41 protein-coding genes, 1 tRNA gene and 1 pseudogene are annotated in these 42,158 nt (G+C 61.3%); 22 read left to right on the top strand and 21 right to left on the bottom strand.

The genetic code is table 11. From position 1 onward, the window contains the following. Positions 1 to 88, top strand: a pseudogene (locus tag EGN72_RS03015) (IS5/IS1182 family transposase); the annotation flags it as partial. A gap of 19 nt (positions 89 to 107) precedes the next feature. On the opposite strand, the gene EGN72_RS03010 reads toward EGN72_RS03015, so the two are convergent. From EGN72_RS03010 to gap (EGN72_RS03000), 4 genes are all read right to left on the bottom strand, one after another. Further along, positions 108 to 731, bottom strand: a complete 624-nt coding sequence (locus EGN72_RS03010; protein WP_127045170.1) for a MarC family protein — start codon at positions 729 to 731, stop codon at positions 108 to 110. 119 nt (positions 732 to 850) lie between these two features. Further along, positions 851 to 1,852 (bottom strand): type I glyceraldehyde-3-phosphate dehydrogenase, encoded by a 1,002-nt coding sequence (gene gap / locus EGN72_RS03005; RefSeq protein WP_127045169.1) that lies wholly within the window; start codon positions 1,850 to 1,852, stop codon positions 851 to 853. A gap of 98 nt (positions 1,853 to 1,950) precedes the next feature. Further along, positions 1,951 to 2,094, bottom strand: a complete 144-nt coding sequence (locus tag EGN72_RS19265; RefSeq protein ID WP_199743687.1) for a hypothetical protein — start codon at positions 2,092 to 2,094, stop codon at positions 1,951 to 1,953. Positions 2,095 to 2,127: 33 nt separating this feature from the next. Continuing rightward, a complete protein-coding gene (gene gap / locus EGN72_RS03000) occupies positions 2,128 to 3,129 on the bottom strand; it encodes a type I glyceraldehyde-3-phosphate dehydrogenase (protein WP_127045168.1) in 1,002 nt (333 codons plus the stop codon). A gap of 199 nt (positions 3,130 to 3,328) precedes the next feature. Between gap (EGN72_RS03000) and EGN72_RS02995 the strand changes: the two genes are divergently transcribed. Beyond that, entirely contained in the window at positions 3,329 to 4,297 is a 969-nt protein-coding gene (locus EGN72_RS02995; RefSeq protein WP_127045167.1) for a DUF808 domain-containing protein, read from the top strand. Here EGN72_RS02995 and EGN72_RS02990 read toward each other — a convergent pair. Further along, a complete protein-coding gene (locus EGN72_RS02990; RefSeq protein WP_127045173.1) occupies positions 4,283 to 5,242 on the bottom strand; it encodes a Stealth CR1 domain-containing protein in 960 nt (319 codons plus the stop codon). The genes EGN72_RS02995 and EGN72_RS02990 overlap by 15 nt on opposite strands. Before the next feature lie 176 nt (positions 5,243 to 5,418). Further along, positions 5,419 to 7,440 carry a transketolase gene (gene tkt / locus EGN72_RS02985; protein WP_127045166.1) on the bottom strand — a complete coding sequence of 674 codons (2,022 nt, stop codon included), beginning with the start codon at positions 7,438 to 7,440 and terminating at the stop codon, positions 5,419 to 5,421. Positions 7,441 to 7,801: 361 nt separating this feature from the next. Here tkt and EGN72_RS02980 point away from each other — a divergent pair, with 361 nt between their 5' ends. Together EGN72_RS02980 and EGN72_RS02975 are read left to right on the top strand one after the other, a co-directional pair. After that, positions 7,802 to 8,353 (top strand): hypothetical protein, encoded by a 552-nt coding sequence (locus tag EGN72_RS02980; RefSeq protein ID WP_127045165.1) that lies wholly within the window; start codon positions 7,802 to 7,804, stop codon positions 8,351 to 8,353. Then, positions 8,346 to 8,720: a cell division protein ZapA gene (locus EGN72_RS02975; RefSeq protein WP_127045164.1), complete on the top strand. Its 375-nt coding sequence runs from the start codon at positions 8,346 to 8,348 to the stop codon at positions 8,718 to 8,720. Before EGN72_RS02980 ends, EGN72_RS02975 begins: the two co-directional genes overlap by 8 nt. Positions 8,721 to 8,862: 142 nt before the next feature. On the opposite strand, the gene grxD is transcribed toward EGN72_RS02975, so the two are convergent. The 3 genes from grxD to purL all read right to left on the bottom strand — a co-directional run bounded on the left by grxD (position 8,863) and on the right by purL (position 11,735). After that, complete coding sequence (grxD, locus tag EGN72_RS02970; RefSeq protein WP_127045163.1) at positions 8,863 to 9,225, bottom strand: Grx4 family monothiol glutaredoxin; 363 nt, start codon at positions 9,223 to 9,225, stop codon at positions 8,863 to 8,865. Between the two features lie 52 nt (positions 9,226 to 9,277). After that, a complete protein-coding gene (locus EGN72_RS02965; RefSeq protein ID WP_127045162.1) occupies positions 9,278 to 9,514 on the bottom strand; it encodes a BolA/IbaG family iron-sulfur metabolism protein in 237 nt (78 codons plus the stop codon). 61 nt (positions 9,515 to 9,575) lie between these two features. Further along, on the bottom strand, positions 9,576 to 11,735 hold the full coding sequence (gene purL, locus EGN72_RS02960; protein ID WP_127045161.1) for a phosphoribosylformylglycinamidine synthase subunit PurL: 2,160 nt from the start codon (positions 11,733 to 11,735) through the stop codon (positions 9,576 to 9,578). Between the two features lie 335 nt (positions 11,736 to 12,070). Here purL and EGN72_RS02955 point away from each other — a divergent pair, with 335 nt between their 5' ends. Beyond that, the gene (locus EGN72_RS02955) at positions 12,071 to 12,436 is read left to right on the top strand and encodes a YciI family protein (RefSeq protein ID WP_127045160.1); all 366 of its coding nucleotides are present in this window, start codon (positions 12,071 to 12,073) and stop codon (positions 12,434 to 12,436) included. Then, complete coding sequence (locus EGN72_RS02950) at positions 12,437 to 13,708, top strand: RNA polymerase sigma factor (protein ID WP_127045159.1); 1,272 nt, start codon at positions 12,437 to 12,439, stop codon at positions 13,706 to 13,708. Between the two features lie 263 nt (positions 13,709 to 13,971). Here the strand turns inward: EGN72_RS02950 and EGN72_RS02945 are convergent, their stop codons facing one another. Next, entirely contained in the window at positions 13,972 to 14,886 is a 915-nt protein-coding gene (locus EGN72_RS02945; RefSeq protein ID WP_127045158.1) for a LysR family transcriptional regulator, read from the bottom strand. A 159-nt stretch (positions 14,887 to 15,045) separates the two neighbouring features. Between EGN72_RS02945 and EGN72_RS02940 the strand changes: the two genes are divergently transcribed. From EGN72_RS02940 to EGN72_RS02890, 11 genes are all read left to right on the top strand, one after another. Beyond that, entirely contained in the window at positions 15,046 to 18,441 is a 3,396-nt protein-coding gene (locus tag EGN72_RS02940) for an indolepyruvate ferredoxin oxidoreductase family protein (protein ID WP_127045157.1), read from the top strand. 97 nt (positions 18,442 to 18,538) lie between these two features. Beyond that, positions 18,539 to 19,351: a glutamate racemase gene (murI, locus tag EGN72_RS02935; RefSeq protein ID WP_127045156.1), complete on the top strand. Its 813-nt coding sequence runs from the start codon at positions 18,539 to 18,541 to the stop codon at positions 19,349 to 19,351. 91 nt (positions 19,352 to 19,442) lie between these two features. Continuing rightward, the gene (gene ccmE, locus EGN72_RS02930) at positions 19,443 to 19,898 is read left to right on the top strand and encodes a cytochrome c maturation protein CcmE (RefSeq protein ID WP_127045155.1); all 456 of its coding nucleotides are present in this window, start codon (positions 19,443 to 19,445) and stop codon (positions 19,896 to 19,898) included. Between the two features lie 76 nt (positions 19,899 to 19,974). Continuing rightward, positions 19,975 to 20,586, top strand: a complete 612-nt coding sequence (locus EGN72_RS02925) for a holin-associated N-acetylmuramidase (RefSeq protein WP_127045154.1) — start codon at positions 19,975 to 19,977, stop codon at positions 20,584 to 20,586. After that, positions 20,577 to 21,065 (top strand): holin family protein, encoded by a 489-nt coding sequence (locus tag EGN72_RS02920; protein ID WP_127045153.1) that lies wholly within the window; start codon positions 20,577 to 20,579, stop codon positions 21,063 to 21,065. Before EGN72_RS02925 ends, EGN72_RS02920 begins: the two co-directional genes overlap by 10 nt. Before the next feature lie 80 nt (positions 21,066 to 21,145). After that, complete coding sequence (argS, locus tag EGN72_RS02915; RefSeq protein ID WP_127045152.1) at positions 21,146 to 22,888, top strand: arginine--tRNA ligase; 1,743 nt, start codon at positions 21,146 to 21,148, stop codon at positions 22,886 to 22,888. Positions 22,889 to 22,963: 75 nt separating this feature from the next. Further along, a complete protein-coding gene (locus tag EGN72_RS02910; protein ID WP_127045151.1) occupies positions 22,964 to 23,908 on the top strand; it encodes an SPOR domain-containing protein in 945 nt (314 codons plus the stop codon). After that, the gene (gene nagZ, locus EGN72_RS02905) at positions 23,905 to 24,945 is read left to right on the top strand and encodes a beta-N-acetylhexosaminidase (protein ID WP_127045150.1); all 1,041 of its coding nucleotides are present in this window, start codon (positions 23,905 to 23,907) and stop codon (positions 24,943 to 24,945) included. Before EGN72_RS02910 ends, nagZ begins: the two co-directional genes overlap by 4 nt. After that, positions 24,938 to 25,735, top strand: coding sequence for a ScpA family protein (locus EGN72_RS02900; RefSeq protein ID WP_127045149.1), 798 nt, complete (start codon positions 24,938 to 24,940; stop codon positions 25,733 to 25,735). The genes nagZ and EGN72_RS02900 overlap by 8 nt, the downstream gene beginning before the upstream one ends. Beyond that, positions 25,732 to 26,364: an SMC-Scp complex subunit ScpB gene (gene scpB, locus EGN72_RS02895; RefSeq protein WP_127045148.1), complete on the top strand. Its 633-nt coding sequence runs from the start codon at positions 25,732 to 25,734 to the stop codon at positions 26,362 to 26,364. The genes EGN72_RS02900 and scpB overlap by 4 nt, the downstream gene beginning before the upstream one ends. 2 nt (positions 26,365 to 26,366) lie before the next feature. Next, on the top strand, positions 26,367 to 26,579 hold the full coding sequence (locus EGN72_RS02890) for a hypothetical protein (RefSeq protein ID WP_127045147.1): 213 nt from the start codon (positions 26,367 to 26,369) through the stop codon (positions 26,577 to 26,579). Here the strand turns inward: EGN72_RS02890 and EGN72_RS02885 are convergent. The 9 genes from EGN72_RS02885 to EGN72_RS02845 form a co-directional block, all read right to left on the bottom strand. After that, positions 26,576 to 27,007 (bottom strand): hypothetical protein, encoded by a 432-nt coding sequence (locus EGN72_RS02885; protein ID WP_127045146.1) that lies wholly within the window; start codon positions 27,005 to 27,007, stop codon positions 26,576 to 26,578. The genes EGN72_RS02890 and EGN72_RS02885 overlap by 4 nt on opposite strands. Beyond that, entirely contained in the window at positions 27,004 to 28,107 is a 1,104-nt protein-coding gene (locus EGN72_RS02880) for a 2'-deoxycytidine 5'-triphosphate deaminase (protein WP_127045145.1), read from the bottom strand. The genes EGN72_RS02885 and EGN72_RS02880 overlap by 4 nt, the downstream gene beginning before the upstream one ends. Positions 28,108 to 28,183: 76 nt before the next feature. Continuing rightward, a tRNA-Pro gene (locus tag EGN72_RS02875) sits at positions 28,184 to 28,261 on the bottom strand. Positions 28,262 to 28,325: 64 nt separating this feature from the next. Beyond that, complete coding sequence (locus EGN72_RS19435; protein WP_233587007.1) at positions 28,326 to 29,489, bottom strand: MerR family transcriptional regulator; 1,164 nt, start codon at positions 29,487 to 29,489, stop codon at positions 28,326 to 28,328. 14 nt (positions 29,490 to 29,503) lie between these two features. Continuing rightward, positions 29,504 to 29,806 (bottom strand): integration host factor subunit alpha, encoded by a 303-nt coding sequence (gene ihfA, locus EGN72_RS02865; protein ID WP_127045144.1) that lies wholly within the window; start codon positions 29,804 to 29,806, stop codon positions 29,504 to 29,506. Between the two features lie 104 nt (positions 29,807 to 29,910). Beyond that, positions 29,911 to 30,885: a beta-ketoacyl-ACP synthase III gene (locus EGN72_RS02860; RefSeq protein WP_127045143.1), complete on the bottom strand. Its 975-nt coding sequence runs from the start codon at positions 30,883 to 30,885 to the stop codon at positions 29,911 to 29,913. Then, positions 30,882 to 32,015 (bottom strand): phosphate acyltransferase PlsX, encoded by a 1,134-nt coding sequence (gene plsX / locus EGN72_RS02855; RefSeq protein ID WP_127045142.1) that lies wholly within the window; start codon positions 32,013 to 32,015, stop codon positions 30,882 to 30,884. Before plsX ends, EGN72_RS02860 begins: the two co-directional genes overlap by 4 nt. A 23-nt stretch (positions 32,016 to 32,038) precedes the next feature. Further along, a complete protein-coding gene (gene rpmF, locus EGN72_RS02850) occupies positions 32,039 to 32,245 on the bottom strand; it encodes a 50S ribosomal protein L32 (RefSeq protein WP_082224021.1) in 207 nt (68 codons plus the stop codon). 163 nt (positions 32,246 to 32,408) lie between these two features. Beyond that, positions 32,409 to 33,002, bottom strand: a complete 594-nt coding sequence (locus EGN72_RS02845) for a YceD family protein (protein WP_127045141.1) — start codon at positions 33,000 to 33,002, stop codon at positions 32,409 to 32,411. Positions 33,003 to 33,161: 159 nt separating this feature from the next. Here EGN72_RS02845 and EGN72_RS02840 point away from each other — a divergent pair, with 159 nt between their 5' ends. Both EGN72_RS02840 and EGN72_RS02835 read left to right on the top strand, forming a co-directional pair. After that, positions 33,162 to 33,632: an outer membrane protein assembly factor BamE gene (locus tag EGN72_RS02840; RefSeq protein ID WP_127045140.1), complete on the top strand. Its 471-nt coding sequence runs from the start codon at positions 33,162 to 33,164 to the stop codon at positions 33,630 to 33,632. A 230-nt stretch (positions 33,633 to 33,862) separates the two neighbouring features. Next, complete coding sequence (locus EGN72_RS02835) at positions 33,863 to 34,600, top strand: GNAT family N-acetyltransferase (protein ID WP_127045172.1); 738 nt, start codon at positions 33,863 to 33,865, stop codon at positions 34,598 to 34,600. On the opposite strand, the gene EGN72_RS02830 is transcribed toward EGN72_RS02835, so the two are convergent. Next, the gene (locus EGN72_RS02830) at positions 34,597 to 34,944 is read right to left on the bottom strand and encodes a TfoX/Sxy family protein (protein ID WP_127045139.1); all 348 of its coding nucleotides are present in this window, start codon (positions 34,942 to 34,944) and stop codon (positions 34,597 to 34,599) included. The genes EGN72_RS02835 and EGN72_RS02830 overlap by 4 nt on opposite strands. 433 nt (positions 34,945 to 35,377) lie before the next feature. Then, a complete protein-coding gene (locus EGN72_RS02825; RefSeq protein WP_127045138.1) occupies positions 35,378 to 35,812 on the bottom strand; it encodes an Rrf2 family transcriptional regulator in 435 nt (144 codons plus the stop codon). Between the two features lie 346 nt (positions 35,813 to 36,158). On the opposite strand from EGN72_RS02825, the gene EGN72_RS02820 reads away from it, so the two are divergent. From EGN72_RS02820 to glgC, 3 genes are read left to right on the top strand one after another with little or no spacing between them, the layout of a single operon-like run. After that, complete coding sequence (locus EGN72_RS02820; RefSeq protein ID WP_127045171.1) at positions 36,159 to 38,528, top strand: glycogen/starch/alpha-glucan phosphorylase; 2,370 nt, start codon at positions 36,159 to 36,161, stop codon at positions 38,526 to 38,528. 24 nt (positions 38,529 to 38,552) lie between these two features. Next, the gene (gene glgB, locus EGN72_RS02815; RefSeq protein ID WP_127045137.1) at positions 38,553 to 40,766 is read left to right on the top strand and encodes a 1,4-alpha-glucan branching protein GlgB; all 2,214 of its coding nucleotides are present in this window, start codon (positions 38,553 to 38,555) and stop codon (positions 40,764 to 40,766) included. A 37-nt stretch (positions 40,767 to 40,803) separates the two neighbouring features. Then, on the top strand, positions 40,804 to 42,075 hold the full coding sequence (gene glgC / locus EGN72_RS02810; protein ID WP_127045136.1) for a glucose-1-phosphate adenylyltransferase: 1,272 nt from the start codon (positions 40,804 to 40,806) through the stop codon (positions 42,073 to 42,075). Positions 42,076 to 42,158: the final 83 nt, after the last annotated feature.

Genomic DNA, 42,158 nt, shown 5'->3' with positions numbered 1-42,158 from the left:
GCGCCGCATCGCAACACGTTACGACCGATGCGCAAAGACCTTCCTCTCAGCCGTCGCCCTCGCCGCAACTGTCTTGTTCTGGCTTTGACGGTCAATGAGTCTGGACCCTAGAACGGCGCGATGACGCCGATCACCACAAAAGCCTTCAGGATCGCATCCACCGCAACAGCCGCTAGAATGATCCCCATCACCCGGCTGATCACCGAAGCCCCCGTGGCCCCGATGACCCGGTGAATGGGGGCGGCGGCCAGCAAGATCACCAGCGTGATCGCCAGAACCAAGGCCATCAGCCCCGCCGTCATCGCCTGATGCGCGATTGAGAACCGGTCGTTATCGGTCAGGATCACCACGGCCAGCATCGCCCCGGGCGAGGCGATGGACGGCATCGCCAGCGGAAACACGGCCGAGGCATGGTGATCCCAGTCTGCCACCTCGGATTCGGGTTTGGAGGCCCCGAAGATCATCGACAGCGCAAACAGGAACAGCACCAACCCGCCCGCAATCTGGAACGATGGCAGCGCCAGCCCCAGCGCATCCAGCACCAACTGCCCAAAGACGATAAAGGACAACAGCACCGCAAAGGCAATCAGCACCGCGCGCAACGCCACCCGCCGCGATGTCGCCGCCGAGGCGCCATAGGTCACGGCCAGAAACACCGGCAAGGTGCCAATCGGGTCAATAACCACCCAAAGCGTGATGAATTCCTGCAAAAGGGTGGTCGAAATTGCCATGCGGTCTGTCCTTGGTTGGGTCAGCCATTGTTACCAATTCTGGCGCGTCCCCGCCAGATTCCCAAATGAAAAAGGCGCCGCAGCGGGCGCCTTTTTGCCAGTCCAACGCTTGCGCGTGATCAGATCAGCTTGCCCATCGCCACAGCCGTATCGGCCATGCGGTTGGAAAAGCCCCATTCATTGTCATACCAGGTCAGGATGCGCACCATATTGCCATCCAGCACCTTGGTCTGGTCCAGATGGAAGATGGACGAGCGCGGGTCATGGTTGAAATCCGAAGAGACATTCGGCTGGTCGGTATAGCCCAGCACGCCTTTCAGCGGGCCATTGGCCGCCGCGATGATGGCGGCGTTCACTTCCTCAACCGTGGTGGCGCGGCTGGCTTCAAAGGTCAGATCAACAACCGAGACATTCGGCGTCGGCACGCGGATGGCCACACCGTCCAGCTTGCCGTTCAGTTCCGGCAGCACCAGACCCACGGCTTTCGCCGCCCCGGTCGAGGTCGGGATCATGCTCAGCGCTGCGGCGCGGGCGCGATACAGGTCCTTGTGCATCGTGTCCAGCGTCGGCTGATCGCCGGTATAGCTGTGGATCGTGGTCATGAAGCCCTTGGTGATGCCAATCGCATCGTTCAGCACCTTGGCCACCGGTGACAGGCAGTTGGTGGTGCAAGAGGCGTTGGAAACGATCACATCGGCAGCTGTCAGCGTGTCATGGTTCACACCGTAAACGATGGTCTTGTCCGCGCCCTTGGACGGGGCCGAGACCAGAACCCGGCTCGCGCCGTTTTCCAGATGCACCTTGGCTTTTTCCTTGTCGGTGAAAATTCCGGTGCATTCCATCACGATGTCAATATGCTGCCAGGGCAGTTCTGCCGGGTTGCGGATCGCGGTCACGGCAATCGGGCCACGGCCCACGTCGATGGTGGTTTCGGTGGTTTTCACCTCGGCCGGAAAGCGGCCATGCACCGAATCAAAGCGCAGCAAATGCGCGTTGGTTTCCACCGGCCCCAGATCGTTGATCGCCACAACCTCGATATCGGTGCGGCCCGATTCAATGATCGCCCGCAAGACGTTGCGGCCGATACGCCCAAATCCATTGATGGCTACTTTAACGGTCATGGCTTTCTGTCCTCATCTGAGAGAAAGGGGCGGGTGGCCCCGTTTGCTAGCGCTAACATCGCGATAAACGCGAAAAGATCAAGCGTAGCCTGCCTGATTTACCGCCAAAAAGACAGATATTCGATGAAAACGGCGAATTTCCGCAACAAGAACAGCAGCGCCGCGCCGTGATTGAGGAAAATATCGCCCACAATCGCGGCAAGCACTGCCAAGCCAAGCCAAATCGCCAGTTTGTCTGTCATACGGCCCCTAGTCCCTGGCCGTAGCGCGGCCCTTTAATGCAAGAGCCGCCCCATCGCCCCGGCCACATCGGCCATCCGGCAAGAGAAACCCCATTCATTGTCATACCACGCCAGCACCCGCACGCAATTGCCAACGACTTTGGTCTGATCCGGCGCAAAGATACAGGATTGCGGGGTGTGGTTGAAGTCGATCGAGACTTTGGGTTCGGGGTCATAGGCCATGACCATGCCCATATAGCCGGCGGCGGCCTCGCGCACGATGTCATTCACCTGCGCCGCCGTCACCGTCTTGCGCGACACGAAGGTCAGATCCACCGCCGAGACATTGGGTGTGGGCACGCGCATCGCGGTGCCATCCAGACGGCCCGCAAGTTCCGGCAGCACCTCGCCCAGCGCCTTGGCCGCCCCGGTAGAGGTGGGGATCATCGCCATCGCCGCCGAGCGTGCGCGGTAAAGGTCGGCGTGGCGGCGGTCCAGCGTGGGCTGATCGCCGGTATAGCTGTGGATCGTCGTCATGATGCCGCTTTCAATCCCCACCGCATCGTTCAGCACCTTGGCCAAAGGCGCAAGGCAATTGGTGGTGCAAGAGCCGTTGGACACGACGTGATGATCGGCGGTCAACTGGCGGTGATTCACCCCGTAAACCACGGTTTTATCAGCGCGTTTTGCCGGGGCAGACACCAGAACCCGCTTGGCACCGCGCGTCAGATGCACAGCAGCCTTGTCGCGGTCGTTGAACTGGCCTGTGCATTCCAGCACCACGTCAACACCCTCCCAGTCCAGCTCTTGCGGGTTATAGGTGCTCATCACGCGCATCGGGCCACGGCCCAGATCCAGCGTATTGCCTGCCACCCGCACGGTGCCCGGAAAACGGCCATGCACGGAATCGTATTTCAACAGATGCGCGTTGGTTTCAATCGGCCCGGTGGCGTTGATCGCCACCACCTGCACGTCATTGCGCGCGCTTTCCGCGATATGCGCCAAGGTGCAGCGCCCGATCCGTCCAAACCCGTTGATCCCGATGGTGATTGTCATATCCAACCCTCTTGTTCCACGCCCTTGCCGGGGCTGATACAGAAGCCCGCGCCCGTTTCAAAGCATAAAAGCAACGATTTATCAGCATGTTAGCGCAAAACCTTGATGTTAGCGCCAACGCCTGCGCGCTGTTTCCGCTAACGGCTTGCCCTTCTGGGTCAGTCCGCTAATTTGGGCGCAGGAATTGAGAGGACGCGGAATGAGTGGATTACTTGCCCTGTTGGATGATGTGGCCGCGATTGCCAAAGTGGCGGCCAGCTCGGTGGATGATATTGCCGCCGCTGCGGCCAAGGCGGGCAGCAAAACCGCAGGCGTCCTGATTGATGACGCTGCGGTCACGCCCACCTATGTGACGGGCCTTGATGCCAGCCGCGAATTGCCGATGATCTGGCGCATCACCAAAGGCTCTTTCAAGAACAAGCTGCTGTTTTTGCTGCCTGCTGCACTTCTCCTGTCCAATTTCGCGCCTTGGGCCATCACGCCTTTGCTGATGCTGGGCGGGGCCTATCTGTGCTTTGAAGGCGCGGAAAAGATTTTCCACGCGCTCTTTCCCCATGCCAGCCATGAGGTGGACGCGGATATGACCCCGAAGGACCCCGCGCATCTGGAGGAGGAGCGCGTGGCCGGGGCCATCAAGACCGATTTCATCCTGTCGGCGGAAATCATGACCATCTCGCTCTCGGTGATCGAGGCGCCGAACATCTATATGGAGGCCGCAACCCTTGCGGCGGTGGCGGTGCTGGTGACGGTGGCCGTGTATGGCGTGGTCGCGCTGATCGTGAAGATGGATGATGTGGGGCTGCATATGGCAGCCAATATGCGGCTTGCGGCCAGCCGGGCGGTGGGGCGCGGGCTGGTGCGCTTCATGCCCTATTTGCTGACCACGCTGTCGGTGATCGGAACCGGGGCGATGCTGTGGGTCGGCGGCAATATCATCACCCATGGGCTAGAGGTGTTGGGCTGGCCTTGGCTCTATGATGAGATTCACCATCTGGCCGAGGCGGCGGGCCAAGCTGTCAGCACCGCCAGCGGTTTGGTGAAATGGGCCGTGACGGCGGCGCTGGATGGCGTCTTGGGCTTTGCGCTGGGGCTTGTGCTTATTCCGGTGGTGACCAAGGTGATCGGGCCTGCCATGGCGGCGGTGACGGGCAAGTCAGCGCAACACTGACGCGGGTGCCGCACGGCCCACCACGCCATCCAGCCAGTCGCGCACATCCGGGATCAGCCGTTCCAGTTGCGGCAGGTCATTGACGCACAGGAACTTGATCGACGGGTCGGCCACGCTTTGCAGCAAGGCCCGCGTTTCGGACGGGTTGCGGCCCATCCCTTGCCCGCTTTTGACATGCAGATGGTCTTTGCCCGCGCGCAAGACAGCCGCATTTGCCGCGATACAGGCGTGATTGTGCAACCCCTGCGGCAGGAATTGCGACAGGTCGCGAAAGCGATGGGCGATATTGTCCAGAAAGGCCGCGCGATGCTGCGCGAACAGCCCCGCCATCACAGACCGCCGCATCGGATGCACCACATGCGCCGAGGCAAACAGCCGCTGCGCCCTATATCCGGCCAGACCCGCCGCATTGATCTGCACGAAATGGTGGAACCGCGCCGGGTCTTGCGCCGCCCCCGCATCCCCCGGCAGCGCGCTGTAATCCACCCAAGCGCCGCGCAGCACCGGCATGTCATCGCAAAACACATCTTCGGGGCGCAGGGGGGCGGCCAGAAACACATCATCATTGAAATACAAGAACCGCTCCGCCAAGCCGTCGATCCGCCACAGCATGGACTCGATGGACAGCGAATTGAACGTGGGCAGCACCGCGCTGTAGTCACCGAAAATCTCGGTATGGCGCACAATCCGCACCTTGCGGCGCAAGCCCGGTGACAGCGAGCGCAGGTCGGGGGCCTCATCATCCACCACGATCCAGATGCAGCGCAGCCAAGGCGCAAAACTTTCGATGGAGCGCAGGCAATAGAGAATCTCGCCCGCGCTTTCCCAGCGATGCGAGTTGGTGGCATTTTCAGACAAAGGGCGGGCGGTGGCATCCAGATAGGTCTGGCGCAACTGCCGATGCGCGTCGCTGCTGCCATTGACCCAAGTGATTACAGCGTCCATCGGCTGGCTTGCGTCATTTTCCACCACGTCTGTATCTTTCTGCGCTGCCAAACCCACCCGCGACAGATAGGCCGACTGGCAGGGATGGCGAGGGAAAAGACGGCAGGCCGGAAAAAACTAGGCCCCCGCAATGCAGGGGCCTTGCTGTGCAATGTCAGGGCCGGATCACAGACCGATCACAGACCCAAAAGCGCCTTTGCCTTGGCGACCGCGTTTTCAGCGGTGATGCCGAATTCCTGATACAGACGTTCCGCCGGGGCCGAGGCACCAAAGCCTTCCATCCCCACAAAGGCGGCCTTCTGCTCGCGCCCACGCTCGCCCAGCAGCCAACGATCCCAGCCGCTGCGCACGCCCGCCTCAATCGCCACGCGAACCGGGCCGGGCGGCAGGATTTTGCGGCGATAGGCTTCGTCCTGCTCGGCGAACAGCTCCATGCAGGGCATGGATACCACGCGGCAGCCGATGCCTTCGGCCTCCAACAAAGCGCGGGCCTTGACGGCGATGGAAACCTCGGTCCCGGTTGCCATCAGGATCACCTGACGCTTGGCCTCGGCCTCCTCCAGCACATAGGCACCCTTGGCGACCATGTTCTGATTGACGTGCTTTTTGCGCACCGCAGGCACCCCCTGACGCGACAGCGCCATGACCGAAGGTGTCTTGACCTGTGACAGCGCGACTTCCCACGCCTCGGCGGTTTCCACCTGATCGGCAGGGCGCAGCACCAGCGTGTTCGGCGTCGCGCGGCTGATGGCCAGATGTTCCACCGGCTGGTGGGTCGGGCCATCCTCGCCCAGACCGATGCTGTCATGCGTCATCACATAGACCACCGGCACAGCCATCAGCGCCGACAAACGCATGGAGGGGCGGGCATAATCGGTAAAGCACATGAAGGTGCCGGAATAGGGGCGCACACCGCCATGCAGCGCCATGCCGTTCATCGCGGCCGCCATGCCATGCTCGCGGATGCCGTAATAGATGTAGCGTCCGGCGCGATCCTCGGCCGAAAACACGCCCAGATCGCCGGTCTTGGTGTTGTTGGACCCGGTCAGATCGGCAGAGCCGCCAATGGTTTCCTTCATCACCGGGTTGATCACCTCCAACGCCTTTTCCGAGGCAGAGCGGGTGGCCAGTTTCGGCAGGGTTTCCACGGCTTGCTTTTTCAAGGCCCGCACCACCGAAGCCAGTTTGGCCGGGGCTTCGGTTTTGAAAATGCGGGTGAATTCGGCTTGGCGTGCATCGGACAGGGTGGCCAGACGCGCCTCCCATGCTTTGCGGGTTTCCAGCCCGCGCGCGCCGATGGCTTCCCAGGCTTGCTTGATATCGGCGGGGATCACGAAGGCAGCATGCGGCCAGCCGTAAACCTTGCGCGTCTCGGCGATCAACTCGGGCGAGGTCAGCGCGCCATGGCCCTTGGAGGTATCCTGCGCCGAGGAGCCAAGCGCGATATGGGTCTTGCAATCAATCATCGCGGGGCGGGGCGAGGCCTTGGCCGCCGTGATCGCACGGTCGATATCCACCGGGTCATGGCCATCACATTCGAACACATCCCAGCCAGAGGCGGCGAAACGGGCCTTCTGATCGGTGATATCGGACAGCGAGACTTTGCCGTCGATGGTGATGCCGTTATTGTCCCACATCACGATCAGACGCGACAATTGCTGCTTGCCTGCCAGACCAATCGCTTCCTGGCTGACGCCTTCCATCAGGCAACCATCGCCTGCGATCACATAGGTGAAGTGGTCGATGATCTTGGCACCCCAGCGCGCGCGCAGGTTTTCTTCGGCAATCGCAAAACCAACGGCATTGGCAATGCCCTGACCCAAGGGGCCGGTGGTGGTTTCAACCCCGGTGGCATGGCCATATTCCGGGTGGCCTGCGGTGATGGCCCCCCATTGGCGGAAATTCTTGATCTGCTCCAGCGTCATGTCGGCATAACCGGTCAGATGCAGCAGCGAATAGATCAGCATGGAACCATGGCCCGCCGACAGGATAAAGCGGTCACGATCCGGCCAGTTCGGTGCGGTGGGATCAAACTTCAGGTGGTTTTCAAACAGCACGGTTGCAACATCGGCCATGCCCATCGGCATACCCGAATGGCCGGAATTGGCGGCGGCAACGGCATCCAGCGTCAGGGTGCGAATGGCGCAGGCCTTGTTCCAATGTTCGGGGTGCTGGGCGCGCAGAGTGGCAATATCCAAAGCGATGATCCTTCGTCTTGTTGCGGTCGGGCGGCGCAGGATGCGGATGCCCAAGCGTGGCGGCAGGTGATACGGAGTGCAGGGGGCAGATGGCCCCTTGCCCGAAAACTCCAAAGCTGCATATCAGCCTTGTCGGCAAGATCAAGCATGTCTGGCAAGGGCTTGATCCTAAAGGGGGGGCAATTTGCCGCCCGATTGCGATAAGATCGGCAAATCGCAGGCTTTGCGCGATTCGCGGATGTGATTTAGATGTGACAAGCGCAGATCAAGCAGGGTAACATGGCGGCGATGGCCAAGGCGCGGCAGGGATGAACCGTGTCAGGCCAGAGACGGCAAAGGCAAGAGGCAAGGGGGCATAGGAATGGCCGACCAAACAAATATCGCAGAGCTCGAGCGGCGGATTACGGCCGCGCTGGGGCGGATTGGCGCCGGATTGGACAAGCTGGGTGCGGCCTCTGCCGTGGCGCCGGTTGCAGCGCCTGCGGCAGAACCGAAACCTGCCCCCGCCGTGGATACCGCCCCGCTGGAGGCCGAGATTGCCCGGCTGAAATCGGAACTCGCCGCCGAAAAGGCCACGACGGCGCAACTGACCGAGCGGCTGAAATCGGTGAAAGACCGCGATCACCTGTCGCAGAACCAGTTGGAAGCCAAGGTCGAAAAGATGACCCAGCAGTTGGATGTGCAAGGGCTGGAATTGCAGCGGATGCGCAAATCCACCGTGCAATTGCGCGAACATCTGCGCGTGTTGCATGAGGCGGCGGCCGATAACATGGTAGAGCCGCATCTGATCAACAAGGCGATGCTGGCGGAACTGGAAAGCCTGCGGGCCACCCGCCACACCGAAACCGCCGAAATGGATGAAATTCTGGCAGAGTTGAAGCCGCTGATCGAGGAGGCCCGTGCCAATGGCTGAACTGGAAATCACCATCGGGGGCCGCAGTTTCATGGTGGCTTGTCAGGAAGGCGAGGAACATTTCCTGCGCACCGCCGCCGCAATGCTGGACACCGAGGCCCAGCCGCTTGTCACCCAGATGGGCCGCTTGCCCGAGGCGCGGATGCTGCTGATGGCGGGCTTGATGCTGGCAGACCGCACCGCCTCGGTCGAGGATCAGTTGCGCGTGCTCAAGGCGCGGGTGGAGGAATTGGAGAACCAGCCTGCGCCAGAACCGCAGCGCGTGGAAATTCCGGTGATCCCGCCGCAAATCCCCGAGACGCTGGCCGAGATCGCCGCCCGGGCCGAGGCTTTGGCTGCGAAGGTCGAGGATAAAGCGCGCGCCTGAGTGCGGGGCCTGACGGGGCCGGAAAAGAAGCGGGGGGCTGTCTGCCCCCCCTTGGCCTTGCGGCCAATTCACCCCCGAAGGTATTTAAGCCAAGATGAAATGAAACAAACCTGTTTCATTTCAAGTCGTTGTGCGGCGATCTTCAGGCGTTGGCTTCGCGGATCTTTTCGGCGGCTTCCTTGTTGAAGGCCACGCCTTTGGTTTCCAGCAACTGATCCAACTCACCGTTCAGCGTCATCTCGGTGATGATGTCACAGCCGCCGACGAATTCGCCTTTGACGTAAAGCTGCGGGATCGTGGGCCAATCCGAGAAATCCTTGATACCTTGGCGGATATCGGCATCTTCCAGCACGTTCACATCGGCAAATTCCACGCCCATGAAGTTCAGCACGCCGGCCACCCGGCTGGAGAACCCGCATTGCGGCATCATTTTGGTGCCTTTCATGAACAAGACGACATCATTCTTTTCGATCGTGTCTTTGATCTGTGCGGTTGCGTCGGTCATTCTGAGGTCCTTCGGTTTTGCAGCGGCCGCAGCGGGCGGAAGCTGTGTTTCACTATTCCGGCGCTTTGGTGGTCAGACCAAGCGCGTGCAATTCCCCCTGCGGGCCATCCATCTTGCCTTTCAGCGCCTTCATCACCGCGCGCTGTTGCTGCACCCGGTTGAGGCCGCGAAAGCTTTCGTCGATGACCTCGGCCGAGAAATGCGCCCCGTCATCGCCTTCGACATGGATCACGGCATTGGGGAAGCTTTCGCGGATCAGGGTTTCGATATCTTGCGCGGTGATGGGCATGGCTGTGGTCCTGTGTCAGGTCTTTCAAGCAATGTAGGGCGGGCCGCGGGCGGCTGCAAGATCAGCCGACCGCCTTGGCAAAGGCCGAGCGATAGAGCCCGGACAATTCCTCCAGCGGGGCAGAGGCCGTGCCAAAGCACACCGATGATCCGCCGAATTGCCCGACTTGCGCCACTTTGACCCCGGCTTTTTCGCCCGCCTCGATCAGATCGGGGACGTCCGCGATATCGCAGGCGACCAGATAGCGCGCCTGATCTTCGCCAAAGAGGGTGGAGATATGGCCGCTTTCCAGCCAGACGCCCGTTTTCGCGGCTTCGGCCATTTCGAACGCGGCCAGTGCAAGGCCGCCATCGGACAGGTCGGTTGCCGCGCGCAGCAGCTTGCGGTTGGCGCGCAGGAATTCGCCATGCTTGCGTTCAGCCTTCAGGTCCACCTCGGGGGCGTCGCCGGTTTCCAACCCAAAGGCTTCGGCCAGCAAGGCCGATTGGCCCAGATGGCCATGGGTGGTGCCGATGACCAAGGCCATATCACCTTCGCGCGGCAGACCGCTGATCAGGTCATCAGCAGAGGCCAGAAGCCCCACTGCGCCGATGGTGGGTGTGGGCAGGATGCCCACGCCATCGGTTTCGTTGTAAAGCGAGACGTTGCCCGACACGATGGGCATATCGAGTGCGGCCACCGCCGCGCCGATCCCTTTGATCGCGCCGACGAATTGGCCCATGATTTCCGGCTTTTCCGGGTTGCCGAAATTCAGGTTATCCGTGGTGGCCAAGGGCCGCGCGCCCACGGCACAAAGGTTGCGATAGGCTTCGGCCACGGCTTGCTTGCCGCCTTCCACCGGGTTGGCCTTGACATAGCGCGGCGTCACATCCGAGGTGAAGGCCAACAGCTTTGGCGTACCATGCACCCGCACCACACCCGCCCCAAGGCCGGGGCTGCGCACGGTATCGGCCATCACCATGCTGTCATATTGTTCATAGACCCAAGCCTTATGCGCATAGTTCGGGCTGCCGATCAGGGCGCGCAGGGCCTCAATCGGGCCGATGGCGGGGATATCACCCGTGGGGCCTGCCGCCGGGGTTTCCACCCAAGGGCGATCATATTCCGGCGCGGAGGAGGCGAGTTTCGACAGCGGCAGATCGGCTTTCACCTCATTGCCGTGCAGAATCAGGAAACGGTCTTCGGGGATGGTTTCCCCCACGATCGCAAAATCCAGATCCCATTTCACAAAGATCGCGCGGGCCACGGCTTCCAGTTCCGGGTTCAGCACCATCAGCATGCGTTCCTGAGATTCCGACAGCATCATCTCATAGGCGGTCATCGCGGCTTCGCGTTGGGGCACGTCATCGAGTTGCAGCTTGATCCCCAGCTTGCCCTTGTCGCCCATTTCCACGGCAGAGCAGGTGAGGCCCGCGGCCCCCATATCCTGAATGGAAATCACGGCCCCGGTCTGCATCAGTTCAAGACAAGCCTCCAGCAGGCGCTTTTCGGTAAAGGGGTCGCCGACCTGCACGGTGGGGCGCTTTTCCTCGATCGTGTCGTCAAATTCGGCGGAAGCCATGGTGGCCCCGCCGACACCATCGCGGCCCGTCTTGGCACCAAGGTAGACCACCGGCATGCCGACGCCGCTGGCAACGGAATAGAAAATCTTGTCGGCATCGGCCAGACCCGCCGCAAAGGCGTTCACAAGGCAGTTGCCGTTATAGCTGCGGTGAAAGCGGACCTCGCCGCCCACGGTGGGCACGCCAAAGGCATTGCCATAGCTGCCGACACCTTCGACCACGCCTTTGACCAGATGCGCGGTTTTGGGATGCGAGGGCAGGCCAAAGGACAGCGCATTCATCGCCGCAATCGGGCGCGCGCCCATGGTGAACACATCGCGCAGGATGCCACCCACACCGGTGGCCGCACCTTGATGCGGCTCGATATACGATGGGTGGTTGTGGCTTTCCATCTTGAAGATCACGGCCTGACCGTCACCAATATCCACCACGCCGGCATTTTCACCCGGCCCGCAAATCACCTGTGGCCCGGTGGTGGGCAAGGTGCGCAGCCATTTCTTGGAGGATTTGTAAGAGCAATGCTCATTCCACATCGCAGAAAAGATGCCGAGTTCGGTGAAGGTCGGCTCTCGTCCGATGATGCCTAGCAAACGCTCATATTCATCCGGCTTCAGCCCATGTGCGGCAACAAGCTCTGGCGTGATCGCGGGTTCGGTCATGGCATTTTCCCATCGGTCAATTGATGCCGCGCTGATAGGCGAAACCGGGGGCGAGGGGAAGGGCAAAGGCGGGCCCGAGCCGGGATTTTGCCCGGATTTCGCAAGTCCGCGCGGATTTTTTGGCGGAAATTTTGCGGGGCCTGTCGAAATCCTGCCGGGGCAAACGTCCTTTGGGGGTCTGGTCGGTCAGGAATGGATGTTTCCTGCCGCTGTCCATCGCTTTGCGGGGGGCTGGGTGTGGCGGGGCATCTTCACGCCTTGGGCCGTCAGACAAGTGGCAAAACATGCGGCCCGCCTGCTAAGCTGGGTTTGCATTTCATCTGAAAGGATAGACTATGAAATACATTGCGCTGATTTATTCGGACCCGGCACGGGAACCGAAACCCGGAACACCAGAGGGGGACGCGGATATGCAGGCCTATTTCACCCTGAATGACAGCTTGATCGAGGCCGGTGTGCTTGTCGGGGGCGAGGCGCTGGAAGGGGTGGAAACGGCAACCTCTTTGCGCATCAAGGCGGGCAAGGTGGAAACCATGGATGGCCCCTTTGCCGAAACCAAAGAGCTTTTGGGTGGGTTTTATATCATCGACGTGCCCGATCTGGACAGCGCGCTGAAATATGCCGCGATGATCCCGGCAGCGGCCCATGGCACCATCGAGCTGCGCCCGGTGATGGACCTGAGCGCCATGATGGAGGGCTGAATGCAGGGGCAGGGGCCTGACAGCACCGCAGGGCCCGCCCCGCCGCAAGACAAGGCCGCCCCCTTTGCCACGCAGACCCGCAGCGCGCTGGAGGCTGTGATGCGCGGCGACAGGGGGCGGTTGATTGCCGCGTTGACCCGGCAAATCTCTGATCTGCATCTGGCCGAAGATGTGCTGCAAGAGGCGCTGGCCTCGGCGCTGGCGCATTGGGGCCGGGCCGGGGTGCCGGACCATCCACAGGGCTGGCTGCTGCGGGTGGCCTATCGCAAGGCGATTGACCGGTTCCGGCAATCTGCACGGCACGGCAAGCAGGCAGCAGATATCGCACTGTTGGCGCAGGCCGAGGCCGAGGCGCCGCAGCCCATCCCCGACGAACGCTTGCGGCTGATGTTCACTTGCTGCCACCCGGCGCTGGACCAGAAGTCGCAAGTGGCGCTGACGCTGCGCTTGCTGGGCGGGTTGACCACGGCCCAGATTGCCCGCGCCTTTCTGGACCGTGAAACCACCATGGGCCAACGCCTGTCACGGGCCAAAACCAAGATCGCGGTGGCGGGCATCCGTTTTAACATCCCCGAAGCGCAGGATTGGGACGCGCGCCTGAATGCGGTGCTGACGGTGATCTACCTGATCTTCACCGCCGGGCATGGTGCAGGCGAAAGCCACGGCAAGGACCTGAGCGATGAGGCGATCTGGCTGGCCGGGTTGGTCAACCATCTGCGCCCCGATCAGCCAGAGGTCATGGGTTGCCTTGCGCTTTTGTTGCTGACCCATGCCCGCGCCGCTGCCCGCAAGGATGCGCAAGGGGTCACGATTGCCCTTGGCGCGCAGGACAGGTCGCTGTGGGATGCGACGATGCTGGCCGAAGGTCTGGCGCTGTTGGATGCGGCGATCAAACGCCACCGTCCCGGCCCGTTCCAGATCAAGGCGGCGATTGCGGCCTGTCATATCGGGCCAGAGGGGCCGGATTGGCCGCAAATTCTGGCGCTGTATGACAGTCTGCTGCGGATGGAGCCGACCAGCGTGATCCGCTTGAACCGCGCTGTGGCCTTGGCCGAACTGGGGCAGGCAGAGGCGGCCTTGATCGAGGTGCAAGGATTGGCGGCGGAACTGGCAGAGTATCAACCTTTTCACGCCACCAAGGCCGATCTTTTGCGCCGCCTTGGTCGCTGGGACGCCGCGCGCGCCGCCTATGACCGGGCCATCGCGCTTAGCCCGTCTTTCGCAGATGCAGCATTCTTGACCAAAAGGCGCGCTGCACTGCCGCAAAACTGACCACCTCTGGTCTGCGCCGCAGCCGTTGCCCAAGGTTTGGGCGGGCCTTGCCTGCCATTTGCGCAAAAAAAAGGCCGAGCAACCGCTCGGCCAAGTCCAACAGGGAGGTATGAAGAGGACAAGAGCTAATCATTGCCACCTTCGAGAGTTCAATTAGGCGTGCAATTCCTATTGTGCAAGTTTTTTGACCGTGCAGTCTAGGAATGTCCGATATGCGTTCTGTGCATGGCTGCAATAACCTATGGATAAGATACGGAAATTATCTATTCGTCGCCAGAACTGGCGGTTTCCCTTTGCCGCTTGCGATAGGCAAAAATTTCCTCGGTCACGAAATCGCGGAAAGCCGCCACGCGTTTTGATTGCCGCAATTCCTCGGGATAGGCCAGAAACACCGGCACTTCACCCGATTCCACCTCTGGCAGCACGCGCACCAGATCGGGGAAATCTTCGGTCAGGTAATCCGGCAGCACGCCGATTCCCAAATGGCTCAGCACACCTTGCAGAACCCCGAAATAGTTGTTCACCGTCAGCATTGACGGGATGTCGTGCATCATAAGCTGCTGCACCAGCGACGCCCCCGCCGCAACCTGCGCGGCATTTGTGTTCTGGCAGATCAGACGATGGGTGTTGAAATCCTCCATCCGCTGCGGTGTGCCCGCCTGTGCCAGATATTTCGGCGTCGCATACAGCCGCATGTTGATATTCATCAACCGCCGCCGGATCAAATCAGCTTGGCTGGGTTCCTTCATGCGGATCGCAACATCGGCCTCTCGCATCGGCAGGTCCAGCACCCGCTCCTCCAGCATCAGGTCGATCTTGAGGTTGGGGTATTTGGCGTAAAGCGCCGGCAGGCGCGGGGCAAGCCAGAGCGTGCCGAACCCCGTTGTCGTGGTCACGCGCAACTCGCCGAACACCTCATCTTCGCTGTCGCGGATGCGGGCGGCGGCTGATTCCAGCCGTTTGACCATGGATTTCGTCGCATCGAACAGCAATTCGCCCTGTTCGGTCAGAATCAGCCCGCGCGCATGGCGGTGGAACAAGGTCACGCTCAGGCTTTCTTCCAGCGACCGGATTTGCCGCGACACAGCCGATTGCGACAAATGCAGGGTATCCCCCGCATGTGTCAGGCTGCCTGCATCCGCAACCGCGTGAAAGATTCTGAGTTTATCCCAATCCATACTGATACTCTCGTAAAGTTGTCGGACGCTAACACGAAACGCTCTATGTATGAACTACCTGGCCCAAGTAAATGTTTTGTTCTGCACTAATTCCCCCTTTAAAGGTCAGTATTTTTGACCTATATTCAGAAGACGCATCGGCACTGGGGAGGGTTCGACGTGACAAAGCAAGAGATTTCTCTGAACGATCGGTATGATTTGGAAAAATCACCGGTGCTTTTGAACGGAACGCAGGCATTGGTGCGCCTGATGCTGATGCAAAAGGCACGCGACAAACAGGCAGGGCTGAACACGGCGGGGCTGTGCACCGGCTATCGCGGATCGCCGCTTGGCGCGGTGGACCAGCAGATGATGCGCGCGCACAAGCTGCTGTCAGCGGCAGACATCACCTTTCAACCGGGCCTGAACGAAGACCTTGCCGCCACCGCGATCTGGGGCAGCCAGCAGGCAGAGCTGCGCGGGCAAGGCAAGTTCGATGGTGTCTTTGGCCTGTGGTATGGCAAAGGGCCGGGGGTGGACCGGACAGGCGATGTGATGCGCCACGCCAATCTTGCGGGCACCTCGCCGCATGGAGGCGTGATCATGGCGTTGGGCGATGACCATACCGGCGAAAGCTCTACCACATGCCACCAGTCGGAATGGGCGGCGGTAGATGCCTCGATCCCCGTGATTTCGCCCGCAGGCGTGCAGGAAATCTTGGATTATGGCCTCTATGCCTTTGCTTTGTCGCGCTATGCCGGGCTTTGGACGGCGCTGAAGCTGATGAAGGACACGGTGGAGGCGACCAGCGTGGTGGATGCGCGGCTGGACCGGATGCAGTTTGTCACCCCCGATTTCCCGCTGCCCAAAGGCGGGCTGAACATCCGGCTGGCCGATCATTGGGTGCCGCAGGAAGAACGGCTGGTGAACCACAAACGCTTTGCCGCCGAGGCGTTTTCCCGTGCCAATGGCATGGACCGCCGGGTCTGGGGCAAGCCGGGGGCCAAGATTGGCTTGGTCGCGGCGGGCAAGAACTGGCTGGACTTGACGCATGCCTTGTCCTTGCTGGGAATTGATGCGGCAGAGGCCGAACGGCTGGGGCTGACGACCTATAAGGTGGGCCAGCCATGGCCGTTGGACATGATCAGCTTTCATGATTGGGCCGATGGGCTGGACCTGATCATCGTGGTCGAGGAAAAGCGCAAACTGATCGAAGTGCAGATCAAGGAAGCGATTTTTGATGACCGCCGGGGCCGCCGGGTTTGGGGCGGGCGCAAAGGCTCCCCCACCGCCGAGGTGCTGTTTCCGGTGCCGATGTCGCTGGACCCGGTGATGATCGCGGCCAAGCTGGGGGCGGTTTTCATCGACGAAGGGCGCGGCACGGATCGCTTGAAAGACGCGTTGCAACGCATTGATCAAGCAACGAAATCTGATAACGCGCAGGATATCGCGGCGCGCTTGCCTTACTTTTGCTCTGGCTGTCCGCACAACACCTCGACCCGGCTGCCCGAAGGCGCACGGGCGGGGGCTGGCATTGGTTGTCACGTCATGGCGCTGTGGATGGATCGCGGCACCTCTGGCATCACCCATATGGGCGGCGAAGGGATGAACTGGGTCGGTGAGGCCCCGTTTTCCAAAACCGACCATGTGTTCCAGAACCTAGGCGAGGGCACCTATAACCACTCGGGCATTCTGGCCATTCGCGGGGCTTTGGCGGCCAAGACCAATATCACCTATAAATTGCTGTATAATGATGCGGTTGCGATGACGGGCGGCCAGCATAACGAAGGCGATTTGTCACCTTACCGCATCGTCGACGAGGTTCTGGCGATGGGGGTTGAGCATGTCGCCGTGGTCTATGACCCGAAAGAGGCGGTGGAGCTGTCGCGCTTTCCCGCCCGGGTCGAAAGATATACCCGCGATGCGCTGCTGGAAGTGCAAGAGAAATTCAGCAAGATCAAAGGCGTATCGGTCATTGTTTACATACAGACCTGCGCCGCCGAAAAGCGCCGCCGCCGCAAGCGCGGGCAATTCCCGGACCCGGACAAGCGGGTGTTCATCAACACCGATGTCTGCGAAGGTTGCGGCGATTGCGGGGTGCAATCCAACTGCGTGTCCATCGTGCCGGTGGAAACCGAACTGGGCCGCAAACGCGCGATTGACCAATCCTCTTGCAACAAGGATTATTCTTGCGTTTCAGGGTTTTGCCCGTCTTTCGTTACATTGGAAGGCGCCAGGCTGAAAAAATCCGCCACGGCCGAGATTGCCATGCCCGACCTGCCGCAACCTGCTTTGCCCGGCATCAAGGGCACGCATAACATCGTGATCACCGGGGTCGGTGGCACGGGTGTGGTGACGGTGGGGGCGATCCTTGCGATGGCGGCGCATATTGATGGCAAGGGCGCGGGCATGATGGAGATGGCGGGCCTCGCGCAGAAGGGCGGTGCGGTGCATATTCACTGCCGTCTGGGCAACACACCTAATGATATTTCCGCGATCCGCGTGGCCGTGGGCGAGGCGGACGCGGTAATCGGCGGCGATCTGGTGGTGACGGCGGGGGCAAAAACCCTTGGGCTGATGACGACAGGCCGCACCGGTGCTGTGGTCAACAGCCATGAAATCATCACCGGGGATTTCACCCGCAATACGGAATTCCGTATTCCTTCCGATAGGTTACAGCTTTCTCTTGAGGCGCGCTTGAAAGACCGCGTTGCGTTTTTCGATGCCACAGAACTGGCGCGCGCAGCTTTGGGGGACAGCATTTATTCCAATATGGTCGTCTTTGGCGCGACATGGCAAAAGGGGCTTATTCCTTTGTCGCTGGAGGCGATCACCAAGGCGATCACGCTGAACGGGTCGGGGCCGGAAAAGAACCTGCGCGCCTTTGATCTGGGGCGGTGGGCGATGCTTTACCCCGATCAGGCGCAGGCGATCCTGACGCCCGAGCCTGCAAAAGCGGTGGACCCGGTCGCTTTCCGCGCCCGGCAGCTAGAGGCTTATGGCGATGGTGCCTTGGTGGCCCGCTACCTGAAACTGGTCGAGGCCGCCCCCGCGCCGCTGCGTATCCCCGTGGCAAAAGCCTATCATAAGCTGTTGGCAATAAAGGATGAATACGAAGTAGCGCGCCTGCATCTGGCGACGATTGAAAAGGCGCAGGCAGAGTTTGAGGGCGATTTGCGCCCGACCTTCCACCTCGCCCCGCCTTTGCTGCCCGGCAAGGATGGCCAAGGCCGCCCGAAAAAGCGTGCCTTTGGCCCGTGGATCATGCCTGTGTTCAAGGCACTGGCCGCCATGAAGCGCCTGCGCGGCACGCGGTTCGATCTGTTCGGCTATAGCGAGGAGCGGCGGATGGAACGCGCACTGATCGTGGAATATGAGGCGGATATGGCCGAAATCTTTGCAAGCTTTCGCCCGGAAAAGCTGTCCATCGCCAAGGACTTGGCCGAATTGCCGCTGTCCATTCGTGGCTTTGGTCCGGTCAAGGCTGCTAATGCCGAAAAAGCCGCCGCGACGCGCCGCGCCTTGCTGGCGCAATGGCGCGATGACGGCGATGGCAGCGCATTGGCGGCGGAATAGGCGCTGCGGCCTCTAACCTCTTTCCCCGCGCGGGCAGAGCGCTTATGCTGTGGCGAAAGGCAACGGGGCAGGCACCCCGGGTAAAAAGGGCAGCGATATGGCGGTAGGTGTTTTCGACAGTGGTCTTGGCGGGCTGACGGTGCTGGATGCATTGGTTAAACGGATGCCGGATCAGGCGTTCATCTATCTGGGCGACAATGCCAACGCGCCTTATGGCACCCGCACCCCCGATGATATTTACCGGCTGACCTGTGCCGCCACTGAACGGCTTTGGGCGGAAGGCTGCGATCTGGTCATTCTGGCGTGCAACACGGCCTCGGCGGCGGCGCTGAAGCGGATGCAGGAAACCTGGCTGCCTGTGGATAAGCGGGTGCTGGGGGTATTCGTGCCGATGATCGAGGCAGTGACAGAGCGGCAATGGGGCGACAATTCCCCCCCGCGCGAAGTCGATGTGAAACATGTGGCGCTGTTTGCCACCCCCGCCACGGTCGCCAGCCGTGCCTTTCAACGCGAACTGGCCTATCGGGCGATTGGCGTGGATGTCGAGGCGCAGCCCTGCGGCGGTGTGGTCGATGCGCTGGAGCAAGGCGATGAAATCCTTGCCGAAGCGCTGGTGCGCAGCCATGTCGAGGCATTGCTGCGGCGGATGCCCAAGCCCGAGGCTGCCGTTTTGGGCTGCACGCATTACCCACTGGTCGAACAGGTCTTTGCCGAGGCGTTGGGCCCCGATGTCCGCGTCTATTCGCAACCCAATCTGGTGGCCGAGGCGTTGGCCGATTACCTTGATCGCCGCCCCGAGATGCGCGGTGCGGGGCATCAGTCAAAATTCCTGACCACGGGCGACCCCGCGCGCGTCAGCAACAAGGCCACGCAATTCCTGCGCCGCAAGATCAGCTTTGAGGCGGCCTGAGGGGGCTGCTACGATACGCCCCATTCCCCTTTGCAAATTTGGTGATAAACCCCAGATAACGCGCAACGCAATTGAAAGAACGGAGACCGCGATGAAAGGTCTGAAAAAGAAACGCCGGATTCAAGTGATCCTGCTGGCTTTTGTGGCCCTTGCGCTTTCGACCGGGTTGATCGGTTATGCCATGCGCGACGGGATCAACTTTTTCCGCGCGCCGGCGCAGGTGATGGCCGACCCGCCGGGCGCGAATGAAACCTTCCGTCTGGGCGGGCTGGTGGCCGAAGGGTCCATCGTGCGCGGGCAGGGTGAGACAATCACCTTTGAGGTGACGGATGGCGCGGCCACGGTGCCGGTGGCCTTTACCGGTATTCTGCCCGATCTGTTTGCCGAAAATCAGGGGATGATCGGCACCGGCAAGCTGGTGGATGGCGTGTTTGTCGCCAGTGAAATCCTTGCCAAGCATGATGAAAGCTATATGCCCAAAGAAGTGGCTGACGCACTGAAAGAGCAGGGGCTTTACAAAGGCGCGGACGCCGAACCGAACGGTTGATTGCAGCCGTCTTAACCCAAGTTTCCGCATTCTGACCGCCAGCGCCGGGTCCATTCCCGGCCAAGGAGGCACAAGAATGCAAACGGTTGAAGAGATTGCCAAAGAAATCGTCGCGCGCGAAGGCGGCTTTGTGAATGATCCGGATGATCCGGGCGGGGCCACGAATTTTGGCGTGACCATCCACACACTGCAACGGCTGGGGCTGGACCTGACAGGCGACGGGGTGGTGACACCCGAAGATGTGCGCAAACTTACCCGCGACCGCGCGGTCGAGATTTATATCGAACATTACTTTACCCGCCCCGGCATCGCGCAATTGCCCGAAGTGCTGCAAGCCTCGGTTTTTGACATGATGGTGAACGCGGGCAATAACGCGGTGAAAATCCTGCAACGCCTGCTGACAGATATGGGCTTTGCTTGCGTTCCCGATGGTGCCATCGGGCCGCAAACCATCAGTGCGGCGCAACGCGCGTTCGAGGCGGCACCAACCCATCTGGCCGATGCCTATGCGATTGCGCGGCGGAATTACTACTATCGTCTGGCCGATGGCCGCCCCGCCAGCCGCAAATATGCGCGCCGGATCAATGGCGGCAAAGGCGGCTGGATCTTGCGCGCGGAGGAATTCATGTCCCCCAAATATCACCTGACCGAGGCACAGCACAAAGCGCGGGTGGCCGCATGGGGGTGATTGGCAAATTGATCGGCGGGCCTGCGGCGGTGACAGCCTTGGGCGATGCCGCACGCGGCGTGGCCGAGGTGTTCACCCCTTCCGCCACCCGCCAGATGGAACTTTCCGCCGAAGCGCAAATGTCTGCGCTGCGCCAGTTGGGGCTGGAATATGCCGATCCGGGCTTTGGTTGGTTTGACCGGATGGTGAACGGCTTGAACCGCTTGCCCCGGCCCTTGCTGGCCTTTGGCACCTTGGGTCTGTTCATCTATGCCATGGTGGACCCGGTGAGTTTTGGTAACCGCATGGTGGGGCTGAACATGGTGCCCGAACCCTTGTGGTGGTTGCTGGGCGCGGTGGTCGGCTTTTATTTCGGCGCGCGAGAGGCCTATTATTTTCGCCGCAACGGCACCGTTCGCCCGCTGTCTGCCGCGGCAAGCCAAACCGAGACGGCAGAGCCGAACCCCGCCCTGACCGATTGGCAGGCCGGGCGCGGATAGCGCCTTTTGTCCCACGCGCAGGGCATTGACCCCGCGCGTGGCCTCTGGCAGACCCATCCTTGATCCAAAGGACGGGACCAATGAACCTTTTTTCCGATATTCGCACGCTGGTTGTCAGTGAAATCGAAGCGATGATGGCCGCAGGCGATCTGCCCGCCGGGCTGGACCTTGCCGCCGTGGCGGTGGAACCCCCGCGCGATGCAAGCCATGGCGATATGGCCACCAATGCCGCAATGGTGCTGGCCAAGCCTGCGGGGCTGCCGCCGCGCGCGATTGCCGAAAAACTTGCCGCCCGTCTGGGCGCGGACAGCCGGATTGCCGCCGTCGACATCGCAGGCCCCGGCTTTTTGAACATGGCGCTGGTGCCTTCGGTCTGGGCCGGGCTTTTGGTGGCGGCCTTGAAATCCGGTGATGATTTCGGCCGCGCCACGCTGGGCCAGGGCATCAAGGTCAATGTGGAATTCGTCTCGGCCAACCCCACCGGGCCGATGCATGTCGGCCATGTGCGCGGCGCGGTGTTTGGCGATGCTTTGGCGCGGCTGCTGGCCTTTGCGGGCTATAACGTGACGCGCGAATATTACATCAACGATGGTGGCGCGCAGGTCGATGTGCTGGCCCGCTCTGTCTATAACCGCTACCTAGAGGCGCATGACCTGACGGTGGATTGGCCCGAAGGCAGCTACCCCGGCGATTACCTGATCGAGGTGGGCGAGGACTTGAAAGCCAAGGTGGGTGACATCTGGCTTGATGAACCCGAAAGCGTCTGGCTGGAAGAGGTGCGCAATTTCGCGACCGACAAGATGATGGAACAGATCCGCGGGGATCTGGCGCTTTTGGGCGTGCAGATGGATGTCTATTCCTCGGAAAAGGCGCTGTATGGCACGGGCCAGATTGAAGCCGCGATCAACACGCTGCGCGAGATGGGCCTGATCTATGAAGGCACGCTGGAGCCGCCGAAAGGCAAGCTGCCCGACGATTGGGAAGCGCGTGAACAGACCTTGTTCCGCAGCACCGCGCATGGCGATGATGTGGACCGCCCGGTGAAGAAATCCGATGGCGGCTGGACCTATTTTGCGCCCGATATCGCCTATCACTACAACAAGGTGCAACGCGGCTTTGACCAGCTTATCGACATTTTCGGCGCCGATCATGGCGGCTATGTCAAGCGGATGAAAGCGGCGGTTTCGGCGCTGTCGGGTGGCCGCGTGCCGCTGGACATCAAGCTGATCCAATTGGTGAAACTGTGGAAAAACGGCGAGCCGTTCAAAATGTCCAAACGGGCAGGCACCTTTGTGACCCTGCGCGACGTGGTTGAACAGGTCGGCCCCGATGTTACCCGTTTCGTGATGCTGACCCGCAAGAATGACGCGGCGCTGGATTTCGATTTTGACAAGGTGATGGAGCAATCCAAGGACAACCCGGTTTTCTACGTCCAATATGCCAATGCCCGGATCAACTCGGTTCTGCGCAAAGCGCGGGAGATGGGCGTTGCGGTAGATGATGCCACGCTGGCCGCCGCCGATGTGGCACAACTGACCCATCCGGCCGAAATTGCCATGGCCAAGAAAATCGCCGAATGGCCGCGCCTTGTCGAAATTGCCGCGCGCGGAAATGAACCGCATCGCGTGGCCTTTTACCTGTATGAGCTCGCCTCGGACCTCAACGGATTGTGGAGCAAAGCCAAGGAAGACACGTCCCTTCGCTTCATTCAGGACGATCCTGCAACAACTCAGGCAAAAATCGCACTTGCCCGGGCGACAGGCGTTGTGATTTCCGCAGGTCTTGCTATTTTGGGCGTTACGCCGGTTGAGGAAATGCGCTGAGATAAAGTGCCCCACTGGCGTGCAAACAGGCAAGACAGCGTGGCCGGGCAACCGCCCGCGCAGTGAGGCAAGAGCATGGCAGACGTGGAATTCGAAGAGTTCGAAGGCAGCTTTGGCGCATCCAATGGCGTTGCGGCCAAATCGGCGCGACTGATCGGGGTGGTTGGGGCCGTGACCTCGGTCGCCTTGGTGGTGGGCTTGGGGTATTGGGGCTACCGCCTCGCGGTGCGGGATATGACGGGCATCCCCGTTGTGCGCGCGATGGAAGGCCCGATGCGTATGGCCCCCGAAGATCCCGGTGGGGTCATCGCCTCGCATCAGGGATTGTCGGTCAATACGGTGGCAGCCGAGGGCGGCATTTCGGCCCCCGCCGATCGTTTGGTGCTGGCCCCTGCGCCGATCACCTTGGGCGAAGATGACGAAGCAGGCACCGCCGTGGCGATGGTGGCCCCAGTTTCGGGTCGGTCCTCCAACGCGCCGGGGCTGGCCCTTGGCCCGATGCCCGAATCCGTAGACGACGCGCCGCAACTGGTCAGCCTTGATGAAAACACCGATATCGGCGCGCTGGCGGATGCGCTGAGCCAAGGTGCCGTGCCCTTGTCGGGCGATCTTGATATCACCCTGCGGTCCGAGCCGGAGCCGGTGTTTTCCTTGCCCAAAGGGGCGATGGCCCAATCGCCGCGCCCACGCGCCCGCCCCGAAGGCAGCGTGACATTGGCCGCCGCAACCCCGCAAGACACGCCCGAGATGAGCGGCGATGATCTGGCCTCGGGCACCCGCCTTGTGCAACTCGGCGCGTTTGACAGCGAAGAGGTCGCGCGCAAGGAATGGGATCGCCTGTCGGGCAAATTCGGCGATCTGATGGATGGCAAAACCCGCATCGTGCAAGCCGCACAAAGCGGTGGCCGCACCTTCTACCGCCTGCGCGCGCTTGGCTTTGCCGATGAGGCGGATTCGCGCCGCTTCTGCTCGGCCTTGGTTGCGGAACGCGCCGCCTGTATCCCGGTCGCCGTGCGATGAGCGCCACACAAGGCGCAACGATCCTTGGTTGCCTCGGCCCGGTTCTGTCAGAGGCCGAGGCCGGTTTTTTCCGAGAGGCCGATCCTTGGGGCTTCATCCTCTTTGCCCGCAATGTCGAAGACCCGGCACAACTGCGCCGCCTGACCGATGATCTGCGCGAAACCGTGGGCCGCGATGCGCCTGTTTTCGTCGATCAGGAAGGCGGGCGGGTGCAACGGTTGCGCGCACCGCATTGGTCGGAATGGTTGCCGCCCTTGGATATAGTGACACTGGCGATGACCAGCGCCGCAGCGGGGCAGGGGTTGGAACAAGCCTGCCGCGCGATGTGGCTGCGCTATCGCTTGATCGCGGCGGAACTGCGCGGCGTGGGCATTGATGGCAATTGCGCGCCGTGCCTCGATGTTGCCTCTGCCAATACCCATGCTTTCCTGCGCAACCGCTGCTTTTCCGATGATCCGCAGGTCGTGGCCGCCCTTGGCCGCGCCGCTGCCGATGGGCATCTGGCGGGGGGCGTTTTGCCGGTGGTCAAACATATGCCCGGCCATGGCCGCGCCACGATGGACAGCCACAAGGAATTGCCCATCGTGACCGCCCCGCGCGATCTGCTGCACGCCCATGATTTCGCCCCCTTCCACGCGTTGCGCGACCTGCCGCTGGCCATGACCGCGCATATCGTCTTTACCGATATTGACCCCGACCATCCTGCCACAAGCTCTGCCGCCATGGTGCAGTGTATGCGGGGGCAGATAGGCTTTGACGGGTTGCTGATGTCGGATGACCTGTCGATGGAGGCGCTGTCGGGCAGCCTTGGTGAACGCGCCGCGGCCACCATTGCCGCCGGTGTTGATATCGCGCTGCATTGCAACGGCAAGCCCTTTGAAATGGAACCCGTGGTCGCCGCCGCAGGCCGCATGACGCCCAAAGCCCAAAGCCGCGCCGATGCCGCCTTGCGCGCCCGCATTGCGCCAGAAACAGTTGACATTGCCGCCCTGTCCGCCGAACTTGCTGGCCTCTTGGGCGGGCGGGGACATGTCTGACGACTGGGCGACAGGGCAGGAAAAGATAAGCGTCGCCGACCGGCTGGCCGCCGAGGCGCTGATCGTTGATGTCGACGGGTTCGAAGGCCCGCTTGACCTGCTGTTGACTCTCAGCCGCACGCAAAAGGTGGATTTGCGTAAAATCTCGGTTTTGCAACTGGCCGAGCAGTATTTGGTTTTTGTGAACAAAGCCAGTGCCTTGCGGATCGAACTTGCGGCGGATTATCTGGTGATGGCGGCTTGGCTGGCCTATCTGAAATCGCGCCTGCTGCTGCCGCCAGACCCAACCGAGGAAGGCCCCAGCGCCGAAGATCTTGCCGCGCATCTGGCCTTTCAACTTGAACGCCTGCAAGCCATGCGTGAGGCCGCGGCCCAGCTTATGGCCCGCGATCAAAAGGGCCGCGACTTTTTCGCCCGTGGCCTGCCCGAAGATGTGACCCGGCGCAAAAAGATCAGCTATTCCGCGACCTTGATGGACCTGATGCAGGCCTATGCCCGCATCCGCACCCGTGATGATTTCCGCCCCTTCGTGATGGACCGCAACAATGTCTTCACGATGGAGGAAGCGTTGGAGCGTCTGCGCGGGCTTTTGGGCTATGCCGGGCAATGGACGGACCTGACAAGCTGGCTGCCGGCGGGATGGGAAACCAACCCGCAGCGCCGCCGCTCTGCCACCGCCGCCCATTTCGCCGCGATTTTGGAACTGGCCAAGGCGGGCCAGCTGGAGGTGCGGCAAGGCGAAACCTTCGCCCCGATTCAGGTCCGCAAACGTGAAGGGGGCCGCACATGAGCGACACCGACAGCCTGTTTGCCGCCCCGCCACAGGCCGAACAGGAACGCATGATCGAGGCAGTGCTGTTTGCCAGTGCCGAACCGGTGACGCTGGCCGAACTGACTGCGCGCCTGCCGCATGGCTGCGATGCCGCCGAGGCGCTTGTGACCCTGCGCCGCCGCTATGAAGGGCGGGGCGTGCATCTGGTCAAGGTAGGCGATGCCTATGCCTTTCGCACCGCCCCCGATCTGGGCCATCTGATGCACAAGGAATCTGTGGAGGCGCGCAAACTGTCACGCGCGGCCATCGAAACCCTTGCCATCGTCGCCTATCACCAACCCGTCACCCGCGCCGAGATTGAAGAAATTCGCGGCGTGGCCGTGTCGCGCGGCACGGTGGATCAATTGATCGAGTTGGAATGGATACGTTTTGGCCGCCGCCGCATGACGCCGGGCCGTCCGGTGACTTTTGTGGTGACAGAGCAGTTTCTGGACCATTTCGGCCTTGAATCGGCGCGCGACTTGCCGGGGCTGAAAGAATTGCGTGCCGCAGGGCTGCTGGATAATCGCCCCAGTTTCGTCACGCAGACCCCGCAAGATGATGACGACGAAAGCCCCGAAGGCCAGAGCGAATTGTTCGAGGATTAGATATGAGCATCGACCGCATCATCAACATGATCATCAACCAGATCATGCGCCGCGTGATCAACACCGGCATCAACAAAGGCATCGGCCATTTCGCGGGCAAGGGCAAACCGGGGGCCGCAGCCGGGCAGGCCGACCGCGTGCAATCCAGCCAAGCGCGCGAAACCGCCAAACGGGCGCGGCAGGCGGCCAAACTGACCCGGCGTCTGGGGCGTTAATTGCCCGTCAGCCGGGCCGAAAAAATCTGATCCTGCACGGCCAGAATAGCCTCTGGCTGTGCGTCAAAAGGCAAGACTATATTGCCGCGCGCAAAGGTGGCGTCTGTAGCAACGCTCCATTCCACCACCAAGGCAGGACCATTGACCGAAGGCTGCTGATCAAGGCTGATCTGGTCCAGCATCGCGCGGATCGCCCCTTGCATTAGCGCCACATTCGTCGCGCTGGCTTCGGCCTCGATCACCGTTTCGTTGCCGTCCTTGTCAAACACCAACTGCGCCAAGACGCCGTTTTCCAGCTCAAGGTTCAGCGCGCCCGCCGCCTCTTCGGCACCTTCGGGCCAATAGGACAAGTAAAGGTTCAAATCCGCAGGCCCCGCCAAAGCAGGAAGCGGCAGCAGCAAGGCACAAAGGGCAAGCGCGTGTTTCATGGCAATTTGCTTTCAGCACAGGGCATTTGGAAATGTTTGGACAGTTTCAACCCCTGTCCCTGATAGTTGGACGCAATCCCGGTGCCATACAACGCCTCGGGCCGCGCGGCCATTTGTTCATAGACCAGACGGCCGACAATCTGGCCGTGTTCCAGCACAAAGGGCGCCTCATGGCAGCGCACCTCCAACACCCCGCGAGAGCCTGCACCACCCGCTTCTGCCCAGCCAAAGCCGGGGTCAAAGAAGCCCGCGTAATGCACCCGAAATTCGCCTACCATGGCCAGATAGGGGGCCATTTCGGCGGCATAATCGGGCGGAATCGTCACCGCCTCGCGGCTGACAAGGATATAGAACGCACCGGGGTCAAGGATGATGCGACCATCCCGGCTGCGCACATCTTCCCAAAACGCCTGCGCGGGGTAATGGCCGATCTTGTCCAGATCAATCACACCGGTATGCGGTTTGGCGCGAAACCCCACCAGATCATCGCGCCCCGCTTGCAAATCCACCGAAAAACCCAAACCTTCCGAAATCACCGCCGTGCCAGACACCAAGGGTGCGGCCTTGTGCAAAGCGGTCAGCGCGGCATCATCCAGCACCGATTGGCCGTTGCGGAACCGGATCTGGTTCAGCCGCATGCCGGGGCGCACCAGCACCGAAAAGCTGCGCGGGCACACTTCGGCATAAAGCGGGCCGACATAGCCCGGCGCGATGCGGTCAAATTCCACCCCGCCATCGGTAATGGTCCGCGTCAGCAAATCCAGCCGCCCGGTGGAGGATTTTGCATTCGCCACCGCCGTCAGCCCTTGGGGCAGGGCCAACCGCTCCATCAGGGGAATCACATAGACGCAGCCTTTTTCCAGCACTGCGCCATTCGACAGGTCCACGCGGTGCATCTCAAATTCCGCGATGCGGTCTTCGACCGTGCGGCCATGGCCGGCAAGGAAAGACGCACGGACGCGGTAAGCCACGGTTCCCAAACGCAAATCAAGGCTGGCAGGTTGGATCTGATCGGGCAAGACCGCCGGGCGCGCCGTAATCGCACCGCTTTCCACCAAACCGCGCAAGGCCTGTGACGGGAGAACTCCGGTCGTTTGCATCGTCATGCCCCCCATGGCTGCGGCGGTGATATGGAAACGCCCGCGCCTGTCTGCACAGGGCGGGCGGTTTCAAAACTGGTCGGGCTAGCGAGATTCGAACTCACGACCTTCCGTCCCCCAGACGGACGCGCTAACCAGGCTGCGCCATAGCCCGACACTGGCGCTTTCATACTGAATTTCCGGGCGGGGGCAAGCATGAAAGCACCATTGGCGACGAATTAGCGGCGCGGAACCCGGCCCAGATCACCCACACGGTTGCGCAACTGCTCCAACCGCCGCATCAGCGCCTCGGCCTCAGCCCGTTTCGGGGCCAGATCCCCGCGCCGCAGGGCGCGCAAATCGGCAGGCAACCAGTGGCCGGTAATCTCTTGGAACATGGGCAAGGGCCCGGGCAAGGCAGGCTTGGCCGGTGCGTCGCTGGGCGGTGCCGCCTTGGCCTCGGTTTGCGCCGCTGCTGCGGCCACGGGTTCCGCTGCGTCTTCCGGCTCTGGCTGTGGTGGATGCGCTGTCACGGGCTCTGGCTCTGCCGCCGGTTCTGCTGCCTGTTCTGGGGCCGATTGGGGGGCAGGGTCATGTGCCTCGGGCGCGTTTGTGTTCTCCGTCACCGAATCATCCCCGAGCGGTCCGGCTGATTCGGGTTCAGGGCCCGGCGCAGGCGCGGGCAAAGGCTCTGTCGGCTCAAAGGCGAATTCCGGCGCTTCGCTGTCCGCCTCGGACAGGGGCGCTTGCGTTCTGGGGGGCGCAGGTTCTGCGTTTTCCTCTGGCGCTGCGGCCACAGGCTCGGCCTTGCCGAAGGGGCCAGAGAGTGCGGCCTGCAAGGCTTGTTCCTCTGCTGCCGTCAGCGGGGCAGGCGTTGGCTCTGCCGGGGTTTCGGGCCCGCGGGCAGCGGCCAGTGCATCGGCGGCTTGGGCGGCGGCCCGTTCGGGCGCAGCCTCCTCTCGCACGTCTTCTGCCTGCTGCGGGGCGTCCTGCATAGGCTCTGCATCCGTAGCCTCTGCTGCGGCGGATTTGCCGGGAAACAACGGAATTGGGGCCGTGCTTTTCTGCTCTGCCTCTGGCGACTCCGCTGCCAGCTCCAGATCGGTATCCATCATCTCCGCCTCGGCATCCTCGTCCTCTGCCAAGCCGGATACATGTTTAACCCCTTGTTCACGCAGAATTTTCTGCACGCCCCGGATGGTCATCCCTTCCTCATGCAGCAAGCGCCGGATACCCGACAGCAGCGCCATATCGGCAGGGCGGTAATAGCGGCGGCCGCCCGCGCGCTTCACGGGTTTGATCTGTGGAAACCGGCTTTCCCAGAACCGCAAGACATGCGCGGGCGTTTCCAGAAGCTCGGCAACTTCACTGATCGTGCGAAACGCGTCGGGCGATTTATCCATTATCCCGCCTCAGATCACCCGTGGCTGCCAGCAGCAACGCGGTCTTTCATCAGATGTGACGGCCGGAAGGTCAGCACGCGGCGCGGGCTGATCGGCACTTCATCACCGGTCTTTGGGTTGCGCCCGATGCGGGCGGTTTTGTCCCGGATCGAGAAGGTGCCAAAAGACGAGATCTTCACCGTCTCGCCCGATGCCAGCGCATCCGACACATGTTGCAGCACGCTTTCCACAAGCTGCGCCGATTCATTCCGTGACAGGCCCACCTCGCGAAACACAGCTTCGCTCAGGTCCATCCGTGTCAAAGTCTTTTCACTCATTCTATCCCCCCGGGTTTTTCAGGAAGGATGCTGCCTTTGAAAAGCCAAGTCAATATCAGAGACTTGCAGCCCGCAGTTAAGATGCCAAAGGAACGAAAACTCGCCTACCAGCGCAGAACGACAGCGCCCCAGGCCAAACCGCCGCCAATCGCTTCGGTCACGATCAGATCGCCTTGCTTGATCTGGCCGCGTGCCACACCCACCGACAGCGCCAGCGGGATAGAGGCGGCAGAGGTATTGCCGTGATCCTGCACGGTCAGCACCACATTTTCCATCGGCACCTCCATCCGTGCGGCAGTGGCGCTGATGATGCGCAGATTGGCCTGATGCGGCACGATCCAATCCACATCCGGTCCCGACAGCCCCACCTTTTCCAAAGCAGCCTCAGCTGTTTCAGCAAGTTTTTCAACGGCTTGACGAAACAACTGATTGCCCTGCATCCGCAGCTTGCCCGCTTGACCAGAGGTGGACACACCGCCATCGACATAAAGCATTTCGCGGTAGCGCCCATCGGAATTCAGGTCTGCCGACAGGATGCCGCGGTCGCTGGTTGTGCCGTCGCCCGTTTCGCCTTCCAGCACCAGCGCGCCGGCGCCATCACCGAACAAAACGCAGGTGGACCGATCCGTCCAATCCATGATCCGGCTGAAGGTTTCAGCCCCGATCACCAGCACCCGCTTGGCCTGACCCGACAGAATCAACGCATTCGCATTGGTCAGTGCAAAGACAAACCCGGCACAGACCGCCTGCACGTCAAAGGCAAAGCCGCGCGTCATGCCCAGTTGCGCCTGCACCATGGTGCCCACCGAAGGGAACGTGAGGTCGGGGGTGGAGGTGGCGACGACGATCGCGTCGATGTCATCGGGCTGCATCCCGGCCATCTTTAGCGCGGCCCGTGCCGCATGGGTGGCCAGCACCGAGGTGGTTTCCCCTTCGGCGGCGAAATGGCGGCGTTCGATGCCGGAGCGGCTTTTGATCCACTCATCCGAAGTGTCGAGCGTGGCTTCAAATTCCGAATTCGGCACCACACGTTCAGGCAGATAATGCCCAACGCCTTTGACGACGGCACGAAGTGTCATTTTTCCCCACCATTTCCTGTCTGCGCATCGGCTGGCACAGAGTGCCCTGCTTGCCCGGCAGAGGCAACGCGCGCCGCCAGTCGTTCATTGAACCCGGATTTTGCAAGGTCAAAGGCCAGTTTGATCGCCGCCGATACCCCGGTCGCATCGGCAGAGCCGTGGGATTTCACAACCGTGCCGTTCAGCCCCAGAAACACCCCGCCGTTCACCCGGCGCGGATCAATCCGCTTTTGCAAACGGCGCAAAGAGCCAAGCGCCAGCAGCGCACCGAATTTGGAGAACAGGCTTGCGTTGAAGGCCTCCCGCATGAAATCGGAAATCAGCTTGGCGGTGCCTTCGCCGGTTTTCAGCGCGATATTGCCGTTAAAGCCGTCTGTCACGATCACATCGACCCGGTCGCCGGGAATATCGCCGCCTTCGACAAAGCCGACAAAGTCGAAATCACCCACATCCGCCACCGCGCTAAGCTGATCATAGGCTTGTTTCAGCTCTGGTCGGCCCTTGTTTTCCTCGGTGCCGACATTCAGCAAGCCAACGCGCGGGCGTTTCAGGTTCAGGCCGTTGCGGGCATAGGATGCGCCCATCATGGCAAATTGCAGCAGATCTTCGGGGTCGGCTTTTACATCCGCGCCCACATCCAACATCACGTTAAAGCCGCCGGGGTTGCGTGAGGGCCACAGACAGGCAATCGCGGGGCGCGTGACACCGGGCAGGCGGCGCAGGCGAATCATCGAAATCGCCATCAGCGCGCCGGTATTGCCGCAGGACACCGCAACCGTCGCCTCACCCTGCTTGACCGCCTCGATGCAAGACCACATCGAGGTGCCATCGCCATTGCGCATGACCTGGCTTGGCTTGTCCTCCATCGTCACGACGCGCGCGGCATGGCGCAACGTGCAACGCCCGGACAATTCCGGGTGTTTGGCGACCATCGGTGCCAAAACAGCCTCATCCCCATGCAGGATGAAGGCGATCCGCGGATTCGCCGCAGCCGACAGCACAAGACCTGCGACAACAGCCGCAGGCCCCCGGTCGCCGCCCATGGCGTCAACCGAAATTACGATACGCCCCGCAGCCTGCCCAGTCGGGCCCTGTTCGTTCGTCACAGGTGTGTCGGTGCTTATCGTCATGCGTCAGGGCAATGACGGACGGCTTACGCCGCGTCCTCGTCCAGATCGATTTCTTCGGTGGACGCAATCACTTCGCGGGCATCATAATGACCGCAAGCACCACAAACGTGGTGCGGGCGCTTCAACTCACCACAGTTGGAGCATTCCGCCGGGTTCGATGCGACCAGCGCATCATGAGCACGGCGCATGTTGCGCTTGGATTTGGTGACTTTATTCTGCGGGACAGCCATGTCTCGACCTCGGGTTATTGGGGGCTAGGCCCCTGATTTTCCTTGGGGATCCGGCCGAAACCCAAGGCTTTGGGTGCGTCTGATCCACACTGTAAACGAAGCGCGGAACATACTGCGATTCTTGTTATACGCAAGCCCTTTCTGAAAGATTGGCAAACTTGGGTTAGCTGCCGTCGCCTTGCGGGCCGTCATCGGGGTTTTCCAGCTTGGCTTTCAGCGCCGCAAGTCCGGCAAAGGGCCGCAGGTCATCATCGCGCAGCGGTGCGGCACCGGGGGCGGTGAACTGCGCGTTTTCCAGCGTGGCCCCTTCGGCCTTGGGAAAGGGCGGCAAGGCCAGCGCCAGCGCCTCCAGCAGCACATGGCCTGCGTCGATCACTTCGCCCAAAGGTTCAGAGGTGTCATCCTCGGGCATTTCCATCTCGGCAGCCTCTGGCAGATCGTAATCCGCGAGAAAGACACGCAGCACATCTTCGCGCAAATGGCTGCGCACCGGGGCAAGCGAGACGCAGCAAGGTTGCTCCACCTCTGCCTCCAACGCGGCCTCCAGCACGAAATCATGCCGGCCTTTGGGAGAGATCATGCCGCTGAACCGCAGCGTCTTGATCGCGGTAATATCCAGAAACGCCGCAATGGCCGCGCGGGTTTCCGCATCCGGTTTCAGATCAAACCGGTTGGGTTTGCGGCTGGACAGGCCGGCCACGCGATAGGGCACGCTATAGGGCAATGGGCCTTGTTCTGGGGGCAGGGGCTGTGACATCGGCTCTCCTTCGGGTAATCTGTGATGCGGGCGGGGCGATCCTTGCCCATCGCCTTGCGTTCCTTTCTTGAACAAAAGCCTATCCTTCTGTAAGCCAAGAGCAACGCCGGAAAACCGGACCGGGATACGGGGCTTAGGCCCCATAGGCAAGAGGGTGCGATGGAAGTGCAGGCAGGCAAGCTACGGGCGCGGATGGCCCAACTGGTCATGGCAGGGTGCATTGTGCTGCTCTCTGCCTGTTCGGCGATCTATCGCAATCACGGCTATGTGCCCTCCGATACAGAGTTGGAGGCGGTTCAGGTCGGCGTGTCGTCGCGTCAGGATGTGGCGGATGCGGTCGGGCGGCCTTCGGCATCGGGGCTGTTGAACGATGTGGGTTGGTATTACGTGCAAAGCCAGTTCAAGACTGTTGGGCCGATGAAATCAGAGGAAATTGACCGTCAGGTGCTGGCGATCACCTTCGATGATCGCGGGATCGTCGAGAATGTAGAGCGCTTTGGTCTGGCGGAAGGGCGGGTCGTGCCGCTGTCGCGCCGCGTAACCGAAACGAATATCAAAGGCATCAGCTTCCTGCGTCAGCTCTTTAGCAGCTTCGGCCGCTTGCGGGCGGATGAGTTGTTGAGCAACTGAGGCCGCTTTTGCCGCAAGGCGGCGGGCGGTTTTGACAGATCGGGGCCGGGGCACGCAATGTGCTCCGGCCTTTTGTTGTTCCGCAATCAAGCAAGAGAGAGGCGGGAATGATTCGCATCGCCCCTGCGCCGAAGGGGCGGGCCGGGCGCTGCTTTGGCTTGCATCGCCTTGCGCCGCCCCGCATATGTAGAGGTGTGAACCGCATGTCGCCCAGGTCAAAGGATGGTTCGGTGCTGCATTTTCGCAAAGGCCGCTATCTTGCCCGCCCCGGCACGGCGCCCGATGATCTGGCCCGCGCCCAAAGCCTGCGCGCCCTGTGCTTTGGAAAGCCCGCCGGGGTGTTGGATGCCGACCCGTTCGACCAACACTGCACCCAGATTTTGATTGAGGACGCCGCCTCGGGCACGCTTGTCGGCTGCTTTCGCTTGCTGGCGGTGCCTGACGGGGCAGCGGTGCAGCGCAGCTATTCCGCGCAATTCTATGATCTGGCAGCATTGGCGCGCTTTCCCGGCCCGATGGTCGAAATCGGGCGTTTTTGCATCCATCCCGGCCATCTGGACCCGGATATCCTGCGCATGGCTTGGGGGGCGTTGACTGCGTGGGTCGATGCAACCGGGGTGCGCCTGCTGTTTGGTTGCACCTCTTTTGTCGGGGATCAGGCCGCGCCGCATCTGGATGCTTTCAGCCTGTTGCACCGCAAGCATATCGCGCCAGAGCAATGGCGGCCGGGCATCAAGGCCCCCGAGGTGTTCGAGTTTGCAACCGGCCTTGCGGGCCATGTCTGCGACCCGACCAAGGCGCAGGCCGGTCTTCCGCCCCTGCTGCGCAGCTATCTGGTGATGGGCGGCTGGGTCAGCGATCACGCGGTCTATGACCATGATCTGCAAACCATGCATGTCTTTACCGGGGTCGAGGTGGATGCCATTCCGCCCACCCGTGCCCGTTTGTTGCGCGCGGTGTCGGGCTAGGCCTTGCGCTTGCGTTCGACCACGCCCAGAAAATCCAGCGCCGCCTCAATCTCGGTCCGGCCTTGCCGTGGCACCTGCGCTTTCAGCGCGTCAAAGCGTTTGCGCAGGGCGGCTTTCTCGGCACCCTTGCAATCATTCCAGGGCCGCCCTTGCAGCCCCATCACAATCACATAATAGCCAATGAAATGCGGGGCGGCGCCCGATTGCAGCAGCCGCAAGTAAGCCGCATCCGGCCCAAGCGCGCGCAGTGCTTCGGCCGAATGGATACCCGCCTTGGCAAAGGCCGCCTCAGAGGCGGGGCCAAGATTGGGAATGGAACTGACAGGGGAATGTGACGCGTTCATGGGCAGCCCTTGCTTTGCCCCCAGATTAGCCCGCCCGATAGGGCGCGGCCAAGGGGGGCTGCCGCAAAAGCGCCTAGATCGAAGCCCAGTCGCGGAAGATCGGCTGACCCTGTTGTTGGCCGTTGGCCGGGGTCTGACCTTGTTGCTGCTGTTGAGTTGGGGCAGGGGTGCTGCCTTGCTGCGGGGTGATGGGCGCGTTTGCCATGGGTTTGTTCCGATTGCGAAAGACCGCCTTGCAACAGTCCGATCGCTCAAATTTTAAAGGTCAGTTGCGGCCATCCCGTGGCAACAATATGGCAAGATTACGGCGATCTAGTCACCACCTCTTGCCATCACAAGGGGGAAAAATCCGGCCCTTGACCCGTTGTGCAGGAAGGCCACAGATTTCGGCTGATTTTTGCCGAATCCTCTGTGATAGTCAGTGCAAAGCCCCTCAGGCGACCCGCAGCAACCGCGTCAGATCGGTGTTATCCGCGACCATATCGGCAATCGTCAACCTGTCGAGAGAGGCATAAAACGCCTCCAGCGCATCGGCAAAGGCGCATTTCAGGCGGCAACAGCCTGCCAGCGGGCAGCCCGCATCGCCGCCTTCCATACATTCGGTAAAGGGCACGGTGGATTCAAAACAGCGCACAACCTCACCCACCCGAATGTCGGCAGCATCGCGGCGCAGGGACAACCCGCCACTGCGGCCCCGGACGGTCGTGATGTAATCGGCTTGTGCCAGTTTATGGATCACCTGTGCCAGATGATTTTCGGACGCATTGCATGCCTCTGCGACATCCTGCTTGCGAACCGTTTGCCCGGCGTTCACCGCGCAAAACATCAAGGTGCGCATTGCCAGATTTGTGCGTATCGTCAGTCTCATGCCAAATGCCTGTGTTGTGATCGGGTAACGCTACCCCATCGCGGGCTTGCAAAACATGATCTAGATCAGGTTTATCACGGCCGGGAACCATGCCGGATTTCGTTTTTCCTTGCTATTGTTAGCGCTATCATATAGCGCGAAGGGTAAAATAGCGCAGACGTCAAAATAGCGCGGGTATCCAATAGGACTGGCACGTGATTGGGGTGCGGCACCGTTCCGGGCTTGATGGGAACGGGCGGTCGCGCCACTCTGGCCACAAAAGCCATTGCCCCAAGCTGCGGGGCCATAATTCAGACGGGACGACACAGTGAACACGCCAAAGCATACCATTCAATCCCCTGACCTGATGTTCAAATCCGAAGGATTGGGCCAGGATGTGTTGCGCCACCTGACCTATACACTGGGCAAGGATACCGCCCATGCCAGCCGCTATGATTGGCGCATGGCGCTGTCTTTCGCCATTCGTGACCGGGTGGTGGGGCCGTGGTTCGCCTCTACCCGCCGCACATGGGCCGAAGGGCGCAAGCGGGTCTATTATCTGTCCATGGAATTCCTGATCGGGCGCGTTCTGGAAGATGCCGCGATGAACCTTGGTCTGGATGATGAGGCCCGCGCCGTCATGGCGGCCAATGGGCAGGATTACCGCGATGTGATCGAGGATGAACCCGATGCGGCGCTTGGCAATGGCGGGCTTGGCCGTCTGGCCGCCTGTTTCATGGAAAGCATGGCCACCGTGGGCTGCCCTGCCTATGGCTATGGCATCCGCTATGAACATGGGCTGTTCCGCCAGCGGTTTGAGGGTGGTTTTCAGGTGGAAACGCCCGAAGATTGGCTGTCGCAGCCCAATCCGTGGGAATTTGCCCGCCCCGAGGCGGCCTATACCATCCCCTTCAAGGGCCATATGGACGGCGAAACCTGGGTGCCGGGCGAAACCGTCATCGCCTCGGCGCATGATATGCCGGTGGTGGGCTGGCAGGGCAAATGGGCCAATACGCTGCGGCTGTGGGGCGCAAAGCCCACGACCATGTTCGATCTGGAACGGTTCAACCGTGGTGACTATGCCGCCGCCGCCGAGCCAGAGGCGCTGGCCCGCACGCTGAGCCGGGTGCTTTACCCAGATGACACCACCTATCAGGGTAAGGAACTGCGCCTGAAGCAGGAATTTTTCCTGACCTCTGCCGCGCTGCAAGACATCCTGCGCCGCCATCTGGCCGCCGGGCTGGATATTGCAGCACTGCCCAACCATGTCGCAATTCAGATGAATGACACCCATCCCGCCATCGCCGGGCCGGAACTGATCCGCCTGTTGGTCGACGAGCATGGGATGGAGTTTGACGCGGCCTTGAAAACCGCGCAGGCCTGCCTTGGCTATACCAACCACACCTTGTTGCCAGAAGCCCTTGAAAAATGGGCCACTTTCACCTTTGGCACAGTGCTGCCGCGCCATATGCAGATTGTCGAACGTATCGACAGCGCGCATCGCCGCGCCCATCCCAACCGCCCGCATTATGTGGGCATCGTGAAACACCATGAAGTGCGGATGGGCGAGTTGGCCTTTATCACCGCGCATAAGGTCAACGGCGTTTCGGCGCTGCATTCCGATCTGGTAAAGCAAAACCTGTTCCCCGAACTGAACGCCTTGCATCCGGGCCGCATCATCAACCAGACCAATGGCGTAACCCCGCGCCGCTGGCTGCGCATGGCCAACCGTCCCTTGGCTGGGTTGATCACCGACACCATCGGCGCAGGGTGGGAAGATGACCTTGACCGCCTGAAAGGGCTGGAGCCGCATGTCGATGACGCCGGCTTCCGCGCCGCCTTTGACGCAGCCAAGCGCAGCAACAAGGCAGCATTGACCGGGTGGATCGGGGCGCATTGCGGCGTCACCGTGAACCCCGATGCGCTGTTTGACGTGCAGATCAAGCGGATCCACGAATACAAGCGCCAGCTTTTGAACATTCTGGAAACCATCGCCCGCTATCAGGCGATCAAGGCCAACCCGCAGGCCGATTGGGTTCCACGCGTGAAGATCTTTGGCGGCAAGGCCGCACCCGGCTATGCGGTCGCCAAAGAAATCATCCATCTTATCAATGATGTGGCCAGCGTTGTTAATGCTGATCCTGATGTTGGTGACCGGCTGAAAGTGCTATATCCGCCGAACTACAATGTTTCCATGGCGGAACGTCTGATCCCGGCCTCTGACCTGTCGGAACAAATCTCGACCGCGGGCAAAGAGGCCTCGGGCACCGGCAATATGAAATTCATGATGAATGGCGCGCCGACCATTGGCACGCTGGACGGGGCCAATGTGGAAATTCTGGACCATGTCGGGGCGGAAAACTTCTTTCTCTTTGGCCTGACCGCCGCCGAGGTGGTGACCCGCCGCGAAAACCCTGACCACGCGCGCGAGGCGATAGAGGCAAGCGCGCACTTGCAAGCGGTGCTGCAAGCCATTGCCGAAGGCCAGTTTTCCCCCAGCCAGCGCGACCGTTATCACGGCTTGGTGCATCGGGTCTGGCACCATGACTATTTCCTCGTCGCGGCGGATTTCGATGCCTATCTCGGCGCGCAGGCCAAGGTGGATGCCGCCTATGCCGACCGGGCGAAATGGCTGCGCATGGCGGCGCTGAATACGGCCCGGTCCGGATATTTCTCTTCCGACCGGACAATTCGTGGTTATATGGCCGATATCTGGTCTGTCGAACCTGCCCTGTGACCCACGCATAAAAGGCGAAACCGAATGGCCCAAACCACCGCCGCCCTGTCGATCCACGCCGCCCGCGCCATTGCCGAAGGCACGCATGGCGATCCGTTCTCGGTTCTGGGGCTGCATCCGGTGGGGGCGGGCTGGCAGTTGCGGGTGTTCGTGCCGGGGGCGGATGCGCTGGTTGTCGTCACCGACACCGAGATTGACGCAAAGCCGCTATCGGGCGTGCCGGGGTTCTTTACCGCCGATCTGCCGGGCCGCGTTGCCTATCACCTGAAGGCCAGCGGCCATGGCAGCACATGGACCTTTGAAGACCCGTTCCGCTTTGGCCCCGTCTTGGGCGAAATGGATGAATATCTGCTGGGCGAGGGCACGCATAAACGGCTGTGGAATGTGCTGGGCGCGCATCTGATCACGCATGAAGGCGTGGAAGGTGTGCATTTCGCCGTCTGGGCCCCCAATGCGCAACGCGTTTCGGTGGTGGGCGATTTCAACGTCTGGGATGGCCGCCGCGCGCCGATGCGCCGCCGCGGGCCGACAGGCGTGTGGGAAATCTTTATCCCCGGCCTGACCGAAGGCACCGCCTATAAATACGAAATCCGCAATCTGGACGGGGCGGTGATGCCGCTGAAATCCGATCCGGTGGGCTATGGGTCCGAACACCCGCCTGCCAATGCTTCGGTGGTGCGCGATCTGCGCGGGGCCGATTGGCAGGATGGCACATGGATGAAAACCCGCGCCACGGCGCAGACGGTCGACGCGCCGATTTCGGTCTATGAGGTGCATCTGGCCTCATGGAAGCGCGCGCCGGGGGACCGGATGCTCAGCTATGATGAACTGGCCGATCAGCTGGTCACTTATGTGACCGAGATGGGCTTTACCCATATCGAGCTGATGCCGATTTCCGAATACCCCTTTGATGGGTCTTGGGGCTATCAGCCCGTGGGCCTGTTTGCCCCCACCATCCGCCACGGCACGCCGCCCGAATTCCGCGCCTTTGTGCAGGCGGCGCATCAGGCGGGCATCGGGGTGCTGCTGGATTGGGTGCCGGGGCATTTTCCGTCCGATGCGCATGGGCTGGGCCGCTTTGATGGCACGCCGCTTTATGAACATGCCGACCCGCGCGAAGGTTTCCATCAGGATTGGAACACCCTGATTTTCAACTATGGCCGCACCGAGGTGGCCAATTACCTGATCTCCAACGCTTTGTATTGGTTAGAGGAATACCACCTTGACGGGCTGCGCGTCGATGCTGTCGCGTCGATGCTTTACCGCGATTACAGCCGCGAGGCGGGGCAATGGGTGCCCAACCGCGATGGCGGGCGCGAGAATTATGAGGCGATTGCTCTGCTGCAAAACATGAATATCACCGCCTATGGTGATTGCCCCGGCATCATGACCGTGGCCGAGGAAAGCACCGCCTTTCCCGGCGTGTCGCGCCCGGTGGATCATGGCGGGCTTGGCTTTGGCTTCAAATGGAACATGGGCTGGATGAATGACACGCTGTCTTATATGCAGCGCGACCCGATCTACCGCAAACACCACCACCACCAGATGACCTTTGGCCTGCATTACGCGTGGTCGGAAAACTTCATCCTGCCGATCAGCCATGATGAGGTGGTGCATGGCAAAGGCTCCATGCTGGAAAAGATGCCGGGCGACCGCGACCAGAAATTCGCCAATCTGCGGGCCTATTACGGGTTCATGTGGGGGCATCCGGGCAAGAAACTGTTGTTCATGGGTTGCGAATTTGCCCAGAACGGCGAATGGGCACATGCCCGCAGCCTTGATTGGCATGAGCTGGAAGGCGAGCATGGCGCGCCGCATCGTGGGGTGCAGGCGCTGGTGCGCGATCTGAATGCGCTCTACCGGCGCACGCCAGCGCTGTATCTGCATGACAGCCGCCCCGAGGGCTTTGACTGGATTTCCGCCGAAGATGCCGATGGTTCCACCTATGCCTTTGTGCGCAAGGGCAAGGCGGGCGATGCGCCGGTGGTCGTGGCCTGCAACTTCACCCCGGTGGAGCGGCGCTTGCGCCTTGGCTTGCCGGGGCCGGGGCCGTGGGCAGAAGTGCTGAACACCGATGCCGCGATCTATGGCGGGGGGAACCGGGGCAACATGGGCGGGGTCGAGGCCGAAGCCGTGCCAAGCCACAACCAGCCGCACTCTGCCATGATCACTTTGCCGCCGCTGGCGACCTTGTTCTTTCAGCAAGCCAAGGTCGGCGCATCGGGCGACAAGACATAAGGGCTTTCAAGGCCATTTTTAGGGGAGGGGAGAACCCATGCAACCACGCATCAATCAAAGGTTGTCATCGCAGGCCATGGCCTTCGTTCTGGCAGGCGGGCGCGGCAGCCGCTTGAAGGAATTGACCGACAAGCGGGCCAAGCCTGCGGTCTATTTCGGCGGCAAGACGCGGATCATCGACTTTGCGCTGTCAAACGCGCTGAATTCGGGTATCCGCAAAATGGCGATTGCCACGCAATACAAGGCCCACAGCCTGATCCGCCACATGCAGCGCGGCTGGGGGTTTTTCCGGGCCGAGCGGAATGAATATCTGGATATTCTGCCCGCATCGCAGCGCGTGTCGGAAAACAAATGGTATCTGGGCACCGCCGATGCCGTGACGCAAAACATTGATATCGTTGACAGCTATGGCGTCAAATATGTGGTGATCCTTGCAGGTGATCATATCTACAAGATGGACTACGAGATCATGCTGCAACAGCATGTCGAAACCGGGGCGGATGTGACCATCGGCTGTCTGACAGTGCCGCTGGCCGAGGCCTCTGCCTTTGGTGTGATGGATGTGGACAAGGATTTGCGCATCACGGCCTTTCTGGAAAAGCCCGCCAACCCGCCGCATATGCCGGGGGACCCGGCTTCGGCGCTGGCCTCGATGGGGATCTATGTGTTCAACTGGGATTTCCTGCGCGATCTGCTGATCCGCGATGCCGAGGACCCCAATTCCAGCCATGATTTCGGCAATGATCTGATCCCTGACATCGTGAAGAACGGCAAAGCCATGGCGCACCGGTTTTCCGAAAGCTGTGTGACGTCGGGCTTGGAAACCGAGCCCTATTGGCGCGATGTCGGCACGATTGATGCCTTCTGGCAGGCCAATATCGACCTGACGGATTTTGTGCCGAAGCTGGATCTTTATGATAACGCCTGGCCGATCTGGACCTATGCCGAGATCAAGCCGCCCGCGAAATTCATTCATGATGAGGCGGCGCGGCGCGGCTCGGCGGTGTCATCGCTGGTGTCAGGGGATTGCATCGTGTCGGGGTCTTCGGTGTCCAACAGTTTGCTGTTCACGGGATGCCGGACGCATAGCTATGCCAGTCTGGAATATGTCGTGGCGTTGCCCGATGTGATCGTGAACCGCAAGGCGGAGTTGAAAAACTGCGTGATTGACCGCGGGGTGATCATTCCCGAAGGCTTGGTCGTGGGCAAAGACCCCGAGATGGATGCCAAGTGGTTCCGCCGCACCGATGCCGGGGTGGTGCTGATCACGCAGGATATGCTGGACGCGCGGGCGCGGAAGCTGAGCTGAGGGTTTTGGGGCAAGGCTGGGGGAGGGCTGTCTGCCCTCCCCCAGACCCCCACCCGAGGATATTTGGACCGAAAAGAAAGGGC

The organism is Pseudorhodobacter sp. E13 (assembly GCF_003991405.1).
Taxonomy (GTDB): Bacteria; Pseudomonadota; Alphaproteobacteria; order Rhodobacterales; family Rhodobacteraceae; genus Pseudorhodobacter.
This window is presented reverse-complemented; position numbering and strand designations above follow the sequence as displayed.

What these genes read in the sequence shown, in the direction of transcription:
- EGN72_RS03010 (WP_127045170.1), bottom strand. Translation starts at nt 731, where the DNA reads ATGGCAATTTCGACCACCCTTTTGCAGGAATTCATCACGCTTTGGGTG.
- gap (WP_127045169.1), bottom strand. Translation starts at nt 1,852, where the DNA reads ATGACCGTTAAAGTAGCCATCAATGGATTTGGGCGTATCGGCCGCAAC.
- EGN72_RS19265 (WP_199743687.1), bottom strand. Translation starts at nt 2,094, where the DNA reads ATGACAGACAAACTGGCGATTTGGCTTGGCTTGGCAGTGCTTGCCGCG.
- gap (WP_127045168.1), bottom strand. Translation starts at nt 3,129, where the DNA reads ATGACAATCACCATCGGGATCAACGGGTTTGGACGGATCGGGCGCTGC.
- EGN72_RS02995 (WP_127045167.1), top strand. Translation starts at nt 3,329, where the DNA reads ATGAGTGGATTACTTGCCCTGTTGGATGATGTGGCCGCGATTGCCAAA.
- EGN72_RS02990 (WP_127045173.1), bottom strand. Translation starts at nt 5,242, where the DNA reads ATGGACGCTGTAATCACTTGGGTCAATGGCAGCAGCGACGCGCATCGG.
- EGN72_RS02980 (WP_127045165.1), top strand. Translation starts at nt 7,802, where the DNA reads ATGGCCGACCAAACAAATATCGCAGAGCTCGAGCGGCGGATTACGGCC.
- EGN72_RS02975 (WP_127045164.1), top strand. Translation starts at nt 8,346, where the DNA reads ATGGCTGAACTGGAAATCACCATCGGGGGCCGCAGTTTCATGGTGGCT.
- grxD (WP_127045163.1), bottom strand. Translation starts at nt 9,225, where the DNA reads ATGACCGACGCAACCGCACAGATCAAAGACACGATCGAAAAGAATGAT.
- EGN72_RS02965 (WP_127045162.1), bottom strand. Translation starts at nt 9,514, where the DNA reads ATGCCCATCACCGCGCAAGATATCGAAACCCTGATCCGCGAAAGCTTC.
- purL (WP_127045161.1), bottom strand. Translation starts at nt 11,735, where the DNA reads ATGACCGAACCCGCGATCACGCCAGAGCTTGTTGCCGCACATGGGCTG.
- EGN72_RS02955 (WP_127045160.1), top strand. Translation starts at nt 12,071, where the DNA reads ATGAAATACATTGCGCTGATTTATTCGGACCCGGCACGGGAACCGAAA.
- EGN72_RS02950 (WP_127045159.1), top strand. Translation starts at nt 12,437, where the DNA reads ATGCAGGGGCAGGGGCCTGACAGCACCGCAGGGCCCGCCCCGCCGCAA.
- EGN72_RS02945 (WP_127045158.1), bottom strand. Translation starts at nt 14,886, where the DNA reads ATGGATTGGGATAAACTCAGAATCTTTCACGCGGTTGCGGATGCAGGC.
- murI (WP_127045156.1), top strand. Translation starts at nt 18,539, where the DNA reads ATGGCGGTAGGTGTTTTCGACAGTGGTCTTGGCGGGCTGACGGTGCTG.
- ccmE (WP_127045155.1), top strand. Translation starts at nt 19,443, where the DNA reads ATGAAAGGTCTGAAAAAGAAACGCCGGATTCAAGTGATCCTGCTGGCT.
- EGN72_RS02925 (WP_127045154.1), top strand. Translation starts at nt 19,975, where the DNA reads ATGCAAACGGTTGAAGAGATTGCCAAAGAAATCGTCGCGCGCGAAGGC.
- EGN72_RS02920 (WP_127045153.1), top strand. Translation starts at nt 20,577, where the DNA reads ATGGGGGTGATTGGCAAATTGATCGGCGGGCCTGCGGCGGTGACAGCC.
- argS (WP_127045152.1), top strand. Translation starts at nt 21,146, where the DNA reads ATGAACCTTTTTTCCGATATTCGCACGCTGGTTGTCAGTGAAATCGAA.
- EGN72_RS02910 (WP_127045151.1), top strand. Translation starts at nt 22,964, where the DNA reads ATGGCAGACGTGGAATTCGAAGAGTTCGAAGGCAGCTTTGGCGCATCC.
- nagZ (WP_127045150.1), top strand. Translation starts at nt 23,905, where the DNA reads ATGAGCGCCACACAAGGCGCAACGATCCTTGGTTGCCTCGGCCCGGTT.
- EGN72_RS02900 (WP_127045149.1), top strand. Translation starts at nt 24,938, where the DNA reads ATGTCTGACGACTGGGCGACAGGGCAGGAAAAGATAAGCGTCGCCGAC.
- scpB (WP_127045148.1), top strand. Translation starts at nt 25,732, where the DNA reads ATGAGCGACACCGACAGCCTGTTTGCCGCCCCGCCACAGGCCGAACAG.
- EGN72_RS02890 (WP_127045147.1), top strand. Translation starts at nt 26,367, where the DNA reads ATGAGCATCGACCGCATCATCAACATGATCATCAACCAGATCATGCGC.
- EGN72_RS02885 (WP_127045146.1), bottom strand. Translation starts at nt 27,007, where the DNA reads ATGAAACACGCGCTTGCCCTTTGTGCCTTGCTGCTGCCGCTTCCTGCT.
- EGN72_RS02880 (WP_127045145.1), bottom strand. Translation starts at nt 28,107, where the DNA reads ATGCAAACGACCGGAGTTCTCCCGTCACAGGCCTTGCGCGGTTTGGTG.
- EGN72_RS19435 (WP_233587007.1), bottom strand. Translation starts at nt 29,489, where the DNA reads ATGGATAAATCGCCCGACGCGTTTCGCACGATCAGTGAAGTTGCCGAG.
- ihfA (WP_127045144.1), bottom strand. Translation starts at nt 29,806, where the DNA reads ATGAGTGAAAAGACTTTGACACGGATGGACCTGAGCGAAGCTGTGTTT.
- EGN72_RS02860 (WP_127045143.1), bottom strand. Translation starts at nt 30,885, where the DNA reads ATGACACTTCGTGCCGTCGTCAAAGGCGTTGGGCATTATCTGCCTGAA.
- plsX (WP_127045142.1), bottom strand. Translation starts at nt 32,015, where the DNA reads ATGACGATAAGCACCGACACACCTGTGACGAACGAACAGGGCCCGACT.
- rpmF (WP_082224021.1), bottom strand. Translation starts at nt 32,245, where the DNA reads ATGGCTGTCCCGCAGAATAAAGTCACCAAATCCAAGCGCAACATGCGC.
- EGN72_RS02845 (WP_127045141.1), bottom strand. Translation starts at nt 33,002, where the DNA reads ATGTCACAGCCCCTGCCCCCAGAACAAGGCCCATTGCCCTATAGCGTG.
- EGN72_RS02840 (WP_127045140.1), top strand. Translation starts at nt 33,162, where the DNA reads ATGGAAGTGCAGGCAGGCAAGCTACGGGCGCGGATGGCCCAACTGGTC.
- EGN72_RS02830 (WP_127045139.1), bottom strand. Translation starts at nt 34,944, where the DNA reads ATGAACGCGTCACATTCCCCTGTCAGTTCCATTCCCAATCTTGGCCCC.
- EGN72_RS02825 (WP_127045138.1), bottom strand. Translation starts at nt 35,812, where the DNA reads ATGAGACTGACGATACGCACAAATCTGGCAATGCGCACCTTGATGTTT.
- EGN72_RS02820 (WP_127045171.1), top strand. Translation starts at nt 36,159, where the DNA reads ATGTTCAAATCCGAAGGATTGGGCCAGGATGTGTTGCGCCACCTGACC.
- glgB (WP_127045137.1), top strand. Translation starts at nt 38,553, where the DNA reads ATGGCCCAAACCACCGCCGCCCTGTCGATCCACGCCGCCCGCGCCATT.
- glgC (WP_127045136.1), top strand. Translation starts at nt 40,804, where the DNA reads ATGCAACCACGCATCAATCAAAGGTTGTCATCGCAGGCCATGGCCTTC.